Consider the following 57,671-nt stretch of genomic DNA (forward strand, 5'->3'; position numbering starts at 1 on the left):
AACTCACCACCAACAACCGCATGGAAATGCTGGCGGCGATTAAAGCGCTGCAAACCCTGACCGAGCCCTGCCTGGTCGACCTGACCACCGATAGTCAGTATGTGCGTCAGGGCATTACGCAGTGGGTGAATAACTGGCGTAAAAATGGTTGGCGCACCGCCGACAAAAAGCCGGTAAAAAATCAGGACTTATGGCAACAACTGGATGAACAGTGCCAGCGCCATCAGGTCAAATGGCATTGGGTGAAAGGCCACTCTGGTCACCCGGAAAACGAGCGCTGTGATGAACTGGCCCGCGATGCCGCCAGCGGCAGCGACTTACCCGAAGACTCCGGCTTTATGCCAGTGTAGACGCCGTTTGTGTTACCAGCGCACCACCAATTTGCCAACGGTTTGATTAGTTTGCAGTAAAGCATGGGCATCATTCACTGCCGAAATGTCCATGACCCGCATAATGTTTGGGTTTAATCCCCCATTACTGAGCGCCGTGCCGAACCGGGCAACAAAGCCGCTCACCAGTGCCGCTTTATAATCGTCGCTGCGATTGCGAAGCGTCGAGCCTTGCAGCTTGGCGCGTTTCATCAACATCAGCCCCATATCCAGTTGTGTCACATAGCGACCGCCGAGCATAGCCAGCTGAATTATGTGCCCGTCCAGCGCCAGCACCTGCAAATTACGTGGCGTATAGTCGCCGCCTACCACATCAATAATAATATTCGGGAAAAACTGCTGCTGTTTGAGTACCTCGACAAAATCCTGTTGCCGGTAATTGATCAGAATATCTGCGCCATTTTCGCCACAGGCGGCCAGCTTGTCGGCGCTACTGGCCGTGACCGCGACTGTTGCACCGCTGAGTTTCGCCAGCTGAATCGCCGCAAGGCCGACACCACTGGCACCGGCGTGGATTAACACGCGCTGTCCGGCCTGCAATGCGCTGAGATCAAACAGGCATTGATAGCTGGTTAAAAATACCTCTGCCAGCCCAGCTGCTGCATCCAGTTGTGCCTCTTCAGGCAAAAAAATCAGATGCCGCGCATCGACACTCACATACTCGGCATAGCCACCACCTGAGACAATGCAGCACACCCGTTTGCCAATTAACCCCTTATCGACATCCTCAGCGCATGTCACTACACAGCCCGCCACTTCCAATCCCGGAATGGTACTGTGACCAGGCGGCGCCGGATATTTACCCTGTCCCTGCAACACATCGGCACGATTGAGCCCAAATGCCTCCACCTGAACTAACACTTGGCCGGCTGCGACGTTAGGCAGCGCGCCGTTCTGCTCGTGAAGGCAATAGTGTTCGCCGACATTCTGATAGTCAAAATAGCGCATGGTATTCATAGATAACATCCTGATTTATTGAGTCTTTGTGCCCGGTTTAGAAGTGCTAGAGTATATTGTTGCCCTGCTCCGGATCCCTTGCCTGCGCCGCCTGCTGACGAATTTCATCGGTTTCGGTGTCCAGATCCTGCGCAGGCTGGTCGTCCGGATCGACCCGTTCAGCGCGCGGCGGTTTAGTTTGCGCTATAGGCGTTTCACTTTTCTCATTGTGACTGAGATTAACATCAATTCCCTGCGGGAAGATCAGTTCTCGGGCATCATCCGGCATAGAAATGTTTTGCTGCAAATAGGCTTTAACCACCAGATGCATCAATGCCGATTTCACTTTCGGCACACTAAAGCGGGTCGCATCCACCCAAAAATAGATGCGTAAATTGATGGTTGATGAGCCAAGCGTTTCAATCAACACGCTGGGCTCTGGATCATCCAGCACCGCCTGATGATTACGCATAATTGCCAGCGCACTGTCCTGAGCCAGTTTAAGGTTGGCATCGTAACCTATGCCTACATCAAAAAATCCGCGCATGTTGGCATTGGCGGTAAAATTACGAATGATGTTCTTGTAGATGGTCGCATTGGGGATCTGAATATGATTCCCGTCATAGTCGACAATGGTGGTGGCCCTTGAGGTGACCTGTTTAATCACCCCGGTCTGCCCTTCTACTTCTATTACATCTCCCAGACGAAACGGACGCTGCACGCTGAGAAGAATACTGGCGATAAAATTCTCGGCGATGTCTTTAAACGCAAAGCCCAGAATTAATCCAACCATGCCGGTACCGCTGATCACCGCCACAGCAAACTCGGTAAGCCCGGCCAAACGCAGAAATATATACACCCCAAGCAGTATCAGCAGTAAACGCAGGGCGCGTCGGCCAACCACCGCAATCAGCTGACTATGGGCGAAAAATTTCAGCGGCCGGATTAACCAGCGGGAAAGTGGCGCAGACAAATAATAGCTGCCAATCATCACTAATAATCCCAGTCCAAGCAGGGGTAAATATTGCTGAACCTGTTGTGCCAACGCGGTAAAGTTTTCCACTTGCATATGAGTAACGCCCGTTTTTAATAATTCCTCTCTATGAATTGCAATTTACCCGCCAACACAGTGGTAATGCTTGCTTTCGTCTCGGCAAAGTTTGCCGTAACCCGTCCAGATAAACGGTTTATTTGCGCCCCTGAAGACCCTATCACACTGATTTTTATAACGAATTTATTAAGGAACAGACCCTGCATTAACCTGCTTGATTTGCTTAGCACAAGCGTTAACCAAGAGGATTACCACATGGACTTACTCAGAATATTGTTTGCGATTTTATTGCCACCGCTTGGCGTATTTTTACAGGTCGGTATTGGCGGCGCGTTTTGGCTGAATATCTTACTAACCCTGCTGGGCTATATTCCGGGGATCGTGCACGCGGTCTGGATCATCGCCAAACGTTAATCGCTCGCGGCTGCCCCGCAAGCGTTGGCAGGCGAATAGCTATAGAGCAATTGGCGGGCTTAAGGTAGACTGCGCGCCCGCTTTAGAGATTGGAGCCAGCTATGTCTGCCAGCGTCATTTTACATCCCGGCCGCGATAAGTCCCTGCGCCGTAAACACCCATGGATTTTCAGCAAAGCCATTAAAGAGACCCAGGGGAAATTGCGTCTCGGTGATACCGTTGATGTATTGAGCGCAGAAGGTGAATGGCTGGCAAAAGGCGCGTGGTCGCCACAATCGCAGATTCAGGTGCGGGTGTGGAGCTTTGATAAGCAGGAAGTGATCGACAATGGCTTCTTCCTGCGCCGTTTAGAACGCGCCAAAGCCGGACGTGAAGGGTTAATTGCCGAACATGGCCTGAGCGGTTACCGCCTCGCCGCCGCCGAGTCAGATGGCTTACCGGGTATTACCATTGACGTGTATGAACAGGTTATCGTTTGCCAGTTATTGTCTGCTGGTGCGGAGAAACACCGCAGCAAAATCGTCTGGGCGCTAACCAAGCTTTACCCGGATTACGCCATTTTAGAGCGCTCCGATGTCGCCGTGCGCGAGAAAGAGGGGCTGGCTCAGCAAGTACAGGTCCTGCATGGCGAGGTGCCGGATGAGGTCATCATTAGTGAAAACGGCCATCAGCTGATTGTCGATTTAAAACACGGCCATAAAACCGGCTTCTATCTGGATCAACGGGATAACCGTGCCATGGCGGGTCGCTATGCTAAAGATGCTGATGTACTGAACTGCTTCAGTTATACCGGCACCTTTGGGGTGTACTGTATGCAAGGTGGCGCGAAGCAAATTACCCATCTGGATGTGTCAGACAATGCGCTGGCCACCGCCAAACGCAATGCCGAGCTGAATCATCTCGACCTCAGCCGTTGTCATTTCGAGAAACAAGACGTGTTTGAAGCCTTGCGCCAGTACCGTAACGATGGGCGCACCTTCGACATGATTATTCTCGATCCACCTAAATTCGTTGACAGCAAAGCCAGCCTGAACCGCGCCTGCCGCGGCTACAAAGATATCAATATGCTGGCCATGCAAATCCTCAAGCCAGATGGCATCTTGCTGACATTCAGCTGTTCAGGATTAATGGAAACGGATTTATTTCATAAGGTCGTCGCCGATGCGGCATTAGATGCCGGGCGAGAGATACAGTATCTGCACCGCCTGAGCCAGGCCGCCGATCACCCGGTACTGGCCAGCTATCCGGAAGGATACTACCTCAAAGGGATTGTTTGCCGGGTACTATAACCCGGCAATGCAGGAAGTGCGTTAGCGCATTTCCTGAATTTCTACCCCAACTATGTAGGCACCATCGGCATTTTGGTGACAACGCACCACTTTACTGACTGCCTGCAACGAAGGGATTTGACTGCTGTTAGACTCGATAGCCACTTTTAGCCGGGTGCCAGCTTCAATCGACTCCCCCACTTCAAATGCCATACCGACTGCGCTGATATCACGACAAATTGCCGCTATGCTTCGGGTCGATTCTTCATCTTCAATGGTTAAATCGCAATTGGCATTGACCAGCATACGCAGGAAATTCCGTTTGTCGTCGTAACCCATCATGTTACTTCTCTCCCACCGGTTAAAAATCATTCACCGCCTCTGATTGTCCGTTATATTGACGTTAATCGCCAATGTCAACGGCGACCTTTTCTAGCTGTGTAAATAATTCAATATGCGCTTTTCACTGACCGCATGGGCGGTACCGAGATTTTGCGCAAACAGACTGACCCGCAGCTCTTCCAGCATCCAGCGGGCATCATGAATTCTGGCCGGTATCGCCAGCCCCACCGGCACCTGTTTTCGCGCAGCTTCAATGGCGTCATGCACTTTTTGTACACTCAGCTGCGCCATACGATCGCGGTTTGGATCCAGCGGCAATTTTTCTAAGCGCCGCTCAATAGCTTTCAGATAGCGGAACCAGTCAGACACCCGACCTGCGCCCATATCACTGACAAATCCCGGATAAACCAACTTATCCAATTGTTGTTGAATATCCCCGTGGGCGTTGATCATATTAAGTGGCACATTGCCCTTCATTTTCTTCTTAATCTGATGTGCCAGGGTCAAACCAGGCTCAATCTGTGCGGCCAGTTTGAGCACCGCATCATTGATTTCACCACGCACCTTATCCAGCGCCAGATTAAACGCCGCTTTATCCCGAATCTGCTCAAGCTGCTCGCCGAGCAAGGCAACAATCGCGGCATCGATACAATCATCTACCAGCGCAGCCACCTGACCAAACGGATTAAAATACAAGCCTAACTTGGCTTTATTCGGCAGTTTTTCCTGCAGATATTTCAATGGTGAGGGCATTTGCAAACGCAGCAGCCGCAATAACCCGCGTTTGTGCGCATCACTGGCCAATTGTGGCTGATCGAATAACTTAATCGCTACACTGTCGCCTTCGTCCACCAATGCGGGGAACGCTTTAACTTCATATCCGGGCTTTTGCTCGGTAAAGGCTTGCGGTAACTGATCGAAACTCCAGCTTTGCAGGCCCTGTTGTTCAATACTGCGTTTGGCCACTTTGCGCAGGGTTTGTTGTACCCGCCCGGACAGTTGATGCTGCAGCGCCAACAAGTCACGGCCCTGTGCGATAACTTTGCCCTGCTCATCCAGCACTTTGAAGTTCATTTGCAAATGCAGCGGTGGCGCGCTCCATTCAGCCGGGTCAATTTTTACTCCGGACATTTTCGCCAGCTTGGCCGCCAGCGCGTCGATAAATGGCAACTCTGACGGCGTCAGATCCTGCATACAGGCCCGCGCATAGTCCGGTGCCGGTACAAAGTTACGGCGTAAGCGTTTGGGCAACTGTTTAATCAGACTGACGATCAGTTCTTCACGCATGCCCGGTACTAACCAGTCAAACCCGGCCGGCGTCAGCTGATTGAGCAGTGCCACCGGTACCCGCATCGACACCCCGTCGTCTTCACTCCCTGGGTCAAAGCGGTACTCTAGCGGCAAATGCACATTACCCTGCTGCCAACTATCCGGATAACTGTATCGGTTAATCTGATCGGTATCGCGCTGAAGCAATAACTCGCGCTCAAAGTACACCCGGGTATCACTTTGCTTGGCGGCCTTTTGCCACCATTTGCGCAGGCTCGCTTCACTTGCAATGTGTTCTGGCAGGTTTTGCAGATAGAAGTCCATCAGCACCTGCTCATCCACCAGCAAATCACGGCGGCGGGTTTTCTCTTCCAGCTCCTCAACCTGCAACACAAGTTCGCGGTTGTGTTGTAAAAATTCCAAATCCAGCTTGGTCTGGCCGTTGATCAGGGCTTCGCGAATGAATATTTCCCGCGCCAAAATGGCATCGACCCGCTCAAAATTGATCTGACGGCGGGTCACAATCGGCAAGCCATACAGGGTCACGGTCTCATAGCCCATGACCGCCCCCTGCTTTTTCGACCAGAAAGGTTCGGCGTAATTGCGCTTGATTAAATGCCCGGCCAACGGCTCCAACCACTCGGGTTGGATTTTCGCCGCCATGCGCGCAAACAATCGCGAGGTTTCCACCAGTTCGGCCGCCATCACCCACTTGGCCTGGCCTTTGGATAATGCCGAGCCCGGGAACACCAAAAACTTACTGCCGCGCGCGCCCAGATAATGTCGGTCGTTATCTTTACAGCCAATATGCGATAACAGGCCAGACAAAATCGCCTGATGAATGCGGGTAAAGTCGGCTTCTTCACGATTGATTCCAAAGCCCAATTCGGCAATGGATTTTTTCAACTGACTAACAATGTCCTGCCATTCACGCATACGCAGATAATTGAGCATGTGTTCCTGACACCACTTTTTAAGCTGGTTGTTAGTCAGTGCCTGTTGCTGCTCACGAAATGCGCGCCAGATTTTCAATAACCCGACAAAATCCGAATCGCGATCTTCAAATTGTTTATGAATTTCGTCAGCTTTTTGCTGTTTATCCTGAGGGCGTTCACGCGGATCCTGAATACTCAAACCCGCCACAATCACGATCACCTCAGCCAACGCGTCGGTTTTAGCGGCCTGCACCACCATTCGTGCATAACGCGGGTCAACCGGTAAACGGGCAATCTGCCGGCCAATATCGGTTAACTTGCCACTGCCGTCATTGGCAATCGCCTGAACTTCCTCCAGCAAACGCATGGCATCGGTGATTTGGCGGTTATCTGGCGGTTGAATAAACGGGAAATCGCTGATGTTGCCGAATTTCAGCGCCAACATCTGCAACACTACCGAGGCCAGATTGGTACGCAGAATTTCCGGATCGGTAAATTCCGGCCGCGATAAAAAATCCTGTTCAGAATACAGACGAATACACACCCCGGCACTGACACGTCCACAGCGACCAGCACGCTGATTGGCCGATGCCTGAGAGATTGCCTCGATAGGCAAACGCTGTACTTTAGAGCGGGTACTGTAGCGGGAGATACGCGCCGTACCCGGGTCAATCACATATTTAATCCCTGGCACCGTTAGCGAGGTTTCCGCTACGTTGGTGGCCAGCACAATGCGCCGGCCCGTATGACCACTAAAGATTTTTTGTTGTTCGGCCGCCGACAGGCGCGCATACAAGGGCACAATTTCCGTATTACGCAATTTTTCCCGCGCCAGTGCGTCAGCAGTATCACGAATTTCCCGCTCACCACTTAAGAAGACCAGAATATCGCCATGCCCCAAACGGCTCAGTTCATTGACCGCACGGATAATGCCCTGAGTTTGATCCAGCGGCTGATTATCCTCATCCAGCGAGTCCTCCAGAGGGCGATAACGGATATCGACCGGATACGTACGCCCACTGACGCTAATCATTGGCGCGTCATTGAAATGCCGCGAGAAGCGTTCCGGATCGATGGTAGCCGAGGTAATGATCAGCTTTAAATCGGGACGTTTGGGTAATAGCTGTTTGAGGTAGCCAAGGATAAAGTCGATGTTCAGGCTGCGTTCGTGGGCTTCGTCGATAATCAGCGTATCGTACTGATTTAAAAAGCGATCCTGTTGAATCTCTGTCAACAGGATACCGTCAGTCATCAGTTTAATATAACTGCTGTCGCTGACCTGATCAGAAAAACGCACCTTAAAACCGACCTTGTCACCCAGCTTGGTGCCCAACTCATCGGCAATACGGTTGGCGACCGAACGCGCCGCCAGTCGCCGTGGCTGGGTATGACCAATTAAGCCTTTGACGCCGCGCCCCAGTTCGAGACAAATTTTTGGTAATTGGGTGGTTTTTCCCGAGCCGGTTTCGCCGGCGATAATAACTACCTGATGCTTTTCGATGGCCTGTTTGATTGCGTCGCGCTGCAGCGACACCGGCAGATCCGGATAGTCAATCTGCGGTAACTGGCTTCGGCGTTGCTCGACCTGCAAAGCAGACATGGCCATTTCATCAGCCAGCTGCTGGGCGTGCTCTGCATCAAATTTGCGGCTTAGCGCATTGATTTTACGGCGAAAGTGCTGACGCTGGCTGCCTAATACCAGGTCTAGCTGGGAGAAAAGCGATTGAATACTCGGCAAGGGAAACGGCTCCTGTTTATCAGGCGCCGATCCTAGTGAATGCGTCGCGAGATTTCCAGCGTTTCACACTGCCTGTTTGTAACCGTCACGCAAATGCAAATCGATGGCACGCAATACATCGGCGCGGGAAATACAGCCGACCAGACGCCCCTCATCATCCACCACAGGGTACACTTTGGGCTTGGGTAACAGCATTTGTTCGGCCACATCCAGCACGGAACTGTAGGGTTTTACCGACAACACATCCGTGCGCATCACATCTTTGGCGCGGGCTGCCTGCTCGCGGTAATAACCGGACTCCAGCATCTGCTTCAGACAATCCTGTTCTGAGATAAAGCCCACCAGGCAATGGTGTTCATCTACCACTGGGGCACCAGGATTTCGTTGTGTGATGAGTCGTTCGACAACTTCCGCTACCGTCATATTGTGTGTCAGTACTACCGGATGGCAATTCATAAAATCGGCCACTTTAAGAGACTGCATGTCGTTTCCCCTGTTTTTCGTGATTATCGACCTAAAGATAGTCGCAAAACGTCAACGGGACGACCTGCAATAAAAAACAGCGTGAAATACTTCCATAAAAACGAACGATTAAAGATAAATTTTATATTTTCAATATATTGCGTTCTCGCCCATACTCGCGCGCTGTTTTAAATTGCCTGACCACTTATGCCTTTGAGTTATACGACCCGCACACTGACATTACCCGATGACCTGTCTGACGTAGTCGACTTATTACAACAAGGTGAGTGTGTCGCGTTGCCCACAGAAACTGTGTTCGGGCTGGCTGCCGATGCCAGTAACCCGGATGCGGTGGCAAAAATATTCAGTGCCAAACAACGGCCAACCAATCATCCGTTGATCGTGCATATCAGCGATATTCATCAGGCAGAACGCTGGGTTACACAGGTGCCAGATGTTGCTTACCAACTGGCTGACGCCTTCTGGCCAGGGCCACTGTCGTTACTGATGCATAAACATCCGCACATCAACGCCAGCGTAACCGGTGGGTTAGATGGCATCGTACTGCGCGCCCCCAACCACCCGGACTTTCAGGCAATATTGCAAGCGAGCAAACTGGGACTGGCCGCCCCGTCGGCCAATTTGTACAAATCTATCAGCCCCACCAGCGCCAACCATGTATTAAAAACCCTCGGCGGTCGAATCGCGGCGGTAGTAGAGACAAATACCCCACCGGTATGCGGTATTGAATCGACCATTTTAGATATACGCTGTTTCCCGCCAAAGTTACTGCGCCCGGGCCCCATTAGTGCTGCGCAAATCAGCGCGTTACTTGGCGTGGATGTGGAAGTACCGCTTGCGCATCAGCAGGTGGTGCCAGGCAATGTGACTAAACATTATCAACCACAAACACCGGCTCACCTGTGTGATGAGCAGGTAATCCATGCCAGAGTCACCAATCAGGTTACTGACCGCATTGCCTGGCTGGTGTATTCCAGTGAGGCGCAGACCCTGCTGGGTGATTACCCGGATGTGCGTGTCTTAAGTTCTGAGCCTGCAGACTACGCCAGAGATTTATATCATGCATTACATGAGTTGGATGGATTAGGCTGCGCACAAATCATGATTGAAACGCCACCACAAGATAGCGCCTGGTTGGCAGTTAATGACAGATTACGCCGGGCGTGCGCCTGATATCGGTCTTTTAAGAGCGGGCCGCGTCAATCAAGCGACGAATATGCTTAGGCAGCGCCTTACGCGCCAGCGTCACCGCATAAAAATGTTCAAATGCGCCGGGAATGCTCTGCAACACCTTGAGCTTACCCTGCGCGATTTCATCCCGTACTACCACTGCCGGTAACACCGAATAGGCGCCACTGTCGCGTGCCAACAGTCGTAACATCGCCATATCATCGGTTTGCGCCTTAATAACCGGTTCATACTGGTGTCTGGCGCAAAGCACGTTAAATGCGCTGCGGATCTCGCTGCCTTTTGCCGGTAGTACCCATGGCACATCTCCAAATCCATGCGGGAACGCGCCGCCACTGGTTGCAGTCGCAGGTGCGACTATTTCAATTGGCTGGCGGGATAACAATTCGCTACGCCACAAGGGTTCTTGCTGGCCGACTTCGACATTGTGATTGGTCAGGATCAGATCAAAATGATGCTGATTCAGGCCTTCCAATAAGCCCTGCATATCGCGGCTTTGCAGGCTGAAGGTCACTTTATCCTGCTGCATCAATGGCAAAATAAAACTCTCGATAAAGTTTCGCGACAGATTTGTCAGCACACCAATCGACACATGTTGCTGTGCCTGTGCAAAGCCACTTTTTACCGCCTGTTCCAGTTGTGCCCCACGGGAAAAAATATCTTCCGCGTATTCCAGTACCTTGCGCCCCTCGGCGGTCAGCACCAATTTGCGCCCTTCCCGCTCAAACAGCTCCATATCGAGATTATGCTGAAACTGTTTAAGTTGTGCAGACAGCGCGGACTGAGATAAGTGGATTTCTTTTGCGACCTGCGTCAGGTTGCCGGCAGACGCCACACGCCAGAAGTAATAGAGGTGATGGTAATTCATCCGCGGCATAACACATCCATAAAACAGAACGTTTAATCAATAAATATATATTATTTTAATATTTTATTTTGCTCAATAATTAACTGGTCAACCACAATAACAGGACAAGATATGAGTTGGTTCGGTCTGTTTCCCTTAAGTTTATTAGTCTGCGGGCTAGTGCTGCGCGCCCCGGCCAGTCATTCCCGCCACGCGAACCTGCTGCAAACCCTACTAGGTGCATTAGCATTGGCCGCACTGGTTCTGGCGGGTGCCCGACTATCAGCTTCCATTGAATTGGCCGCAAGCCCGCTGCAACACACACTGCTGATACTGGTGCTGACTCTGGGTTTTATCCTGGCGCGCTTTTCACGTAATTATTTACAAGGCGAGACCAACGCCCCTCAATTCTCCCAGTGGTTTGCGTTGACCCTTGCGGCCGTAACCACCGTCATTCTGAGTGATAATATTTTTGTTTTGTGGATTGGCTGGGTCGCAATTAGCCTGAGTTTCCATCAATTACTGTTGTTTTACCCGAATCGTCCCAGAGCGCAACTAGCCGCGCATAAGAAGTTTTTGTTCGCCAGACTGTCTGAGGTACTGCTGCTGGCTGCCTTGCTGATGCTGTGGTCGCAGCACGATGCCACCTCTATTCGCCAGATCATGGCGCACTACACGCAACTACCTGCCGATCAGGCACTGACACTCAGCGAACACCTGATTGCGCTACTACTGGTACTCACTGCCCTAATCAAATGCGCGCAAATGCCATTGCATGGTTGGCTAATCCAGGTCGTCGAAGCGCCGACTCCGGTATCCGCACTATTGCATGCCGGGATCGTCAATTTGGGTGGTTTTCTGGTAATGACCTTCGGTAGCTTAATTCTAGCCAGTTATCCCGCCAGATGGTTGTTGTTGCTGGTTGCGGGCATAACCTTGATGTTAGCCAGCCTCGTTATGCTGACCCGGGTATCAATCAAAGTAAAACTGGCGTGGTCAACGGCAGCACAGATGGGGCTTATGCTGGTTGAGTGTGCATTGGGATTGTTCCAATTAGCCCTGCTACACCTGATATTGCACTCTCTGTATAAAGCCTACGCCTTTTTAAACTCGGGTAATCAGGTACAAGGTGCTTACCTCAAAGCCTTGTTACCCGCAGCGATACTGCCGACTCAGCGAATTTTCACCTTGTGTATGGCGCTCGTGCTGGTGTTGTTTTTCTTAAGTGGCTGGTTACATAGCCAGTCTGCGCAGGCGCCCCTGATGCTGATTGCGCTTGGCTTAATTGGGCTGCCGTTGGGCAGTGCGGCCAACCCTGCGCACGTTGTGTGGATCCGCCAATTGTCGGTAGTGATTATTGCCTGGGCCGCGTATCTGGGATTTAGCAAACTGTTTGCGCAACTGATTGCGATGCCGCCGTATTTGGTTGCCAACGCATTCGGCGCGATGGATAGCGTGTTTTTCGTGCTCTTGATTGCTACCTACACCTTGCAGAGTTACCTGCATCGGGTGCGCTACAGCGCCAACGCTCGCTCATTGCACCAACTGTTATTCGCCGGTCTGTATCTGGATGAGTGGTCAACCCGCCTGACACTCAAGCTATGGCCCATTCGGTTGGCCAACAACAGCCGGGCAAACAAATCATCGACAGCATATAACTGGGAGAAACAATTATGACCCTACTTAGTCCCGGTCAACGCATCGCGGTAAAACAAGCCTGCGACAGTATTGCTCCCTGCTGGCCATTAGACCGATCCATTGCTGTCAGCCCGTATTGGAAAATGCGCCACCTGCCAGCCAAAGAGACGATGACACGTTTACAGGTTTTGGCTGGCATTCAGCAACTGTCCTCGCCTGCAGATTATCAACAAGCTATAAAACAGGGACAGATCACGGATACCGCCCTGGCTCAGGCCTGTGACGAAAGTGGCTTACCTGTCAGCCCGGAATCGGTGTTGCGCGTCATAACTGATGAACAAGCCCCTCGCATCCTCAGCCTGGCCAGTGTTTTCGACCAGGTTACCGATGTGCATAAGATGGCTTGGCATGATGAGATCGTTTATCAAATCAGTCAGTGCTGCGCCGATTTTGTCCAGACCGCACAAGACACAGATCAACCCGAAGCATTTTATCGCTACTGGCGCGAGCAAATCCTGCATGACCGCGGTATCGACATCATTATGGATGAACCCTCGCTTCGTCGGGTATTTGCCGAATTACCCGAGTGTCCGGAGGCGCTCATGGTTGCAGCCTTAAACCAACTGGGTGTACCTGACCAGCACCTGGAGGATTACGCGCTCAGCAGCTTGTTAGATATAAATGGCTGGGCCAGTTACTTCAGCTACCTTAACTGGCAATCAGAATTAGACGCGGCGCCGCGCAATCAACTCTTTTCGTTGCTGGCGGTGCGCATCGCCTGGGATTGGATCCTGAAGACACATTACCGTCAAACCAATCCGGCAATGATGAAAACCGTACTGCAGCGTTGGCAACAGCAATGGCAGCAATTGGACGCCTCGCTGTTGAATGCGCAATCCACCAGACAATCACGTTGGATATTGCAACGTGCGGCGGAGCTAACCTATCAACAAACATTACAGCAGAAACTGCTGGGCGCTAACGCCCCAAGCACATCTGATATCGCAGACGTTGTGGCGGTGTTTTGTATCGATGTACGCTCAGAACTCATGCGCCGCCACTTTGAAGCGCAAAGCGACAGCATTAAAACACAGGGGTTCGCCGGATTTTTTGGCCTGCCGTTGGCCTACCAACCTGCTGGCATGACCCTGAAACGCCCCCATTTACCCGGACTGCTGGCTCCCATTGCCAAGGTCAGCGAAGCATGCCCGGCGAACACTGCCGCACAGCGAATAAGCCCGTTATATGCCAAGGCAAGATTCCGCCAGTGGGGCCAAACCGGTGCCAATAGCTTTGGCATGGTCGAGTCCATGGGATGGCTATATGGGTTACGACTGCTGGTGAAGAGTTTTATGCAACCTCGCGCCCAGCGGCTGGAAAGCCAACTTCAGGCATCACAATGGTCGTTATCCAATGACGCAGGACAACTCAGTAGCGAGCAGCGTACAGATCTGGCATTTGCGATGCTAAACGGCATGCAATTGACCACACTGCCACGGGTTCTGCTGCTGGTTGGCCACGCCAGCGAAACGATGAATAACCCCCATGCAGCATCACTGGATTGCGGTGCCTGCGGTGGACAAAGTGGCGAACTTAGTGCCCGGGTCGCCAGCTATTTACTCAATGATAGCGACGTACAAGCCGCACTGCGACAACGAGGAATTGCTATCCCTGCCAATTTTGAAGCGCTACCGGCACTGCATAATACCACCACGCAACAACTGACGGTGCTGGCGGAGGATGTTGAGCCTGCATTACTGGTAGCGGCTGAACAAGCCAGTCTGGCTGCAGCAGCGGAAACCACCGGACAACCCGCTGACTCAACCGCGATAGAAGACGATGCCGCGAGCAAGTTGCTTATTCAGCGCGCCCGCGACTGGAGCCAGGTTCGTCCCGAATGGGGGCTGGCCAATAACGCCGCTTTTATCGTGGCGCCACGACAGTTAACCCGTCACCTGCAACTGGATGGACGTGCGTTTTTACATGATTACCAGCATCAACAGGATAATGACTACGCACTGCTCACCCAAATACTCAGTGCCCCGATGTTGGTAACCCACTGGATCAATATGCAATACAACGCATCAGTGTGGGATAACCACAAACTTGGCGCAGGAAACAAAGTGCTGCATAACGTGGTGGCAGATAATGTTGGCGTGTTTGAAGGCAATGGCGGCGATTTGCGCATTGGCCTGTCAAAACAATCCCTGCACGATGGCCAGAAGTGGATGCACCAACCGTTACGGCTGAGTGTTTACGTATGCTGTCCTGCTGAGGTGTTATTGACGCTGGTCGAACAGATCCCTGACGTACGCCAACTGGTCGATAACGAGTGGCTATATTTGTTTGCCTGGGACGGTAAAGCAGACTTTCAGCGGATATTGCATGGCCGCTGTCATGACTTGCCGGCACAAAGCCTCTGTGCATGAGTCACTACAAGCCTGTGGCCCTGTGCACCCTGCATCATAAGGGGCCGCTCATTGCGCCGGCGCTGGCTGGTTTAGGCTACGAAGTCGTCGAATTTAACGGCTTTGATACTGATACCCTGGGTACATTCAGTGGCGAGGTTCCGCGTCTGCGTTCACAGCAGGATTGCGCGTTGCAAAAGGCCCATATCGCAAGCCAGGCTACCGGTTATCGGTTCGGACTTGGCAGTGAGGGCAGTCATCATCTGGACGACAGCGGGCTTTTTATACTGCACAGCGAAATCCTGTGCTGGTATGACAACGAAACTCAGCAGAAGATTTTTGCCTTTGCGCAAACCCCTTCTCCACTGGCCAGATTTTGCACCGGCTCGGCAATCCCACTGGCAGAAATCTGCGAATTTGACCCTGCACAAAAATGGCTGTTACCTGACTTGCAGCCGATTAAAAAAGGGGTAAGCGCAGCAGAGATTATGGCGTATGCCAGAAGTCATCAATTGACTGACATACGAGTGATGCCGGATTTAAGGGCCATGCATTGCCCATCACGCCAGCAGGCGATTAAAAAGTGCGCGGAGGATCTGGTTACCCGGCTTAGCCAGCCATGTCCGCAGTGTCAGTTGCCTGACTTTGTGACAAAGGAATACCTCAGTGGCCTGCCATGTATGCAATGCACGGTACCAACGTCACGCATACGTGCGAAGCTAAAACGTTGTGACATGTGTCACCATGAACAAGAACAGTCGGTTGACGCTGCCCATGCCGACCCATTTTACTGCAGTTGGTGCAACCCGTAGCCGCTAGAGTTCAGCCGTCTCCATGATATAGCGATCTTTGCCCTGACGTTTCGCGCGATACATTAGTCGGTCGGCCACACGGTAAATTTTACGCTCGGTGATTTGACCTAATTGGCTGACCACGCAGACACCAATACTCACCGTGACCCGTAAATTTCCATCGGCGGTTTGAATATCAATCCCGTGAATGTTACTCAACAATCGTTCACAACAGGTGGAAATGTCTTCCAATTCCTTGGCAGCGAACGCAAAAGCAAACTCTTCTCCGCCGTAGCGGCATAAAATGCCATCGGCACGAAACGACTGACGAAGCGCCTGTGCGATATGTTTCAGGGTAATATCCCCCACGTCATGACCAAAACGATCATTCAGCGCCTTAAAATCATCTGCATCGATAATGCCAAACGCCAATAATTCATTGCGCCGCTCTGCCGCATGTAAAAGTTTGTCCAGTTGCAACGAGAACAGGCGGCGATTAGGCAGAGCCGTCAGTGGATCTGTGTAGGCCATCTTCTCCAGCGCGGCGTTGGCGTCTTTTAATGCCCGGGTTTTCTCCTCAATGATTTCGGCCAATGTAGTGTTTTGGTCGCTGACATTTTTAAACTCTTGTTCAAGGCTGGCTTTTTCCTGCTTGGCCAGTGAAATATCGCGTTCGATGCAGGCAAAATGCGTCACTTTGCCGCCTTTACCGGTCAGCGGAAATATACTGACTTCGACCCAAAAAGCGTGTTCTCCTAATTGATATTCGAGGGTTTCTTCGGTCAGCGCGATGTTTTGCTGCAGTGCGCTGCGGATGCGTTGCCATAAGTCATCGTTATCACGCAGAAACCCCGGTACTTTACCTAATGCGTCCTGCCGGTTGTAATTAAGACACATTTCATAGGCCTGATTTACATAGACAAGACGCGGCAGTTTGTTGGGGTTTTTATCATTAAATTCACACACGCTGATAATATCGGTGGCATTCTCAATGATCTCTTCCATGGAAAAGGGTTTAAATTTGTAGGACGTCTCATAAAACGTCACCACGATAAAGCGCTGACTGTCATCCCCCTCCCCTTCGATATGGGCATTCACCACCAGCCAGGTTATGTGATTGACGGAGCCATCCACCACGCCCAGCACAAAATCTTCCAACCGTTGTCCGGATTGAATGACTTGCATTACAGGATATTTTTCCAGCGGCAGTGGCTTATTATGTTCATCGACGAAGTGCCATTGGGGGTCCATCGCATCTTTGCCGATTATCTGTTGATGGGAGAGCCTGAGTAGGGAAAGCGCGGCAGAATTGGCGTAGACGATAGCGCTGTCAAATTTATGCACTACCATGCCAATATTCGCGCTTCCCATCATCTTGCCGATGTGCTTTTCTGGCTCAGATCCCATTGAAATTCAAACAGAATACGAATTGATGTAATTAAGGTAGCACGCGCAGCAAAAAAATCCTTGTGACTCATCTGTACAAAGTTTGCGCTAAATCAGCCAACCTGTGGAAATATGGCCTGCCTTTACCCTGTGGAAACAGTAGTTTAGTATGCGCTACAGAAATTTTGCTGGTTTCCAGCCCATAGGTAATAACGGCAATCGTTAAATTACGCAGTAACCGACAAGGTCTAATCACCTGATGAATACCACCAATCAACCCACCCTGTTGTTCCATGATTATGAGACCTGGGGGGTCAGTCCGCAGAAAGATCATCCATCACAGTTTGCGGCCATTCGCACGGACCTGGACCTGAATGAAATCGGCAGTCCGGAAAACTTTTACTGCCAGGTAGCCAATGATTATTTACCCCACCCGGTGGCCAGTTTGCTAACCGGCATCAGTCCGTTGCAAGCCAATCGGGATGGGTATTGCGAAGCGGAATTTGCCGGTAAAATTCAACGCATTATGAGCGAACCACAAACCTGCGTGGTGGGATACAACAGTATTCGTTTCGATGACGAAGTCACCCGTTATACCTTTTATCGTAACTTTATCGATCCCTATGCCAGAGAGTGGCAAAAAGGTAACAGTCGCTGGGACATTATCGATTTGGTGCGGACCTGCTATGCGTTACGACCAGACGGCATAACTTGGCCAGAAAAAGACGACGGTTCACCGAGTTTCAAACTGGAACAACTCACTGCGGCCAATGGCATCAGTCACGCCGATGCCCACGATGCGTTGTCCGACGTCAGAGCCACCATTGCACTGGCGCGCCTGGTCAAACAGGCACAACCCAAACTTTATGAGTACCTGTTTTCATTGCGTGATAAACGTAAAGTGCTCAACCAGCTGGATTTGATAAACCATACCCCGCTGGTGCATATCTCATCAAAATTACCGGCGAGACAAGGTTGCTGCACCCTAATCATGCCGTTGTGCATGCATCCAACTAATAAAAACGCGATTATTGTCTTGAATCTGCAACTGGATCCTACGCCATTATTTGAATTGGATGCGCCCGCACTATTGGAAAAGCTGTATACCGCCAGCGAGAATCTTGCCCCTGGAGAGGACCGTTTACCGATTAAATTAATCCACATCAATAAATGTCCTGCTATCGCACCACTGGCAACGTTAAGTGATGAACGTGCGGCACAATTGGGGATTGATAAACAACGTTGTCTGGCCCACTGGCAGAGCCTGAAGCAGAACCTGCATATCATGCAAAAATTGCAGGACATGTATGAAATTAGCCGCGATGACGCCCCTCTGGATCCTGATTACGCGCTGTATACGGGTGGCTTCTTCAGTGACTCAGATCGCTACAAAATGGAGCAAATACGCCAACTTCCTCCTGCCCAATTGGCAGGTAAAGACTGGCAGTTTGATGATCCGCGTCTGCCCGTTATGCTGTTTCGTTACCGGGCAAGAAATTATCCGGAGTCTCTTAGCTATGATGAATTACAACGCTGGCAACAACATCGGCAGTTAAGACTGGTGGACAGCCAGGGCCAATACGGATTAAATTTAACCAACTATATGAATGAGTTAGCCTTACTTGCCGAGCAATATCAGCATGATGCCGGCAAAATGCGCTTACTCAGAGATTTGCAATCATACGGTGCCAATTTGTAGATAAACCCACAGGGATTTTGGCCGATAAAGCGTTAACAACGTCAAACAGGTAAAGCAGATGCGCGGTGTATACCTCAATTACGATAGCTCAGCTAACCAGCTTAAGCTGGTGATCAGGCCACAAGAAGTCGACGTCAAAGAATTGAATGAAGCGGCTTTAGTCAGCCATGTGCGCAAAACTTACGGCCAGCTATACCTGTTTGAAGACCAGATTAAAGCCGCGTGCAAAGCGGCCATCAACGCACAAAAACTGCAACAATATAACCCCATCGAAGAAGTCGCCGGTGAACCTCGCGACTCCAGTGTACGTTTCAGTGTGGCCAGCGATAAGCTTTCCGCCACTCTGGAATATCAGGTTGGTTTTGGCGGCAAATCTTATGAGTTAAGCGACTTAATGGATTTGGCTACCCAGGCTGGGATTAAACGTGGTCTGAGCCGCAAACGTCTCGAAGATGTGTTGCAACGGGTGAAAACCTCAAAAGCTGGGACCGAAATCAAAGACGTAGTGGCGAAAGGCTTACCAGCCAAAAATGGTCGCTCATCAAAATTGATTCCACTGGTACCAAATGCACTGGATCGCATACTCCGCCCACAAAGCATTAGCCTGAGTCGTGTAGATATGCGCGACCTGGGCGAAATCGTCTGTGTTAAACCCGGCACTGAACTGGTCGAACGCCGCCCGCCGGGCAAGGGCCGACCTGGCTATACAGTCACCGGCGAAGTACTGGAGCCACGCGAAGGCGAATGGTTGCCACTCAAGCCCGGTGATGGCACTTATGTCTGTCCCCATAATGAAAACCTGTTACGCGCCGAAATTGCCGGTATGCCTAAGTTTCAGGACGAAAAGATGTGGGTCGACGATGTCTTTATGAGCCGTGGGGTAAACGTCGGCAGCGGCAACATCAATTACGATGGCGCCGTGGTGGTAAATGGTGACGTGTCTGAGAAAATGCGCATTATTGCCACCGGCGATATCACGATCAACGGCTTTGTCGAGTCCGCCCACTTAGAGTCAGGTGGTGACATCATCATTACCCAGGGCGCAATGGGTAAACATGACGAAGACAGCGACACCGAATATTCCGGTAAACTCATCGCGCAGGGTAATGTGCATATTCAGCACGGACAGGGTCTCGACATTCAATGCAATGGCAATGTCACCGTGGGTAAACAACTGGCCTATAGCCGCATTCGCTGTGGGGGTGATGTCATTGTTGGCCCATTGGAAAATCCCAACGGCAATTTATTCGCCTGTGAGATCCAATGTGAAGGTATTGTCCATTCTGGCTCGCTCGGTGCTGTGTCAGGCAGTCATTTATTTGTGGATTTCAGTGCCGGCCTGAATGCCATTCTCGAGCGAATAGACTCAGTGGATGAACTGAAAAAATTACTGCGAGACCACATACAGCGTCACAGCAAAAAAATGGAACAATTCAGAGACCGACAAATCCCGGCCGATTTGCAGCATCGGATGACGGAATTAGTAGGCAGATACCGGGATGAGCGGACTATGTTCCAGCAAGTGTTGGTCACGCTGGAACACTTGAACAAATCCAAAACCCGCTACCTGAATGACATTGGCTTAAAAGCCATGAAGCAACTTTACCCGGGAGTCGTTGTTAAATTAAATAACCGTACCTGGAAGGCTGATCGGGAATACTCAACGGGTCATGTGCACTATGTGGGCCATCAATGGCAGTACGATCCTATTCTCTGATATCAGAATGTACTGCGGCGTTGTTTAGCAGTTAAATGACGCTGTTTCGCGCGTCCCCGTGCGCGCTTGCGCATCCACTCTACCGAATACATGTAGGCCAGGCCGCCACACAAGCCAGCAACGCCCTGCAAAAGCATACCCCAAAAACCTCGAGCGCCCGCGATCAGGGTAAAGTCCAGAATCGGATACAACATATTTAATGTCAGTAAAATGGCCAGCGCCCCAACCACAGGGAAGATCCAACGACTGATCCGCTCTCCACGAAAACGGACACGGTGTCTGACATAGGTCGTGAGTAAAAAACTGCTGAACAGCAAAACGAACAGCATTACCCCGTAGGTAGGCAGCATATAAAGCCAGTCTTTTACCAGTGATTTGACAATTGTGGCACTGTCCAACTGTATGTTCAGGCTATTCAATTCCTGTAAAACCATTAGGGTGTGACAGCAGGTTGCAACGGAATATGTCACTGCAAATGCCAGCAATAATCCTATCGCCCGTCGGCTTAATTTCCCCATTCCTGCTTTCCTATCAATTGAACTTCACCACAGATCTATTACTATGCCAAACAGACCATTTATTATTCAAGTATTGCTGTTACATCAAGGAGTTTGAATTGTCTGCTTCAAAATGGATTGCTTGTGTTTCAGCACTCACTGCGCTGGTGTTCTCATCCTTATCGGGTGCCGCACAAAAACAGCCGCCAGAGTTTAGCGTTGAGGTACTGCATCACGACCTGTACTACCCGCGTACACTATTAATTCTGGATGCGGATACCCTACTGGTTGGAGATCATCAGGGCCGTTTGCATCTGTACCATCAAGGAAAGTTGCTACGTTGGATCAATGGGCCGGATGATGTATTGGATGAAGGTCACGGTGGGATCCTGGATATCAAACATGCTCGTGATTATGCAACGTCCGGACGCCTGTTCATCACCTATTCGGCCAAACGTGAGGACGGCAACGTCACCCGCTTGATCAGCGCCAGCCTGGGTGAAGATAAACTGGAGAATATTCAGCATATCCTCGATGCGGAGCCGGCAATCAGTACTCCGGTGCATTTTGGCGCCAAAGTCGTCCAGTTGGCTGACAACAGTTTAATTCTGACAGTGGGCGAAGGGTTTGACTATCGCGAGTCCGCTCAGCTTACCAATACACGACTGGGCAAACTGTTAAGGGTTATGCCAGATGGCAGTGTGCCAACGGATAACCCCTTTACCGGACAAGACGGCTACGATCCGTACCTGTTTACCCTCGGACATCGCAATCCGCAGGGTTTAGTGCTGCACAGCAAATCCGGCACATTGTTCGCCCATGAACATGGCCCAGCCGGAGGCGATGAACTCAATATCATCAACGCCGGCCAAAACTACGGCTGGCCGGTGATCACCTATGGCCGCGATTACAGTGGTGCACAAATTACCCCGTATCGTGTTTATCCGGGCATGCAGCAGCCGCTGGTTGATTGGACGCCGTCCATTGCCCCGTCATCGATGATTGAATATCAGGGCGAGATGTTTCCGGAATTTGCCGGCGATTTACTGGTCACCACCCTCAAATCCCGCGAGCTTCGATGGGTGCAATTAGAGGGTAATAAGGTTGTCGCACAGAAATCCATGCTGAATTACCTGACAGAGCGACTGCGGGACATTGAAGTCGATACCCACGGCGCGCTGATTTTACTCACAGATGGTGAAAACGGCCGTATTCTGCGTGTTACTCGCAAAGAATAGTAGTTAACCTCATTAAAAAGCAGGCTAAGGCCTGCTTTTTACTATCAGACTTTTTTCGCGCGGCTCATAGACGCCAGAATGGAGCCACACACCACCATAGCTGCCCCCACATAGGCTAATAAATTGATATCGCTGGCAACAAAATGTTCTGGCAACCAGCTGACCGCAAAATGCATAGCAATAATGGTAAACAACGGCGCGGTGCTTATAACCGCACTCACTTTAGAAGCATGCCAGCAGTGCATCGCCTCAGTGAAAGCCCCATAGGCTATGATGGTGTTCGCGCAGCAGAACAGCAACGCAGCCAATTGTAATGGTCCTAACTCCAGCACTAATGCGGGTGCTGAGAATGGTAACAGTGCCAGCGAGCCCGCTACATACATCATCAGCGTTACCTGCTTGGCACTCATTCCGCGTAACAACACTTTTTGCAGCAAGCCATAAATTGCCCAGGTGATGGCGGCCAACACCAACATAATCACGCCTATACTGTATTGATTGAGTGACCCCAGCAACAGTGGCAAGCGGTCGTTAAAAAACAGCAAAAGTCCGCTGAATAGCACTAACGCGCCCAGCCATTCCAAAGGACGAAACTTTTCTTTGTACAAGAAAATACCGCCCAGCATTAACAGAAATGGTGCCAATTGAATCAGTACCTGCGCGGTTTCCGGATTCAGATAATCCAGCCCCACCAGATACAGCACATAGTTGGCAATCAGACCGGCGGCGGCCAAGGCTAGTAACTGCCACTGACGTCCCTGTAGCGCACCTAAGCGCGGTAATTTGTTACTTTTGACCAGTACTAAGAAAACAAATAACGCGGCGACAGCAAATCGATAAAGGGTGATCGTGACCGCATCCATGCCCTCCAGCGACAATTTTAAAAAGACCGGCAGCACACCCCACATGACGGCGGTAAGCAGAGATAAAAAGAAACCGTACCAGTGGCGAACCGGCACGTCAGACAGCGTTTGCATAGTGAAAAATCAGGGGGCTAAATTTGCCAGCATTTCTATCAGATCATCCAGTTCACTGGCAACGCGTTTTTGCTGTTTTGCGCTCAAACTCTGCTGCACTTTGGCGAGTAACTGTGCGTAAGCCTGACGATTGTCTGTGCGATGCTGCTGGTACTGCAAAGTTTGTAAAGATTCGGGTGAAACCAACAACTGTTTAAAGCGCGTTGCAAAGTCTTCTGACGTGTTGCGTTGATTTAGCAATGCGAGGGCAGATTGCTGCCACAGCCGGCGATATTCCAGCCACGCCAGAAAATTTGCGTGCATGGTATCAGCATATTCCGCGACATAACCTTTTTGCTCTGCACTGAGTCGACCAAAGTAGCCACTTAGATTTTCTTCAACATCATCGAGCACATCCTGACGTTGCTCGGCAGTGGTCATCGCCAGATACGCCTTTTCCCGCTTGGCGTTCTTTTCTTCCAATGCCTGAAAAAATTCAGCAATTTGCTCATCACTGGCCTGTTTTGCGAGCCAGATGATGTCGTCGGCCACATGCTCGCGCAGACGCACAAAATGCAGCCAGCCACGGTCCATATGAGCAATGAATTGCTCGGCCTGCATAGGTCCACTGGCAATCTCAGTGCGCAATTCGGTTAACTGGGTTTGATAGCGTGGCAATTCCTCGGCCCGGTGCCATTGGTGCCATTTGGAAAAGACTTCATCGAACTGCTGTTTTTGCACCTTATTTAGTTCGATGTAATCGTCCAGATACCAGTGCACCAGCCAATCCAGATTGTTATACACAAAACGATTACTGCAGGCACTGAGGCCCAGCACCAACAACAGCACCGTCAGGATTTGCTTTGCTTTCACGATGGATTCCCTGCTAACGTGGAATAGTTACCCTAATGCTTTTATTCAGGATTACCAAACACTTACTCATGCTTTGTGACTTATACGACAGGAAAGGCAAAATATGATCAAGCGAATTGCAGTGTTGACCTCAGGAGGCGATGCGCCGGGCATGAATGCCTGTATCCGTGCTGTTGTGTTGACCGCCCATACCCTCAATCTGCAAGTGATCGGCTACCGCCACGGCTACAACGGCTTACTGAGTCGAGAATGCCAGCCGTTGCACCCCGGTGATGTGTTCAACATTATTCAACGTGGCGGCACTATCTTACGCAGCGCCCGCTGTCCGGAATTTGTGACCGAAGAGTCTGCCCATCGCGCCGCCAAAAATCTGGATGATATGCAAATTGATGCGCTGCTGGTAATCGGTGGGAATGGCTCATTCAAGGGTATGCAACATCTGGCGAAATTCTGGAATGGTAAACTCATCGGCATGCCAGGCACGATTGATAACGATATTGCCGGAACCGATGCCACCATCGGCTATTACACCGCGATTGATACCGCGCTGGAAGCCATTGATAAGGTGCGCGATACCGCCGATGCATTTGAACGTATCTTTCTGATTGAAGTGATGGGCCGCCATGCAGGCTTTATTGGCCTGGCATCTGCGGTCGGCTCAGGGGCTGAGCAAATGTTATTACCTGAGCTATTAGAGAATGGCCAGATAGATGTGGACGCTGTGGTTGCCCATGTGGAGAAAACCCGCGCGGCGCGGGGTAAATGTAGCTACATCATTGTTACTACAGAAAACTTGTATCCCGGCGGGGCGACAGCGCTGGCCGCAGAACTCAACAGACGGATGAAGGTAGATTGTCGTGCTGCCATCTTAGGATATATCCAACGCGGGGGGTCACCTGTCAGTCTGGATCGTATATTAGCGACCAAATTGGGTGCCTACGCGGTAGAAATGGCCGTTGCGGGGCAACATTTGATGATGGCCGGTGAACATCATGGTGAGGTGGTAGCTGTGCCGCTGGAGGAGACGTTTGCCAGCAAGCCTCTGGATCCTTATTTAGTCAGGATCCAGCGGGACTTCTTTGACTTGTTAAAATTACAGGGTTGACCGGCGCCTCAGGCGCCAATCATTTTCTTGACCTGATCGCGGTGACTGCGGCTGACTTTCAGCTCAGTCCCACACTCCAGAACCAGATGGTATTCGCCGCTGACATGGCTCACCAGCTTGGTTACATAGTTAATGTTCACGATGGCACTACGGTGTACCCGCACAAACGTACGTGGATCCAGTTGTTGCTCCAACTCTTTCATGGTTCGGCGCAGGATATGAGTTTCGCTACCCGCATGCACGCACATGTAATCGCCTGCGGCATCCACCCAGCGGATCTGTGCCACTTCCACTCGCGCAGTTTCGGAGCCGTCCTTAATTGCCAGAATGGCAGGATACGGGCTGGTTTGAATCGGTTGACCACTGGCCAACGATTGTAAGATATCTTCACATTCGACCCCGGTTGCCGACGCAAGTAAATCGGCCAGTTTTTGCTTGTGCGCTTCATCCTGTTTACGGGTTAGGGTGTGCTCTACTTTAGCAATCGCCTCGGCCAAACGCTGTTCATCCACCGGTTTAAGAATGTAATCCAGTGCATGTACTTCAAACGCGCGAATGGCATAGTTATCAAACGCAGTGATAAACACCACCAACGGCAATGGAATTCCCTTTTGTCCAAGTTGCTGAATCAGCTGAAATCCATTCATACCCGGCATTTGAATATCCAAAAACACCAAATCCGGCTTGTGCTGAATAATGGCTTCCAGTGCTTCCTGGCCATTGGCGCATTCACCCAGCACCTGAATTTGACTGAAATCCTGTAAACGTACCGTCAGACCTTTTCTTGCCAACGGTTCATCATCAACGATGAGGGTTTTAATTATCTTTGTCATGAGCTTTGCTTTCTCTAAACGGAATGCGAATACTGATTTTTAATCCACTGGGCTGATTGGGGCTCAGCTCCATACTGTAATTATCTTTGTAGCTGGCTTGTAAACGTGCCTCGATATTCGGTAGACCAACACCATGGGTGCGGCTCAGGCGGCCTGCACTCAAATCGGCGCCCGGGCCGTTATCCGCCACATCTATGTAAAGGTCACTACCCATCACCCGGGCACTGATACTGATAATACCGACCTGACTCATTTTAGATATGGCGTGTTTAATCGCATTTTCAATCAGCGGCTGCAGTAACATCGAAGGCACTTTCGCCAAACGCGCGCGCTCTTCGATTTGCCATAGCACTTCAAGCCGCTCTTCAAAACGTACTTTTTCGATATCCAGATACAGCTTTAATGCCTCAATTTCCTGATACAAAGGCACATGTTTAATCGGATCTTTGTCCAATGAGTAGCGCAGAAACTCACTTAGTCGAGACACCATCTTATTGGCCGTATCATTATCTTTGATCAGGATAAGGGTTGAGATGGCATTAAGCGTATTAAACAAAAAATGTGGGTTTAACTGATAGCGCAGCATTTTTAAATGGGCCTGATGCGCCATGGTTGCCGAACGCAACGCATTCTGGCGTTCCTTCTGCAGCATCTGATAATACTTGATGCCCACATACAAACCACTCCAGCAGGCAATCACGAAGAATGAGCGAATACTGTTACTGAAATACAGCAGCCATTCAGGCGGCCGATAGCCGTGACGATAAATTTCCCAATAATGGAAATTGTTAATCACGGTCCAGACTAACGCCACGACATAGGATGCGAAACTGATAATTAGCAGCAGTCTGAGCGGCGAAAAATGCCAGATGCGCTGGTACAGGTAGCGCAGTGGTAACGTCAATAGCCAGCCAGCGATGGCGTTTAGCATCAGGACGAATACAAATGACGGGCGCATCTCATGCAGCAGAGAGCCCAAATAAAAAATCAGTGCCCAGGCCGTCCAGCCAACACTGTGTAACACCCAAAAAAACCGCTCGCGGTCACTGAGCCAGCGCTCTACCCTTTCCATTGACTACTCTGTTTTTCTTTGTCGCGCGATTCTAACGCAAAAAAGGGCGCCTTCGCGCCCCTTTTACCCTGTAACTTAGTGTGCTGGTCGAAACGCTCAATAACTGATATTCAGCTTGCGCAGCCAGCCGCCTAATATCCATGCAGGCCCCACCAGCAGGAATTGTAAGTCTTTGAAAAAACTAGGACGTTTGCCTTCGATTTGGTGACCAATAAACTGCAGCACCCACATCACAACAAACAACACCAGGCTGAACTGCCACACCACGATATGCTGCGCTTCCAGCACACTGATAAACCAAAACACCAGCATAGTCATGATAGTCATGCCCGCACCAATCGGGCCGGACAATAAAAAGTAATAAAACAGCACCGGGATCACCGCAATGTGCGCAAAGGTGATGGCATACTTCTGCATAATTTCCGGGGTAGGAATGCTGTACACCAGTCCGAAGGTCACAAAATAAATCAGCGGTACAGCCAGATTATGAATAAGTTTATTCCAGCCATTTTGATGGCTTTGGGCGTATTCCTGAAATAACAATTCTACTCGGCGCATAGGGATCCTTGCAGTGGTTGGATTTTTATTATTGGTGTCAGGCTGGTTACCGCAATTTATTCAGCCTTTTTCAGCATATTGCTGTGCAATTGGTTAAATTTCAATCCTTCCGCGTTGGCAAATGTGCAACTTATTGCGGCCGGTCAATAAAATATCTGTCTTCACGTCATGCCAACCGCTGGAGTAATTTACAACAGGCGCGATACACTAGTGCAATACTATTGAGCGGTGGAGCCACCTCTTTTGATTACTTATCAGATTGATTGTCAGGATATTTTTCATCACGAATACGAAGTTAAACTGACTATCCCCTCACCCGCAGCGCAAGGGCAGCGCCTGCAGTTACCAGCGTGGATCCCGGGCAGTTATATGGTGCGGGACTTTGCCAAAAACATCACCGCACTGCGCGCAACTGATGCCCAGGGTAACGAACTGACGCTAACCAAGCTAGATAAACAAAGCTGGCAACTGGCTCCGGCTAAAGGCCCACTTACTGTGGTTTATCGGGTATATGCTCTGGATTACTCCGTTCGTAGCGCCTATCTGGCCAGCGATGCGGGCTTTTTCAATGGCACCAGTCTTTACCTGCAGGTGGTGGGACAAGACCACGAGCGCTGCCAAATTGAGCTAATCAAACCGGCGATATCACAGTGTGAACACTGGCAAGTCGCAACCGGATTACCAATTCACACTACCGATGACGGCGGCTTTGGCGTTTATCGCGCCAACTCCTGGTGGGACGCCATCGACTGTCCGGTCCTGCTGGCAAATTACACCCGGGTAGATTTTAGCGTGGCAGGACAGCCTTTCAGCATAGCCCTAGTAGATGACCTGCCTTTTGACGCCCAACGCCTCAAAGACGATTTGAGCAAAATCTGCGCGCACCATATTCAATTGTTTGGCGCGCCGGCGCCTTTTAAGCACTACTGGTTTTTAACCCTGTTGGCAGATAACGCTTTTGGTGGCCTGGAACACAGTAACTCTACACTACTGATGTTCGAGCGCAGCGGTTTACCCAATGGCACCATCCGCGAGCCAAATGACAGCTATCGCAATTTTCTTAGCTTGTGCAGCCATGAGCTGTTCCATGCCTGGCTGGTTAAACGTATTCGCCCGGCCTGTTTTACTCAGCCGGATCTCAGTGCAGAAGTGTATACCCGCCAATTATGGATTTATGAAGGCTTCACCTCTTATTACGATGATTTATCTCTGGTGCGCGCAAAAGTCATTAGTCCTGCCAGCTATCTGCAAATTCTCGGTGAGAATCTGACCCGTCTGGCGAGAAACCCCGGGAGGTTACGCCAAACCGTCAGTGACTCAAGTTTCGATGCCTGGACCCGTTTCTATCAACAGGACGAAAATGCCCGCAATGCCATCGTCAGTTATTACTTAAAAGGCGGTTTTATCGCGCTATGCCTGGACTTAACCCTGCGCCAGCAGAATAAAGCGAGCCTGGATGAGGTGTTAAAACTGTTATGGCAGCGCCATGGCGAGAATGGCACAGACGATAACGTGATCGAGACTTTTTGTCTGGAGCTGGGAGTCGATTGCCGGGAGTTACTGCAACGAGCAGTCAATAGCACGGATGAACTCCCCATCGAAGCGTTGCTAGCCCGCCATGGCGTGCGGCTGGTAAATCAACCCAATGGTGGTAGTACCGATAAGGGCGGAAAGTTAATTACGCAGCCGGTGAAACACGCTTTCGGCGCAGTATTTGCCGCCGAAAACACCGGGTTACGCATACAGCAGGTCCAGATGCATAGCCCTGCTGCCAGAGCCGGTCTGATGAAAAACGATCTACTGTTGGCGCTGAATCACATCCAAACCAGTGATAAAACCCTGCAAACCCTGTTGGATCGTCAGCCTACCGGCAGCGAAGCGACGCTACACGTACTGCGCCGCGGGCGTTTGTGGCAAATGAACCTGCCGATTGAAAAAGTGCTGGAAGACTCTGTTATGCTGGAAATTTTTGACGAGCAGGCCGTCAACCGCTGGTTGGAGCTGGATTAACGCGCCGGTACCAATAACTGCGGATCAACCCGCACATTCATCCAATTCATGCGCCAGTCCAGGTGCGGCCCGGTGGCTCTGCCGGTCGCACCAATTTCTGCAATTAACTGGCCCTGTTCGACCCGTTGCCCGGCCTGCACGTGACTGGCGCTTAAGTGCAGAAAGGTCGACGACACACCAAATCCGTGATCGATAATCAGTGTGCCACCAGAATAATACATATCCGGTTGCCACAGGGTCACAATGCCCGAAGCCGGAGCAACAACCGCCGTGCCAGTTGGTGCGGCTACATCCACGCCATAGTGCGGGGTTTTGGGTTCGCCATTTAAAATGCGCTGGCTACCATAGACGCCACTAATCCGCCCTTTTGCCGGCCAGATAAAATCTTGCATGAAATCCAGACGCTCATCATTGCGTTCACGCGCTTTACGGGCATTGGCGGCATCGGCGCGAATACGCGCTGCGAGTGATGGATCGGGATTTACCATTTTTGGCGGTAAACCATCGACTTTCTCGATGGCAAATTGACGGGCGATAATCTCAAACGATTGCTGATGCGTTTGACCGTCTGCGCTGACCCATTCAATCGTGCGGCTACCCAGTTCATCGCGGCCTATGCCAAAAACGAATTCACCTTGTTGTGACACGCGGATCTTTTGCTGTTGATAAGAGACCTGACTTCCTGCAGGCACGGTGGCGCGTACTAACGCCCCCTGAACCGGTTCAGTCAGCAAACTCAGCGAGGCCAATGACCATTGACTGAACAACGCGAGAGACAACGCCACTAGCCGGCGCAGGCCAAGCCATTTATGCACCGGCGATGGCTCCTTTACCCACCCCTTCAAAGGCGAATACTTTGAAGCTGTTGCCTGGGGCTAAGCGTTTTTGCTCGTCTGCCATAAATTGCGCCAAACACTCCACGGTTGAGTCCGTATCCACCAGATCCGACTCACATTTCGGAATAGCCAGTTCAAAAATTCCCTGCGATGACTCATAGGCAAACAGATAATGTTCGTCGCCACTAATGTCTGGTTGCATAATTAACTTATCAGCGGTGACCAAATCTTCCCGGCTACCAATGTAGATATCGCACCAGCGTTTGGCCCAATAGTCTTCCCAGCGCACACTTTGCTGACCGTCTGCGAATACCACCACCTTCGAGCGATGGCCATGGGCAATGCGCTGACAGTTGCCATCGTGCTTCTTCAGACCATGGGTGTAGTGATAATAAGGGCCGTCAATTTTCTCTTCACGTAAACTCAGGGTTAAGCCCTGCACGTTTTCCGGCAAGTGAGTCTTAATGATTTGCTTAAGGTATTCCTGCACTGACGCCATGCTGACTTCGTTGGCATAAATAAAGGCATAGGCCTCAGGCGGGCAATTTAGGTGGATGCTGCGCTCATCAGGACGCAAAAAGTCCACCTGAACCCGCTCATTTTGCTCGTCGCGCTCAATACGGGTATAAGCATGTTCCGCGGGGATCAACAACTTGTGATCCACATATTCATCAATCAGCGCCTTAAGGCGTTTTTTTACTTTGGAGAAGTCCAGCACCATGCTTTCTTCATTGAGGCTGCCATCGAGGATCACGTCAACAATCCAGCTCTCTCCCACCATGCCACGCTGTGGGCACAGATAAGAAAAGTCCATGACAGTCAAATCGTTTACAAATAATTGCATTGAGGTGTGTTACTCCAGAATAAAACGTTGCAAGTATAACCAGTTACGAATTGGAATTCGCCTTATTGAGCTGATCTTTCAGATTAGGCGGCACGCCTTTAATCAACAGCGTATCACTGTGAGGATCATACTGAACCCGCTCGCCCAGTAACTTGCGGTCAAACGCAATGGTGACACCACCGCCGGCACCGCTGAATTTACTCAGGCTGCGCACCACCGTTGGGTCGGGCTGGAATTGCTGCTCAAGCTTACGCTCACTCACTTCGGTGAACTGAATAAAATCCCGCTCACCTTTGGGTAACTGCTCAGCCAGCTCTTTAATCTGAATATCTTCGCCAGACTCAATTTTTTCTTTGTAATAGTTAGCCAGTTGCGCGCGGGTTTGTTGCTTTTCGGTCACATCCAGCTGTTCTACCGCCAGATAATCATCCACGGCAGCGATCAGTTCTTTGTTTTGCTTTTTAATGTCGACCAGTTCTTCACAGGATAAAAACGCCAGGAAGAAATCAGACACTTTGCGCCCTGCCCGGCCTTTGATAAAGCTGACATAGCGGTTCTGATCGGCATTGATGCGACGCTCGGTTAAATCAATCCGCGCAGCCAGTTGCATTTTGGCAAGATCCAGATGGTCACGCACATTCAGTTGCATGCTGGCATCAATTTCCACGTGTTGTTTGGTGTTAAGCAGTCCAATCAACAAAAACTCGGTGGCCAGATACTGATATTGGGTGAACACAATAAAACCGGTTTCAATGGTGGCAAATTCCACCAGCGTTTTGGTCAACAACGCTGAGGTTTGCTGCGAGAACTGCAAAAAGCTGTCTTCATCGTCACCAAGCGCATCCAGTAACGCAGGAAAACTATCAGCTTCGTCACTCACCAAACCGCCCACACCTTTGCCAGGTTTACCTGCGTACACCTGATGCATTTGCAGGGTCAATTGTTCGATTTGTGGGCTGATGTCCAGACAGGTATTACGCGGTTGCAATACCAGTTTACCTTCAGCGTCCAGTTGCAATTGATGCACAATGCAATGATGAACCACTACGCTCATGCGCGGTTTACTCCTGTTTAAAGTGTTAGTCGATTAGGTGCGATGGAGTGACGTGTGAAACCCTGCTAATATAGCGGCAACTTGCCTTTGAGATGTTTTACATGCCACAACAATCTAAATATTCCGATCAACAATTCGACGCCCTGACCAATGATTTAATTTCTGTGTTAGAAAAACATCAGGCCAGTCGGGAATTGAGCTTGATGGCGCTGGGCAATATTATTACCAATATTTTGCGCAACCAGACCAATGCTGAGCATCGCCAGCAAATGGCCGCAAAGTTTACCGAAATTTTAATGAAAAGTGTCACCAATAATTAGAAAAAAGCACGCCTATGATTTTAGCCGAAACACCAAGACGCCAGCGGGTTACTAAATTATCCCGCTGGGGACACTGGTTTACTTTCTTTAATATCCTGATTGCACTGACGATCTCGTCATTGTATGTGTTCAGTTCACCGGCACCGTCCACTGCCATCGGAGTCGCGTACCTGTTCAGTAACTGGATTGGTCATATCGCGTTCCTGACCTTTATTGGCTTCGTGATTTTAATCCTGCCGCTGTGTTATCTGGTCAGTAATGTCAAAGTGGTTAAGGCCGCGGCCGCGTTAGTCGCTGCGGTCGGACTCGCGTTGCTGGCGTTTGATGCCCTGCTATACGTAAAACACGGTGTGCATGTGAGTTTTAGCAGCGCCGAGTTGGTAAAAAGCGAAACCCGCATCATGATGGACACGCTGGGCTGGCAGCAATGGGGCATGCTGGTGCTGCTGTTTGTGGTGTGGTTGTCGTTTCAATTATTGTTGGCGAATGCCCTGTGGAAACGCATTGAGCGCTTTATGCTGCATCGCTATGCGCAACCCATTGGTTTGTTCTTCATTGCCTGCTTCTTTATTGGCCACGCAACGCATATTTGGGCAGATGCCAATCTATATCAGCCAATCGTTAAACAGGACGATATGTTCCCGTTGTCCTATCCTGCCACGGCGAAAACCCTGATGGCCAAATATGGTATGTTGGATTTGGCCAACTATGAACAACGCAAAGCCTTGCAACTGGACCGCAAAGTTCATCAGGTTAACTATCCGCTGAAACCGGTATATTGCAGCGTCACACCGGGCATCAAAGCCATGTTTTTATGGGTCGAATCTGACAATGCCGATGAGCTCGCGGTGGAGTTTAATTTGCAAAGCCAGGGGATTTTCGTAAATAACCCCAATCCACAATCGGCCTGGTTCAGTGCCCAATATGGTTTACCCGCGCTATACGAGGGGGTGGTTACCGTACCCCCACTGATTGCCGACATTGCGCGTAACTTTAATGTGCCATTTATGACCATAGAGTCTGCTGAATTTTTGGGTGACAGCTTCTGGCAGGAGAACCTGGCCGGGATCGTCATTGCCAAAGTACCGCTAAAACGCGCACGGGAATTACTTAGCCATGCCGGTGATACGGCGATCATGATGGCCAGTGCCCATAACCCCGCTGGTAACTGGTACAGCAATGTGATCAGCAACGGCGTCAGCACGCTGGCGACGGCTGAGGATATCGCACCAACCTTACTCGGCCTGATGGGGTGCTCAGCCAATATTGCCGACTACTCCACCGGACAGAATTTATTTGCACCAAGCCGCAATTGGACCGTGACCACAGCCGGTGACAAAGTGATTCTTCTGACCGAACATGAACGGGTGGAAGTCGACGTATTAGGTAACTACAAAATCTTCGATTTAACCGACGGTACGGAAAACAGCAGCGAACTGAATACCAGTTTGCTTAGCCGTGCGGTGAAACACGTCAGTCGCTTTATTCAAAACTAACTCCAACAGCAGGCATTCATCGCGGATGCCTGCTGTCCTTCATCGCTAATAATCCCCAAAACATCAATCAGTTAGCCGTCGCTACTTGGCGAGCATTGAGATTTTCTGCACTATGGCAAAAACGGAGAATAGCGATGCACAAAAAGTTAACCACATTGATCGTGTTGGGATTGTCACTAGCCGGGTGTAGTGTAACACCGTCTGGCCAACAGACTGAGTTACCCAAATTACACACCCTGTATGATTATGCGCTGCTGGATAACAGTGGCAAGTTGGTGAGTCTCGCTGAAGTCGCGGATGCCCTGGCCAGTAAGCAGGTGATTTTTTTAGGCGAAGCCCATAGCCATCCGGGCGCACATTTATTTCAAATGCAGATGTTGCAGGCACTGCATGCCCGGCATCCGCAAATTGCGTTATCCATGGAACAATTCGAAACCGACACACAGGCATGGCTGGATCGCTATACCGCGGGTGAGATAGGCGAATGGACGTTAACCCACTATGCCCGCGCCTGGCCAAACTATAAAGGCAGTTATCGACCTCTGGTGGACTATGCCCGAGACAATAATTTACCTGTGATCGCAGCCAATGCGCCCAAAGACATTGTGGTCTGCGTAGGTCGGCAGGGCCCGGCGCTATTAGATAAATTGCCACCCAATCGTCGTATTAACGTTGCAAAGGAAATGGACTTTAGTCAGGAAGGCGCTTATTTCGAAAAATTCATCGGTTCCATGGGCGGCCATGGCAATCAAGAGCGCCCCAGTCAACGCATGTTGAACAGCTATGCCGGTCAGGTCGTGCGGGATGAGACCATGGCACAGAGCATCGTTAATTATCTGACTGCCCATCCACAGAGTATGGTGGTGCACACCAACGGTAGTTTCCACAGCGAAGACCATCTGGGCACTGTCGAGCGCGTTACCCGCCGTTTGAACACCTCAGTCGCGGTTATCCAACCGGTTTTACTCGACGATCCGCAGCACAGTGATATTAGCGAAGACATGCTCAAAAAAGGCGATTATTTGTTACTTATTGCCCCAATCAGCGACAACGTTAAGTTACCGGAATATCAGCAGGCGTGGATGAAATCCGCCTTCACGCCATCTAATGTGGACTGTAACTTCAGCGACGCTGCCGGCAGCGAATAATGAAACAATAAAAAAGCCTCCGACCGGAGGCTTTTTTATTATCTGCAGCGCATCTTAGCGCTTGGCAATCATTACACCATAGGCAGGTAAATTAACCTGCTCACCTGTGCGGTTCGCCCACTGTGCCTGCATGCCAGCGACGGGTTCTATAATCTGCCAGTTCTGCTCTAGCATAATCTGCTGCGATGTATCACCGAGGTTAAAGCACAACATAAAATGTTCGCTATCCTGCTGACGTTCAAACTGCAGTAATGGCTCCGGGGTATCGATAAAGCGGATGTCGCCATCGCGCATCGCCCCGTGCTGGCGACGCCAGGCTAAAAACGCCCGGTAGGCATGTAAAATCGACTCAGGATTAGACTCCTGGGTAGAAACAGCCAGCGCCTTATGCTCAGGTGGAATAGGTAACCAGGTTTTGTGCTGACTAAAACCCGCATTTTCTGCTTCGTTGTCCCAAGGCAGTGGCGTTCGACAACCATCCCGGCCTTTGAATCGTGGCCAGAAGGTAATGCCGTATGGATCCTGTAACTCATGTTCCTGGATATCGACCTCGGTCAAACCCAGTTCTTCGCCCTGATAACTACAGACACTGCCGCGCAGGCTGAACAACATGGCATTAAGCATTTTCGCCATTTGTGCGTTGCCTTTGCCTTTACCCCAACGGGTGACGACACGTTGCACGTCATGGTTACCGATTGCCCAGCATGACCAACCCTGTTGCATTTGCTGTTCCAGCGTAGCCACTGTGCTGCGAATGTAATCAGCGGAGTAATCATCTGTCAGTAATTCGAAGCTGTAACACATATGCAGGCGATTGTTGCCTTCGGTGTATTCGGCCATGGTTGCCAGCGAGTCTTCAGAGGTCACTTCGCCTAATGTCACAGTACCCGGATACTTGTCCATCAAACTGCGTAAACGTTCAATAAAGCCAATATTCTCCGGCAGCGCGTTATTGTAATAGTGATACTGGAACGCGTATGGATTGTCTGGGCTAAAACCACGCCCTACCCGGTCTTCCTCTGCTTTGGGTGGATTATCACGCAACAGTTTATCGTGGAAACAATAGGTAATGGCATCAAGACGCAATCCGTCCACGCCCTTTTTCAGCCAGAATTCCACATTATCCAACACCGCTTGCTGTACGTCAGGATTGTGATAATTCAAGTCAGGCTGACTGGTTAAGAAATTATGCATGTAATATTGCTTGCGACGAGGCTCCCACTGCCAGGCCGGGCCACCGAAAATGGATAACCAGTTATTAGGCTGCATGCCATCGGGCTTAGAATCCGCCCACACATACCAATCGGCCTTAGGATTGGTTTTGTCTTCGCGACTTTCGATAAACCACTCGTGCTGATCAGAGGTATGGCTTAACACCTGATCGATAATCACTTTGATATTACGCTGGTGTGCTTCGGCAATCAGTTCATCAATATCGGTTTCATTACCGAACATGGGATCTACCTGACGATAATCACTGATATCGTAACCAAAGTCTTTCATCGGCGATTTAAAAAACGGCGAGATCCAAATCGCATCCACATTCAGTGATGCAATGTAATCGAGCTTATTGATAATTCCACGCAGATCACCCACCCCATCGTTATTTGCGTCCATCAGACTGCGGGGGTACACCTGATAAATGACGGCGCCGCGCCACCAGGCTTTTTCTGTCATGTATTCATCCTCGTAACAGGCTCAGCGTTGAGCCTCAACTTTTGTTATTAGTTGGCTATTATGCCTTTAAGCAAAACAGAAAAATGCCCCTTGCACCCATGCATACGTATGCATGGGCTATGCATTTTTTAACGGCTTTATTGTTTAATTACAGTCACTTATAGAATCACTGAAACTTTCATTAACAATTAATTAACTTTATGAAATTTCAGAGGTTTTTCGATTTTTTGGCGATTTCCAGACAAGCGCAATGGCCTTGCCGGTGGGACATTTATGCATGCCACCCGGCGACATGCATAAACCTGAATACGTATGCAGCCAAAGCGTCAGGCGCCGCAGGATTTTCGGATTACTAAATTCGCAGGCAAACGTGTGGTTTCCGGAACCTCACCACGAATAAGGTTCAGCAGTGTCTCTACTAACACCTCTCCGGCCAGTCGGGTATTTTGTTTGACCGTGGTCAACGGTGGATTAACGAAGCTCGCCATCGGAATATCATCAAAGCCCACCACCGCCACATCTTCTGGTACGCGCAAGCCGCGCTCATTCAACGCTCTAATCGCACCAATGGCGATTAAGTCGCTGGCGCAATTAATTGCATCGAGTTTCATTTGACGATCCAGTAACTGGTTGGCCGCCTCATAGCCGGCCTCTTCGGTGCTGATTGCATCGATTTGGGGAATATTAGATGCATCCAGCCCTGCTTGTGCCAACGCTGATGTCATCCCCTGGAAACGTTCCTGAAACTCTGGACTGGCAGCTGAGGCGCCACCTAAAAAGGCAAAATGGCGACGTCCTAATCCGATCAAATGACGGGTCATATCGAAGCCACCACGGTAATTATCACAACCAATGGACACACCAGGTTGTTGCTCTAACACCGCACCAAAACGCACAAAATGTGTGTCTTGGTCAATCAGTTTTAGCAGTTTACCCTCGTATTCCAGATAATCCCCATAGCCCAATAAAATCAAGCCATCAGCCTTATGGCTATCTTCGTACTCAGCATGCCAGTCATCACTCAATTGCTGGAATGACACCAGCAAGTCGTAGCCATGTTTCGCGGCTGCGCGGGTGATACTGCCAAGCATCGACAGAAAAAACGGGTTAATCATGGAGTCATCGTTGGTAGGATCTTCAAACAACAATAACGCCAGCGTGCCACTGGTTTGAGAACGCAGATTGCTGGCGTTCTTATCCACCTTGTAGTTAAGCTTTTTGGCAATGTCTTTGATTTTTTTGCGTGTCTCAGGGTTAACCAACGGGCTGTCACGCAGCGCGCGGGAAACCGTGGATTGAGAGACACCAGCCTCATAGGCGATATCAAACGAGGTGGGTCTGTGCTTCATGTCAGGTGATGCCTAATTCCTTGATTCACAGGATATTACCGCGAAGTTTACGGATTGCCAACGCCAGACAAATCAGTGTTATCAGCCAGGGTTTTGATTTGCTCTAATCCATATTGTTGACGTATTTGCGCGTACCGACCGTTTTTCATCAGCTCAAATAGCGCTTCATCGAACAGTGGAATGAAGCCTTCGTACCCATCTTTTTTACTAAACACCAGATACGCGGGGGTGTAACTAAACGCAGGTGAAATAACGTCTATACCGTGCCAGTTGTTCTTTTTCAGCAGATACAACCCCACGTCTTTGTTGGTGATTAGTGCGTTTAACCGATGCTTAACCAACATAGCTAACGCTTGCTCTTCTGACTGTAACGCCACAAGTTTAATGGCATTTTCGTCAGCCAGCTGAGTCAATTCCTGCGGTAATAAAAAGCCACGATGATAACCAATCTGCCACCCTTTTATTTGCTCAGTCCCCCACCCTTTTTTAAGGGTGCCTGTGTGGGTAAACAAATTGTAACTGGTGAACTGAATCGGTACGCGAGTGTAGTTCATGGATTGCGCCCGCTCGGGGGTAAGGAAGAACGCTACGGCACAATCTACCTGATTTTCTTTTAATGCTTGCTCAAGCCTCGCCCACGGGACGCGATTAAACTCAATTTCTATACCCAGCAGAGAGGCAGCATTCTCAACCAATTCAACATTTACGCCCTGCAGAGATGCATATTGGGAGGTTTCGATTACGTAGGGTTCAAAGGTGTCACTGGCGCATTTTAGGCGCGAAGGTAACGTGCTAGCCCAGCCAATATTCCACAGCGTCATACAAAGCAACAGAAGGATACAGCTAGCTAATCGCACAGAAGGCTCGATGGGCTTAAACGGTATAGATAGTGTACAAAAAAGCGTCGATAAGCAAAAGTAAAAACTGCAATGACAAAAAAGGCAGCCTGTTAGCTGCCTTTTATTAGAGAACTCGAACCTTAGAATGAATAACGCGCGGTTAATTTAGTCACGCTGAAATCGATCCCGTCCAGATCCATTTGTTTATAGCTGGCACCAATAGCAAATTGCTTATTCACGTAAAACTGGCCACCAATGGTAAACATGGTTTCAGACTCACCATCAATGCTGACATAACCCACTTCACCATTTAGCTCGAAGTTGTCAGTCAGCATAGATTTCACGCCAGCTTGAACGCCATAACCTGAATCGCTCATATCATCTTCGCCATCATCGGCTCCAACACGCTCGTAGCTAACACCAACGTACATGTCAGTTGTGTTATTCACCGAGAAAATGTAGCCACCACCCAGTGAGGTCCAGTCCAAGTCAACACCAGACTTAGAAACCTGAGTGAAATCACCACGTAAGAATACATTCTCATTCACTTCAGCAGAGCCACCAAGATTGAATCCATTCATGTTGACGCCCAGAAACTCCGCCTGTGCCCAGCCACCTTCTACGAATTTCCAATTTGGTGCGGTTTCCGCTTGTGCAAAAGTAGATGCACACAAACCCAACGCTAATACTGCTGCAAATTTTTTCATTGTTCGTTTTCCTTGTTCCATTGAAATTGTGTTCCATGTGTCCGCAAAAATATGCCGTAAAATGGAGATTGAAAATTAACAAATTACCATTAAAAAACAACGAGTTAATTGTGTGAATTTGTAAAATCTGCACTCAGCTTTTAACACTTTTTCACAATTAAAAAAGGCCGCAAAAGCGGCCTTGATAAAACACGTTAATTTACACCCGGGTGCCGCCGTCTAATTCCAGCGTACGACCGGTGAAATAATCGTTTTCGAATATAAATTTGGCGGCGTGACCTAATTCAGAGGTTTCTGCCAGACGACCCAATGGCACAGTCGACAGGAAGCGTTCCATCATTTCCGGACGCATTTGGTTAGCCATCGCAGTATTCACCAAGCCCGGCGCAATGCAGCCTACACGAATACCAAAGCGCGCCAGTTCGCGACCCCAGGTCACTGTCATCGCAGCCACCGCCGCTTTAGACGACGAGTAGTTACTCTGCCCCATATTGCCGGCGCGGGATACCGAAGAAATATTAATGATCACACCTTCACAGCCTGCTTCCACCATTTGTGCAGCGGCTTCACGACCACACAGAAAGGTGCCGGTCAGATTTACGTCGATAACACTGCGGAACTGGTCTGCTGACATTTTGCCGACCACTTTGCCTTCTTTGACTTTCAGCAACATGCCATCGCGCATAATGCCAGCACTGTTGATCAAGCCATTTAACTGACCGAAATCGGCCATGATTTGCGCGAAAGTTACTTCCACCGCCGCTTCGTCGGTCACATTCAATGCATAAGCGCGCGCCGTGACTCCGTACTTTTCGATTTCAGCCACCGCGCCTTGCAACGCCTCGGCCTGCATATCAATCAGGGCAATATGTGCACCCTGCATCGCCAATTCATTGGCCATGGCAAAACCCAGCCCCTGTGCAGCGCCTGTTACGGCGACCACTTTACCTTTCAGTTGCATGATTAACCCTTGTGTTGAAACAGATTAAAGATACTGGAGAAATCTAGCTTGCCGTTACCCCCTGCGGCATGCAGGTTATACAGGCTAAGCGCCAGCGCGCCCATGGGCGTGGAAGAATTACTGCTACGCGCACAATCCTGTGACAGCCCCAGGTCTTTGCGCATCAAATCGACCATAAAACCGCCCTGATAGCCTTTGCTCGAAGGTACGTTTTCCATCACATCAGGACACGGGTTATATAATTCCAGCGTCCAGTTACGGCCGGAGCTTTTCAGCATGATTTCCGACAGCACTTTTGGATCCAAGCCATTGTCGATCCCCATTTGCAATGCTTCTGCGGTACCGCTCATTAACACCGCCAGCAGCATGTTGTTGCAGATCTTGGCAACCTGTCCCGCACCAACGTCGCCAGCATGGAAAATATTTTTACCCATGTTTTCCAGTACGGGTTTGGCTTTGGCAAAGTTTGCTTCGCTGCCGCCGACAATAAACGTCAGCGTGCCAGCGGTGGCACCACCTACGCCGCCGGAAACCGGCGCATCGATAAATTCGATGCCTTTTTCTGCGAGGGTCTTTCCAACAACCTTGGCGGTATCCGCATCGATAGTGCTGCAATCGATGACCAGCGTACCAAACGCCAGATGCTGCATCAGTCCGTCTTTACCGGTGTAAAGCGCCGCCACATGTTTACCGGCCGGTAACATGCTGATCACTACGTCCACACCCTGCACCGCTTCGATGGCGGTGTTACAGGCTTTAGCACCCTGCTCTTCCAAGCTATCCATACTGGCTTTAACCAGATCAAATACCCGCACCTGATGGCCTGCTTTGACCAGATTGGCCGCCATTGGGCCACCCATATTACCTAATCCAATAAATCCGATTGTTGCCATGTCAGTCTCTCCTGATTAAAGGCGGGCAAGAGGATGCGCCGCACCCTGCCATAACGGGGTAAACATATGCGCCACCACTTGCGGGGTGATCTCTGCTGCGTTCTGGTAGCGCCATTTAGGGCTGCGATCTTTATCAATCAACAGTGCGCGCACACCTTCCTGAAACTCACCCATTTGCGCGCAGCGGCACGACAGGGTCAACTCCATACGAAACACATCAGCCAGGCTCATGTCCTGAGCCCGGCTGAGCTGCTCGGGTACGATCGCCATGGTCAGTGGGCAACCCTGTTGCAAGGTTTTTTGCGCCCGCTGCAGCCATTCGTTGCCGGTATTGTCCATACCCAGAATTGCCGCAACGATTTGCTCACTGGTGCGCATGGCGGCAAAGGAAACACATTCCTGCATCACCTCACGAACCTGCCCCGCAGGCAGGGTCGCTTGCTCAGTTTGCTGCGCTAACCAGGTACCTATCATAGTGTTATCCGCCGCAGACTCGCCCTGCCAATCCAGGCAGCGTAGTGCATCAATCAGATGCGTCACATCATTCATGGCGGCGTCTGCCAGATTGATATCCAGTGCATCGCGGGCGTTAATACTGGCACCGGTCAACCCCAGAAACAGGCCAACCCCGGTGGGCATTTGATTCAGAAAATAACTGCCGCCTACATCCGGATACAGGCCAATGGTGATCTCCGGCATCGCAATACGGCTGGTCGGCGTGACGATGCGGTGTGAAGCGCCGGCAAACAAGCCTAAACCGCCGCCCATCACGATCCCATTACCGACCACAACAAAGGGTTTACCGAAGGTGTGGATCAAATAATCCAGCTGGTATTCTTCAGTGAAAAACTGCTCGACTTTTGCTGGTGTGCTATCGGGACTCGCCACCATCGCATGGTACATGTCGACCACGTCACCACCGGCACAAAATGCCTTGTCGCCTTCGCCATCCAGCACCACTGCCACCACATCCCCATCGGCTTGCCAGGTTGTCAGTTGTGGCATAAGCAACTGAATCATGTCCAGATCCAGTGCATTGAGCGCCTGAGGTTTATTCAGGCGTGCATGGCCAAGGCGTTTACCATTGGCCAACGATATTTCATTAAAAATAACCTTATCCATGGTCATCCTTACAGAATCTGCACCTGATCATCTGCCAGCAAGCGACGGCCGACAATTAAGCGCATAATTTCGTTGGTGCCTTCCAGAATCTGGTGCACGCGCACGTCACGCATATGGCGTTCCAGCGGATATTCTTTGATATAGCCATAGCCACCATGGATTTGCAGCGCTTCGTTACACACATTAAAGCCCACATCGGTAGCAAAACGCTTGGCCATAGCACAATAAGCCGTCGCTTCCGGATCGCCATTGTCCAGCTTAAACGCGGCCAGACGCACCATCTGGCGCGCAGCGACTAATTCAGTGGCCATATCAGCCAGTTTGAATTGCAGCGCCTGAAACGCCGCTAACGGCTTACCAAATTGCTGACGCTCCAGCATATAGTTACGCGCTGTATTAAGCGCCTGTTGTGCAGTACCCAGTGAACAGGCGGCAATATTGATGCGTCCGCCATCAAGGCCCTTCATGGCAAACGTAAAGCCCTGGCCTTCCTCACCCAACAGGTGATCGGCAGGTACTCGCACGTTATCAAAACTTACCAAACGGGTTGGCTGTGCATTCCAGCCCATTTTTTCTTCGGCTTTGCCGTATTCAATCCCCGCCGCGTCGGCTGGCACCACAAAGGCTGAAATACCCTTCGCCCCTGCTTCACCGGTACGCGCCATGACGACCAGCACTTCTGTGGCACCGGCGCCAGAGATAAACATCTTCGAACCGTTAATCACATACTCATCACCGTCTTTTTTCGCGGTTGTGCGCAACGAGGCGGCGTCTGAACCCGCACCTGGCTCGGTCAGGCAGTAAGACGCCAACTTTTGGCCGGTGACCAGTTCATCGCACCAACTGGCTTTAATCGCCTCGGTGCCCCAGGTAGCAATCATCCAGCTGGCCATATTGTGAATGGTCATCATCGCGGTAGTGGCAGTACAGCCCATGGACAGTTGCTCAAAAATAATCGCACTGTCCAGACGGCTGAGGCCCAATCCACCGACTTCTTCCGGCGCATACAGGCCGCAAAAACCCAGCTCACCGGACTTTTGAATCACTTCTTTCGGGAAATAGTGCTCCTGATCCCATTTAGCTGCGTTCGGTGCCAGTTCCTGTTCGGCAAACTGGCGGGCAACATCGGCAAACGCCTGTTGATCTTCAGTCAGATTAAAATCCATGGGAACTCCTTAGCGCAGATTGATCGTCAGGTTAGGACCGGTCGGAATATCGTCTTCAAACCAGCGTGACGTTACGGTTTTGGTTTCTGTGTAGAAACGCACCGCTTGCTTACCGTAGGCATGCAGATCGCCATAGAAGGAATTCTTCCAACCAGTGAACGAGAAGAACGGCAGTGGCACAGGAATAGGCACATTGATACCGACCTGACCGACTTCTACTTCATGCTGATATTTACGCGCCGCCGCACCGCTGGCAGTAAAGATAGACGTACCGTTACCGTATGGGTTGTTATTTACCAGCGTAATCGCCTCTTCCAGCGTATCCACGCTCATGCAGCACAATACCGGGCCAAAAATCTCTTCTTTGTAAATGGCCATATCGGTCGTAACATCACTGAATACCGTTGGGCCAACCCAGTTACCCGCTTCATAGCCAGGCAGGGTGAAATCCGAGCCGTCCAGCAAACAGGTCGCACCTTCATCTTTGCCTTTTTGAATCAGGCCAAGCACGCGGGCTTTAGATTGCGGGTTAATTAGCGGACCGAAACCGGCCTGCTCATCGTTCCATAAGCCGGGACGGATCTTGCTGATTTCCTGCGCCAGATCTTCGATCCACTCTTTGGATTTACCGACAAATACCGCCACAGAAATGGCCATACAACGCTGACCCGCAGCACCCACGCTGGCACCCACCAACTGGTTAATGACCTGGGCTTTATTGGCGTCCGGCATAATTACCGAGTGGTTCTTGGCGCCGGCAAAACATTGCGCACGTTTCATATGGTCTGTGGCAGTTTTATATATGTACTGGCCAACCGGTACTGAACCAACAAAAGATACCGCTTTAATATCCGGGTGGGTCAACAGGGTATCGACCTGCTCTTTACCACCATGCACCACCTGTAATACACCTTTTGGCGCGCCAGCTTGCATGAATAGTTCGGCCAGACGCATCGGCGTCAACGGATCCTGCTCTGATGGCTTAAGGATAAAGGTGTTACCTGCAGCAATTGCCATCGGGAACATCCACAACGGGATCATCGCCGGGAAGTTGAACGGGGTAATGCCAGTACAGACACCCAGCGGTTGAATATAGCTGTAGCAATCAATGCTGCGCGCCACGTTCTCGACGGTTTCGCCCATCATTAACGCAGGAATATTCATCGCCTGCTCTACCACTTCGATACCGCGCCACACGTCACCCATGGCGTCGGCAAAGGTCTTACCGGTTTCCTGACTAAGTAGCTCGGCGATATCTTTTTGGTGTTCTTTTAATAACGCCTGGTAGCGCATCATCACCCGTGCACGCTCTGGCACGGCCACTTCTCGCCAGGATTTAAACGCTTCTTTAGCGCTGGCAATCGCACGATCCATTTCTTCCGCGGTCGCACAAGGGGCTTTGGCGATGACCGAATTATCTACCGGATTGGTCACGTCAATGAATTGGGTTGTTTGCGAAGCGACAAATTCGCCATCGATTAACATTGGAACAATTTGCATAGGGTACCTTGCTACCTGTTAACGGTTTGCTTTGATTGTGACTAACACTAACAAATTTTTTACCTTTACGTTAACGTCAATATGCAAGTTCACCAAGTTGACTGTCAGTTCAAATGTACAAATTTATGCTTATACTTGCTGTGGGTTACAATTCATAACCTGTTTCTTATCTGAATACTTTTATTATTCAAGCAATTAGGGTTATGTTTGCGGGCTTATTAGATTTGCTCTCACATCGTATTAGCTGAGAAAACGCCAACGCATGGACTTTAAACACATTCGATTAGCCATTGTTGAAGACAATGGTGTCGCACGCATTAATTTGCGCAATAACCTCATGCATATGGGGTTTGAGCAAATTGGCTGCTATAGCCAGGGGCGCGAGCTTCGCCAGGCCATGCGTGAACGTCATTTTGACTTGGTGTTGATGGATTACCATTTGGGCATGCATAAAAATGGCGTCGAAGTCATTCAGGAATTGCAACAGGCCGATCTGCTCAAGCCTTCCGTCGCAGTGATTTTTATCACCTCAGACCGCATGCCGCTGATTTTTGGTCAGATTGTTGATGTACACCCAGATTCGGTGGTGTTGAAACCCTACACTATTCGCAATGTTCAGGGTGTTATTAGTAATTGCCTGCTGGCTCGTAAGATGCTTGCCGACGTGTACCGCGCCATGGACATCGAAGATTATGCCACGGCGCTCACTCATCTGGATGGCGTCGATGCGGAAAACGAAATTCTGCGCCGCGGTGCCATCATTACCAAGCTGCGTGCTCGCCTGCTGCTTAAGCTGCATCGTTACGCTGATGCCGCGAGTATTTACCGCGAGATCCTGCAAAAAGCCGACAAAGTCATCTGGGCCCGCTGGGGGCTGGTAGTGGCACTTTTTCTCAATGGCGATAAAGACGAAAGCATGGCTGAACTGGATTCCATGCTGGATACATCACTAACCAAAGACAAAGCGTGTGAATGGCTGGCGCGGATCCATATCAGCAACACCGAATATGACAAAGCTCAGGAATATCTGGACAGAATTAACGAGTCAGAACTGACGCTTTCCACCGCGCGGTTAAAAGTGCATTTGTATCAAATGCAGGAAAAAATCGATGAAGCTATCGCCCTGTTGGAGCGTAAGCGCGAGTCGAATCGACACGTTAGGGAACGGTTTTCCGAACTATCCGCCGATTTAGCCAGGGTTTATCTGGCGCGTGCCGAGTCCGATCCCCTAACGCGCGAAGAATCGCTTAAGCAAGCCAGAACCATCATTGGCGGTACCCGCCGCGCGATGGAAGATGATGTGGATTTATGTAAAAACTACATCACTGCCCTGTCCTACATCATGGAAGGGGATGAAGTCAGAGCCAACAGCATTTTGAATAACCACGCCATGCTGGAATTTGACAGCGCCAGCACGGATACCATGTCAGATGCGGTTAAGGCCTGGTTTGCGGTGGGCGAAACCAGCAAAGCGTCGGAGATTCAACAGCAGGTCGAAAACCGCAAAGATAAACTGTTGGATGAAAACGAAAAAGCCATGACGCAAATGCGCATCGCGCAAAATGAAATTTCTCTGGGCGATAAAAAATCACGCTCCCTCGAATTCAATAAACGCGGTCTCGAAGCCTTTAGCAATGACAAGCTGAGTGAGGCAATTGACTTGTTTTATCAGGCGCACATTCTGTTCCCGGCTGAGCCTGCGTTTTTAATCAATCTGTTCGATGCCATGGTCACCCATCAGTGCCCGCAGCATAAACGCGTCAAGACGCTGAAAATCGCCGATGAACTCAAAGGCCAGTCACTATCGGAAACCAACAAAAACCGCTTTAACGAAATTCGTCAGCGCATGATCCGCGATATGCATATCCATAGCCAGAATACATAGCCCAAACTAGTCAATTCTTGCCCATAAATCAGCCACTTCAGCAAATTTGCCTGCTGCATATTGCTCATTATACTCAACAAAGGAATAAAAATTAGCGCATTAAACTTAAACGATTAAATCCAAATTTTGACCTGACGCGTAAATTCGGTCAAAGGCGCATAATTTTCAACTGATTAGCAGGTATGGGAGCAGGGTAATGTTTCTGAAATGGGGAAAAGCAGAACAGGTCACATCGGCGCAACAAGATAATCTGCGTCACATGGCCTTGCTGGAAAATGAACTGGACGCGATCAAAGCAAATACCGCATTTATCAGCTTTAAGCCGGATGGCACAGTGAAAGATGCTAACGCCCTATTTTTAGACGCCATGAGCTACAGTCTGAAGGAGATTGTTGGCCAGCATCACCGAATATTTTGCGACAAACAACTGGCCGCGTCCCAGCAATATCAGGAATTCTGGCGTGATTTGGGCAATGGCCACAGTTTCAGTGGCATATTTACCCGCCGAACCAAACAGGGCAATACGATTTTCCTGCAAGCCAGCTACTTTCCGGTAAAAAACGACTCGGGTGTGGTGACTGAAGTGATAAAAATTGCCTCCGATGTCACCGCCACGCAACGGACCCTGAAAGATAAAGAAGCCGTGCTATACGCGTTGGATAAGTCCTTGGCGACTATCGAATTTTTAACCGATGGCACCATCCTCACCGCCAATCAGAATTTCTTGAGCGTCGTAGGATATCAGCTTAGCGACATTGTAGGAAAACATCACCGCATGTTCTGTGATGAGGAGTTTTACCGCAAGCATCCCAATTTTTGGTCAGATTTGGCGGCAGGTAAACATTCAGCGGGTCGCTATAAACGCTTCGATGCGCGCGGCAATGTGTTGTGGTTAGAAGCCACCTATAACCCGATATTTGATGATAATGGCAAAGTGTATAAGGTGATTAAATTTGCCTCGGATATCTCCCAGCGCGTCAATACAGCTATGCAGGCGGTGGAATTAGCGGCCGCGACCTCAGAACAAACCTCACAGATTACAGGTAACGCCGTGGGCGTGCTCAACGATGCAATTAAAACCTCTCACCAAATCGCTGAACAGGTACAAGCCGCATCGGATATTGGCGCGAATCTGATGCAACAGTCCAAAAGTATCGATGAAATCGTTACCACCATTCGCGGCATTGCCGATCAAACCAATTTATTGGCACTCAACGCCGCGATAGAAGCCGCCCGCGCTGGCGAGTCCGGGCGTGGGTTTGCCGTGGTAGCAGATGAAGTACGTAAACTGGCCGGACGCACAGCCGAAGCGACCCAGGAAATCGCCGCCGTTGTGCAGCAGAATACTGGGCTCATTCATCAAATAGACGCGGAGCTAAGCGGTGTAACTGGTATCGCTTTGCACGGCGAAGACAGCATTCAACATGTCGCCGATGGCCTGAGCGAAGTGCAACGAGGCGTCAGTCAGTTCGTGGATATGGTGGTTAAGTTAAAACCTTGATTTTAACCTGAACTGATACTGAATGAGCTAACTAATTGAATTGACTATTGTTGAAACATTGAAAAACGTGTGCAAGTTTTGTCTAGGACGGGTTCTTATCCACAGCAAAGAAGATTCGAAGGAGTGATATCAATGACAAAACTACGGCCTGCCAAATTGGCGTTTTCAACCTTAGTTTGCACCATGATGCTAGCATCGGGTACGGGATGCAGTTCAATGACCATAAAAGCGGAAGTTAAACCTGGACACTTTAGGTTTGAGAACTTTATGCGCGATAAAGGCCCCAAAAACGAGCGAATGTATGCTTACCTGATGTGTTACAACCAACGTCCGACGATGTGGGCACAACCTCGACAATACGAGGAAGGTGAACATCATTTGTGGGTTAAAGTCATCGCCGCGGATGGAGCCGTGATAAACAGTAAGTCAGAGGCAATCACTGACTTCACTGTACATTTGCCGGAAGGTAAATCTTACATGCTAAATAGGAAAACCTACGAAAATAGCAACAAAATAGATGTATGGATTCAGGAAGTGGATACAGGTTTGTTAGTTAGTGATGTAAAAACAATCGAGTTGGATAGGCCAAAGGTTGTTAAATATCAAGCTGAACGAGATATGTGTGAATCTAGTACTATTTAATTTTTAATAAAAACGCCTCATTTGAGGCGTTTTTTTATTCAGTTGCAACGAATCAACTTAGAGCATCTCTACCGCAATCGCCGTTGCTTCGCCGCCACCGATACATAAAGAGGCTACGCCCTTTTTCAAACCACGGTTTTTCAGCGCATGCAGCAATGTCACGATAATACGCGCACCAGAGGCACCAATCGGGTGACCTAACGCACAGGCGCCGCCATTGACGTTGACTTTGGCTTCATCCAACTGCAACTGACGAATGGCCAACATGGTCACCATCGCAAAGGCTTCGTTGATTTCCCACAAATCCACCTCGTCTTTGCTCCAACCAGCTTTATCCAGCAGTTTTTGCATGGCGCCAACCGGGGCCACCGTAAAGTTTTCCGGCTCAATCGCATGACTGGCATGGGTCACGATTTTTGCCAGCGGGTTCAGGCCCAGTGACTGAGCTTTAGCTGCTGTCATCACCACTAAAGCGGCGCCGCCATCAGAAATAGAACTTGAGTTAGCCGCTGTCACAGTACCGTCACGCTTGAACGCCGGGCGCAGCGTTGGAATTTTATCCGGGCGCGCATTTAATGGGTTTTCATCTTTGTCTACTGTGACCTCACCTTTACGGCTAGCCACAACCACAGGCGAAATTTCACTGTCAAATGCGCCGGTTTGCTGCGCATTTTGCGCTTTAGATAACGAACTTAAGGCAAATTCATCCATCTGTTCACGACTAATGCCTTCCGCGTCGGCAGTATCCTGCGCGAAGCAGCCCATCGCTTTACCATCGTAGGCGTTTTCCAGACCGTCCAGCATCATATGATCCAGCACCTGACCATGTCCCATACGGTAACCACCGCGGGCTTTAGGTAACAGGTACGGTGCGTTGGACATACTTTCCATACCGCCAGCTACCACGACCTCCGCGCTTCCCGCCTTGATAAAATCATGCGCCATCATGACCGCTTTCATACCCGAGCCACACACCTTGTTGATGGTGGTGACACCGGCGCCCAATGGCAATCCGGCATGTAAGGCGGCCTGACGTGCAGGAGACTGGCCTAAGCCGGCTGGTAATACACATCCCATGATCACTTCATTAACATGCTGCGCATCCAAATCCACCGATTCCAGGCTGGCTTTGATCGCATGGCTACCCAAATCTGTAGTTTTTACATCGGCCAGCGTTCCCATGAAACCGCCCATTGGCGTGCGTTTGGCGGCCACAATTACAATATCATTCGCGCTCATCTTCATCCTCGAAATGTATACAGCGGTTTCCACCCGAAACAGGGGGGAATATTGACGACCCGCTGAGGTTACTTTACCTTTACGTTAACTTACTCTTTACGTAAACGTAAACTAACTATGTCCGAACAGCAAACCTATACCATTGGTGAACTGGCAAAAGAATTTGACATCACCACGCGTACCATCCGCTTTTACGAGGAGCAGGGCCTGCTCTCTCCGGGGCGCAATGGCCAAACGCGGGTATATGACAAAAAGGATCGCGTGCGCCTGAAACTGGTGATGCGGGGTAAACGCCTGGGTTTTTCACTGGCAGAAACCAAAACCTTGTTTGATCTGTACGACAGCAACCAGAACTCCGCAGCACAGCTACATGCGATGCTGGACATGACAAAAACCAAGCGAGCCATATTGCAACAGCAACTGGAAGACATTCGTCTGCTGATGACTGAGATGGACGAAGTTGAACAACGTTGCCGCGATGAGCTGGCTGAACTCGAGGAATCCAAATGAACGCCCCTTACCCTACTCTGAATTTTGGTCTTGGCGAAGAAATCGATATGCTGCGCGATCACGTGTATGCGTTCGCACAGGCGGAAATCGCGCCACTGGCAGAAAAATCTGATCACGACAACAGCTTCCCCAACGAACTGTGGCCAAAGCTGGGCGAAATGGGCCTGCTGGGAGTCACTGTTTCTGAGCAATTCGGTGGTGCCGATATGGGCTATCTGGCTCACGTGATTGCCATGGAAGAGATCAGCCGCGCATCTGCTGGCATCGGTCTGTCTTACGGCGCCCACTCTAACCTGTGTGTAAACCAGATTTACCGCAACGGTACAGAAGCACAGCGCGAAAAATACCTGCCTAAGCTGGTCAGCGGCGAGCATATTGGTGCACTGGCCATGAGTGAGCCCAACGCCGGCTCTGACGTGGTGTCGATGAAACTGACGGCCCGTAAAGACGGCGATCATTATGTGCTTAACGGCAACAAAATGTGGATCACTAACGGTCCGGATGCCCATGTGTTCGTGATTTACGCAAAAACCAATCCACAAGGTGGCAGCAAAGGTATCTCCGCGTTTATCGTTGAACGTGGTACACCCGGTTTCAGTCAGGCGCAGAAGCTGGATAAGCTGGGCATGCGTTCATCCAATACCTGTGAACTGGTATTTGAAGACTGCCGCGTACCGGCAGAAAACCTGATGGGTAACGAGGGTGATGGCGTCAAAATTCTGATGAGCGGTCTGGATTATGAGCGTCTGGTTTTGTCAGGTGGCCCATTAGGTATCATGCAGGCCTGTATGGATATCGTGGTGCCGTATATCCATGATCGTAAGCAATTTGGTCAGTCTATCGGTGAATTCCAGCTGGTTCAGGGCAAAGTCGCCGACATGTATACCCAGATGAATGCTGCACGTGCGTATGTTTATGCGGTTGCGCGTAGCTGCGATCGCGGCGAAACCACCCGTAAAGATGCCGCCGGCGCCATTTTGTATTCTGCCGAGTTGGCTACCAAACTGGCATTGGATGCCATTCAGTTACTGGGCGGCAATGGTTACATCAACGAATTCCCAACCGGACGCCTGCTGCGCGATGCCAAACTGTATGAAATCGGTGCCGGCACCTCAGAAATTCGCCGCATGCTGATTGGCCGCGAGTTATTTAAAGAGTCGGCATAAGTCTGCCATTTGCTATTTGAAGCCGGCTCCCGGGCCGGCTTTGTCAGACCAGGAGCACAGCGTGCCAGTCATTCAATCCAGTTTAAATACCAAAAGCCAGGGCTTTGCCGACAATGCAGCGGCGATGCAGGCGTTGGTCGATGATTTACAACAAAAAGTTGCGCAAATTAAGCTTGGTGGCGGCGAAAATGCCCGCGCCAAACACGTCGCTCGCGGTAAATTGCTGCCCCGTGAACGTATCGATGCTCTGCTCGATCCTGGCAGCGCGTTTTTAGAATTGTCCCAGTTAGCCGCGTGGGAAGTGTACGACGATTACGTTCCCGCCGCCGGCATTATCACCGGCATTGGCCGTGTGGCTGGCGTGGAATGCATTATTGTGGCCAACGATGCCACCGTAAAAGGCGGTACCTATTACCCGCTAACCGTGAAAAAACACCTGCGTGCGCAAACCATCGCCAGTCAGAACAATCTGCCGTGTATTTATCTGGTGGACTCAGGCGGCGCTAACCTGCCCCGCCAGGACGATGTTTTCCCGGATCGTGAACACTTCGGTCGCATTTTCTTTAATCAGGCCACCATGTCAGCCGAAGGCATCGGCCAGATTGCCGTGGTAATGGGCTCCTGTACCGCCGGTGGTGCGTATGTGCCAGCCATGGCCGACGAGTCGATTATCGTGCGTGAACAAGGCACCATCTTCTTAGGTGGCCCACCGTTGGTGAAAGCCGCAACCGGCGAAGTGGTCACCGCAGAAGAGCTCGGTGGTGGCGATGTGCACACTCGTACCAGTGGTGTGGCCGATTATCTGGCCAACAACGATCATCATGCGCTCAAGCTCGCCCGCGACGCTATTGGCCGCTTAAACCGTGTGAAAACCCTGAATATTGATGTGCGTGAGCCGGTAGCGCCCAAATACGACGCACAGGAACTGTATGGCCTGATCCCGAAAGACAGCAAACAGAGCTTTGATGTGCGTGAAGTGATTGCCCGTATCGTCGATGGCTCTGAATTCGATGAATTTAAAGCCCTGTATGGCACCACCTTAGTGTGCGGTTTTGCGCGTATTTACGGCTACCCGGTGGGTATCGTCGCTAACAACGGGATTTTATTTGGTGAATCCGCGCTCAAAGGTGCGCACTTTGTCGAACTGTGTGCCCAGCGCAAAATTCCACTGGTGTTTTTACAAAACATCACCGGATTTATGGTCGGCAAACAGTATGAGCAAGGTGGTATCGCCAAACACGGCGCCAAAATGGTCACAGCGGTAGCGTGTGCCAATGTGCCTAAATTCACCATTTTAATCGGCGGCAGTTTCGGTGCAGGCAACTACGGCATGTGCGGGCGCGCTTACGATCCACGCTTCCTGTTTATGTGGCCAAACGCGCGCATCTCAGTAATGGGTGGCGAGCAAGCGGCTGGCGTATTGGCGCAGGTCAAGCGCGACCAAAAAGCCGCCAGCGGTGAAGACTGGCCTGCCGAAGAAGAAAAAGCCTTTAAACAGCCGATTATCGACACTTACGAAAAGCAAGGGCACCCCTATTACGCGTCCGCCCGTCTGTGGGACGATGGCGTGATTGATCCGGCCGACACCCGCGAGGTGCTGGGCTTATGTATCTCCGCCTCTTTGAATAAACCCATTGAAGACACACGCTTTGGCGTGTTCAGAATGTAAGGACGCAGCATGACAGACGCCCTTCTATACACGGTAGATGCACGTGGGGTTGCCACCCTGACGCTCAACCGTCCGGATAAACACAACGCGTTCGACGATGCGCTGATTGCCGAGCTAACCGCACAATTTCGCCGTATCGCCAGCGATAGCAGCGTGCGCGTGTTGGTCTTAACCGCCAATGGCAAAAACTTCTGCGCAGGTGCAGACCTGAGCTGGATGCAGCGCATGGCCGGCTACAGCGAAGCGGAAAACCTGCGTGATGCCAATGCATTGGCCGAGATGCTGTTCGCACTTAACACCCTGCCCCAGCCAACCATTGCTAAAGTGCGTGGTGCGGCATTTGGCGGTGCGGTTGGCCTCGTCGCCTGTTGCGATATGGCCGTGGCCACCAAGCTCAGCCAGTTTTGCCTGTCTGAGGTCAAGCTTGGCCTCATCCCGGCGACTATCAGCCCCTACGTGATTGCTGCAATCGGTGAGCGTCAGGCACGCCGTTATTTTCTGACCGCCGAACGCTTTACTGCCCGTCGCGCACGACGTCTCGGCCTGATTAATGAAACCGTCACCGAAGAAGATTTGGACAAGACAGTAGAAGGCTTAGTTAATGCCCTGCTACAAAACAGTCCTGCCGCCATGCACGGTGCTAAACAATTGATTGCCAACGTGGCAAATCGCCCGGTTAACGACGAGCTGCTGGCCTACACCAGTGAACAAATCGCTGCGATTCGCGTATCTGCCGAGGGGCAGGAAGGCTTAAATGCGTTTTTGCAAAAACGCCTGCCGGCTTGGCGCGTGGAGTCCGAACAATGAAAAAGTTACTGATTGCCAACCGCGGCGAAATTGCCTGCCGCGTAATAAAGACCGCTAAGAAACTCGGGATTAAAACCGTCGCGGTCTATTCCGATGCCGACGTCAATGCTCTGCACGTGGCCATGGCAGATGAAGCCGTGCACATTGGTGCGGCGCCAAGTAAAGAAAGTTACCTGCAAAGTCAGCGTATTCTGGATGCCGCACTGGCACTTGGCGTAGATGCTATCCACCCTGGCTACGGCTTCTTGTCTGAGAACGCCGCTTTTGCCAATGCCTGTGCCGCGAACGGAATTGAATTTGTTGGCCCGCCCACCGGCGCAATTGAAGCCATGGGCAGCAAATCTGCCGCTAAAGCCATCATGGAAAAGGCCGGTGTGCCGCTGGTCCCCGGCTATCACGGCGATAATCAGGATCCGGCATTTCTGAAACAGCAAGCCATCAGCATGGGCTTCCCTGTGCTGTTAAAAGCCGCTGCCGGTGGCGGTGGTAAAGGCATGCGTCAGGTTCATAGCGAAGCGGAATTCGATAACGCACTGGCAGCGGCCAAACGCGAGGCCATGTCCAGTTTTGGCGATGATCTGATGTTGGTAGAAAAATACCTGACGCAACCCCGCCACGTGGAAATTCAGGTGTTTTGCGATAAGCATGGCAATGGCGTGTACCTGTTTGAGCGGGATTGCTCTTTGCAGCGCCGTCACCAGAAAGTGATTGAAGAAGCCCCTGCCCCCGGCATGCAGGCAGACCTACGCGAGCAAATGGGTGATGCGGCCCTCAAAGCAGCCCATGCTATCGGTTATGTGGGTGCCGGTACCGTTGAGTTCCTGCTGGATGTGGACGGTAGCTTCTACTTTATGGAAATGAACACCCGATTACAGGTTGAACACCCCGTAACAGAGATGATCACCGGCGAAGATCTGGTGGAATGGCAAATTCGCGTAGCAGACGGTGAGCACCTGCCCAAAACTCAGGCGCAATTACAAATCAAAGGCCATGCCTTTGAAGCCCGGGTTTATGCCGAAGATCCCAACAATGATTTTCTGCCTGCCACAGGTACACTAGCCATGCTGGAAACCCCACAGGAATCCCGCTTTGTGCGTGTCGATACCGGTGTGCGTGAAGGCGATGACGTCTCGGTTTATTACGACCCGATGATCGCCAAACTGATCGTGTGGGATGAAAACCGCGATAAGGCCTTAGCCCGCTTACAATCAGCCCTGCGTGATTACCGTATTTGCGGCATGACTACCAACCTGACGTTCCTGCATGCACTGGCCAGCCACCCAGCGTTTGCCGCTGCCGAACTGGACACCAATTTTATCCATAAGCACGAACAGAGGCTGTTTGCTGCAGCCAAGCCTGAATTGAGCACCTATCTGGTCGCCGGTGCCGTGTATCTGGCGCTTAAGCAGGCACAGGACACCACGCACATTATCCCGCGAAATGCCGATATTCATTCGCCGTGGAATAAGCAAAGTCAGTGGCGCGCCAACGACAATTACCACCAAACCGTTGTGTTGAGCCATGATGAGCAACAGCAGGAACTGGTGGTTAGCCGTCATCATGCAGGCCATTTTGCCATTACCGCTGGCACCTCTGCATGGGAAGCCACCGCCAGCCTGGATGGACGTCAGCTCAGCATCGCCATTAATGGCGTGCATCAACAACTTTCTGTATTTGAGGCAAACGAGGTGCTGCACTTATTCGGTGCCGATGGTGAAGTGGTGATTCGTCATGTGTTACCGGATCTGCAATTAGACAGTGACCACGGCGGCCCGGCCGATTTTGCCGCGCCAATGAACGGCACCATCGTCACTCATCTGGTAAAAACTGGTGAACATGTTGAAAAAGGCACCCCGCTGCTGGTCATGGAAGCCATGAAGATGGAACACAGCATCGTGGCGCCCACCAGCGGTCAGGTCAGCGAGTTTTATTATCAACCGGGCGAGCTGGTTAACGGCGGCGCCGATCTGCTGGCTTTTGAGGCGGACGCATGACTTATCCTGCCATAGTAAAACTGGTTGAAGTGGGTCCGCGCGACGGTCTGCAAAACGAACAGGCCAGCATCGCGCTGGCCGACAAAGTCGCGTTAGTTGAAGCCCTGGCAGATGCCGGCATGCCAATTGTGGAAACCGGTAGCTTTGTGTCGCCCAAATGGGTACCACAAATGGCCGACAGCGCAGCGATCTTTGCCGCGATTAAGCGCAAAGACGGCGTTACCTATTCTGCCCTGACCCCTAATTTGCAGGGGTTTGAGGCGGCGATTGCCGCCGGGGCTGATGAAGTGGCGATCTTTGGTGCAGCATCAGAAAGCTTTACCCAGAAAAACATCAACTGCTCCATCGAAGAATCGCTGGCACGTTTCACCCCGGTGGTGGCAGCGGCCAAAGCTCAGGGCATTCGTGTGCGCGGCTATGTCAGTTGTGTGTTGGGCTGCCCCTATGAGGGCGACATTGCCCCGCAAAAAGTCGCTGAAGTGAGTGAAGCCCTGTTACAAATGGGCTGCTATGAAATCTCCCTCGGCGATACCATCGGCGTCGGCACACCACTTAAAACCGAAGCCATGCTGCGTGCCGTTATGCAGGTGGTACCGGCAGAAAAACTGGCCGTGCATTTTCACGATACCTATGGTCAGGCACTGGCGAATATTCTCAAAGCATTGGAATTAGGTATTGCCGTAGTCGATTGTGCAGTTGCAGGCT

At 50.7% G+C, this 57,671-nt stretch carries 50 protein-coding genes (2 of these 50 cut by a window edge); 24 read left to right on the forward strand and 26 right to left on the reverse strand.

All coding sequences use genetic code 11. The features are described from left to right. On the forward strand, positions 1-350 hold the 3' portion of the coding sequence (rnhA, locus tag TK45_RS07835) for a ribonuclease HI (protein WP_131258091.1). The gene continues 115 nt to the left of window position 1, outside the view; only the last 350 of its 465 coding nucleotides appear in the window; its start codon lies beyond the left edge, outside the window; it ends in the stop codon at positions 348-350. A gap of 12 nt (positions 351-362) precedes the next feature. Here the strand turns inward: rnhA and TK45_RS07840 are convergent, their stop codons facing one another. Together TK45_RS07840 and TK45_RS07845 are read right to left on the reverse strand one after the other, a co-directional pair. Further along, a complete protein-coding gene (locus TK45_RS07840) occupies positions 363-1,346 on the reverse strand; it encodes an NAD(P)H-quinone oxidoreductase (protein ID WP_165490740.1) in 984 nt (327 codons plus the stop codon). Positions 1,347-1,392: 46 nt separating this feature from the next. Then, positions 1,393-2,394, reverse strand: a complete 1,002-nt coding sequence (locus TK45_RS07845; RefSeq protein ID WP_131258093.1) for a mechanosensitive ion channel family protein — start codon at positions 2,392-2,394, stop codon at positions 1,393-1,395. A gap of 237 nt (positions 2,395-2,631) precedes the next feature. Between TK45_RS07845 and TK45_RS07850 the strand changes: the two genes are divergently transcribed. Then, positions 2,632-2,790, forward strand: coding sequence for a YqaE/Pmp3 family membrane protein (locus TK45_RS07850; protein WP_131258094.1), 159 nt, complete (start codon positions 2,632-2,634; stop codon positions 2,788-2,790). A 101-nt stretch (positions 2,791-2,891) separates the two neighbouring features. Then, positions 2,892-4,079: a class I SAM-dependent rRNA methyltransferase gene (locus tag TK45_RS07855; RefSeq protein ID WP_131258095.1), complete on the forward strand. Its 1,188-nt coding sequence runs from the start codon at positions 2,892-2,894 to the stop codon at positions 4,077-4,079. A 21-nt stretch (positions 4,080-4,100) separates the two neighbouring features. Here TK45_RS07855 and TK45_RS07860 read toward each other — a convergent pair whose 3' ends face one another. The 3 genes from TK45_RS07860 to TK45_RS07870 form a co-directional block, all read right to left on the reverse strand. Beyond that, on the reverse strand, positions 4,101-4,400 hold the full coding sequence (locus tag TK45_RS07860; protein ID WP_131258096.1) for a PilZ domain-containing protein: 300 nt from the start codon (positions 4,398-4,400) through the stop codon (positions 4,101-4,103). A gap of 90 nt (positions 4,401-4,490) precedes the next feature. Further along, complete coding sequence (gene hrpA / locus TK45_RS07865) at positions 4,491-8,342, reverse strand: ATP-dependent RNA helicase HrpA (RefSeq protein ID WP_131258097.1); 3,852 nt, start codon at positions 8,340-8,342, stop codon at positions 4,491-4,493. A 63-nt stretch (positions 8,343-8,405) separates the two neighbouring features. After that, complete coding sequence (locus TK45_RS07870; protein WP_131258098.1) at positions 8,406-8,825, reverse strand: CBS domain-containing protein; 420 nt, start codon at positions 8,823-8,825, stop codon at positions 8,406-8,408. A gap of 186 nt (positions 8,826-9,011) precedes the next feature. Between TK45_RS07870 and TK45_RS07875 the strand changes: the two genes are divergently transcribed. Continuing rightward, positions 9,012-9,998 (forward strand): L-threonylcarbamoyladenylate synthase, encoded by a 987-nt coding sequence (locus TK45_RS07875; protein WP_131258099.1) that lies wholly within the window; start codon positions 9,012-9,014, stop codon positions 9,996-9,998. A gap of 10 nt (positions 9,999-10,008) precedes the next feature. On the opposite strand, the gene TK45_RS07880 is transcribed toward TK45_RS07875, so the two are convergent. Then, positions 10,009-10,890, reverse strand: coding sequence for a LysR family transcriptional regulator (locus TK45_RS07880; protein ID WP_131258100.1), 882 nt, complete (start codon positions 10,888-10,890; stop codon positions 10,009-10,011). A 102-nt stretch (positions 10,891-10,992) separates the two neighbouring features. Here TK45_RS07880 and TK45_RS07885 point away from each other — a divergent pair, with 102 nt between their 5' ends. The 3 genes from TK45_RS07885 to TK45_RS07895 are packed head-to-tail and all read left to right on the forward strand — an operon-like array spanning position 10,993 to position 15,718. Next, the gene (locus tag TK45_RS07885; RefSeq protein ID WP_131258101.1) at positions 10,993-12,537 is read left to right on the forward strand and encodes an NADH-quinone oxidoreductase subunit L; all 1,545 of its coding nucleotides are present in this window, start codon (positions 10,993-10,995) and stop codon (positions 12,535-12,537) included. Next, positions 12,534-14,927 carry a DUF2309 domain-containing protein gene (locus TK45_RS07890; protein WP_131258102.1) on the forward strand — a complete coding sequence of 798 codons (2,394 nt, stop codon included), beginning with the start codon at positions 12,534-12,536 and terminating at the stop codon, positions 14,925-14,927. Before TK45_RS07885 ends, TK45_RS07890 begins: the two co-directional genes overlap by 4 nt. Further along, positions 14,924-15,718 carry a DUF6671 family protein gene (locus tag TK45_RS07895; protein ID WP_131258103.1) on the forward strand — a complete coding sequence of 265 codons (795 nt, stop codon included), beginning with the start codon at positions 14,924-14,926 and terminating at the stop codon, positions 15,716-15,718. Before TK45_RS07890 ends, TK45_RS07895 begins: the two co-directional genes overlap by 4 nt. A 3-nt stretch (positions 15,719-15,721) precedes the next feature. Here TK45_RS07895 and TK45_RS07900 read toward each other — a convergent pair whose 3' ends face one another. Next, entirely contained in the window at positions 15,722-17,104 is a 1,383-nt protein-coding gene (locus TK45_RS07900; protein ID WP_131258104.1) for a diguanylate cyclase, read from the reverse strand. Positions 17,105-17,342: 238 nt separating this feature from the next. Between TK45_RS07900 and sbcB the strand changes: the two genes are divergently transcribed. Together sbcB and TK45_RS07910 are read left to right on the forward strand one after the other, a co-directional pair. Beyond that, the gene (gene sbcB, locus TK45_RS07905) at positions 17,343-18,782 is read left to right on the forward strand and encodes an exodeoxyribonuclease I (protein ID WP_131258105.1); all 1,440 of its coding nucleotides are present in this window, start codon (positions 17,343-17,345) and stop codon (positions 18,780-18,782) included. A gap of 58 nt (positions 18,783-18,840) precedes the next feature. Next, positions 18,841-20,499, forward strand: a complete 1,659-nt coding sequence (locus tag TK45_RS07910) for a DUF342 domain-containing protein (protein ID WP_131258106.1) — start codon at positions 18,841-18,843, stop codon at positions 20,497-20,499. 2 nt (positions 20,500-20,501) lie between these two features. On the opposite strand, the gene TK45_RS07915 is transcribed toward TK45_RS07910, so the two are convergent. Then, on the reverse strand, positions 20,502-21,017 hold the full coding sequence (locus tag TK45_RS07915) for a hypothetical protein (protein WP_165490741.1): 516 nt from the start codon (positions 21,015-21,017) through the stop codon (positions 20,502-20,504). Positions 21,018-21,115: 98 nt separating this feature from the next. On the opposite strand from TK45_RS07915, the gene TK45_RS07920 reads away from it, so the two are divergent. Continuing rightward, positions 21,116-22,234, forward strand: a complete 1,119-nt coding sequence (locus tag TK45_RS07920; protein ID WP_165490742.1) for a PQQ-dependent sugar dehydrogenase — start codon at positions 21,116-21,118, stop codon at positions 22,232-22,234. Positions 22,235-22,278: 44 nt separating this feature from the next. On the opposite strand, the gene TK45_RS07925 is transcribed toward TK45_RS07920, so the two are convergent. Then, on the reverse strand, positions 22,279-23,211 hold the full coding sequence (locus TK45_RS07925; RefSeq protein ID WP_131258109.1) for a DMT family transporter: 933 nt from the start codon (positions 23,209-23,211) through the stop codon (positions 22,279-22,281). Between the two features lie 9 nt (positions 23,212-23,220). Then, positions 23,221-24,063, reverse strand: a complete 843-nt coding sequence (locus tag TK45_RS07930; RefSeq protein WP_131258110.1) for a DUF6279 family lipoprotein — start codon at positions 24,061-24,063, stop codon at positions 23,221-23,223. A 103-nt stretch (positions 24,064-24,166) separates the two neighbouring features. On the opposite strand from TK45_RS07930, the gene TK45_RS07935 reads away from it, so the two are divergent. After that, complete coding sequence (locus TK45_RS07935; RefSeq protein ID WP_131258111.1) at positions 24,167-25,168, forward strand: ATP-dependent 6-phosphofructokinase; 1,002 nt, start codon at positions 24,167-24,169, stop codon at positions 25,166-25,168. Between the two features lie 8 nt (positions 25,169-25,176). Here TK45_RS07935 and TK45_RS07940 read toward each other — a convergent pair whose 3' ends face one another. The 3 genes from TK45_RS07940 to TK45_RS07950 all read right to left on the reverse strand — a co-directional run bounded on the left by TK45_RS07940 (position 25,177) and on the right by TK45_RS07950 (position 27,631). Beyond that, positions 25,177-26,001, reverse strand: a complete 825-nt coding sequence (locus tag TK45_RS07940; protein WP_131258112.1) for a LytTR family DNA-binding domain-containing protein — start codon at positions 25,999-26,001, stop codon at positions 25,177-25,179. Further along, positions 25,985-27,073: a sensor histidine kinase gene (locus tag TK45_RS07945; protein WP_131258113.1), complete on the reverse strand. Its 1,089-nt coding sequence runs from the start codon at positions 27,071-27,073 to the stop codon at positions 25,985-25,987. Before TK45_RS07945 ends, TK45_RS07940 begins: the two co-directional genes overlap by 17 nt. Before the next feature lie 96 nt (positions 27,074-27,169). Beyond that, the gene (locus TK45_RS07950; protein WP_131258114.1) at positions 27,170-27,631 is read right to left on the reverse strand and encodes a DUF962 domain-containing protein; all 462 of its coding nucleotides are present in this window, start codon (positions 27,629-27,631) and stop codon (positions 27,170-27,172) included. A gap of 243 nt (positions 27,632-27,874) precedes the next feature. Here TK45_RS07950 and TK45_RS07955 point away from each other — a divergent pair, with 243 nt between their 5' ends. Further along, positions 27,875-29,641, forward strand: a complete 1,767-nt coding sequence (locus TK45_RS07955) for a M61 family metallopeptidase (RefSeq protein ID WP_131258115.1) — start codon at positions 27,875-27,877, stop codon at positions 29,639-29,641. Here TK45_RS07955 and TK45_RS07960 read toward each other — a convergent pair. Genes TK45_RS07960 through yejK form a run of 3 tightly spaced genes read right to left on the reverse strand, consistent with a single transcriptional unit; the run spans position 29,638 to position 32,375 of the window. Next, positions 29,638-30,456 carry a M23 family metallopeptidase gene (locus TK45_RS07960; protein WP_254426566.1) on the reverse strand — a complete coding sequence of 273 codons (819 nt, stop codon included), beginning with the start codon at positions 30,454-30,456 and terminating at the stop codon, positions 29,638-29,640. The genes TK45_RS07955 and TK45_RS07960 overlap by 4 nt on opposite strands. Next, positions 30,449-31,321: a 6-carboxytetrahydropterin synthase gene (locus tag TK45_RS07965; protein WP_131258116.1), complete on the reverse strand. Its 873-nt coding sequence runs from the start codon at positions 31,319-31,321 to the stop codon at positions 30,449-30,451. Before TK45_RS07965 ends, TK45_RS07960 begins: the two co-directional genes overlap by 8 nt. A gap of 43 nt (positions 31,322-31,364) precedes the next feature. Then, a complete protein-coding gene (yejK, locus tag TK45_RS07970) occupies positions 31,365-32,375 on the reverse strand; it encodes a nucleoid-associated protein YejK (protein WP_131258117.1) in 1,011 nt (336 codons plus the stop codon). A 101-nt stretch (positions 32,376-32,476) separates the two neighbouring features. Here yejK and TK45_RS07975 point away from each other — a divergent pair, with 101 nt between their 5' ends. The 3 genes from TK45_RS07975 (at position 32,477) to TK45_RS07985 (ending at position 35,339) form a co-directional block, all read left to right on the forward strand. After that, positions 32,477-32,695, forward strand: coding sequence for a DUF1414 domain-containing protein (locus TK45_RS07975; RefSeq protein ID WP_131258118.1), 219 nt, complete (start codon positions 32,477-32,479; stop codon positions 32,693-32,695). Between the two features lie 14 nt (positions 32,696-32,709). Next, positions 32,710-34,191, forward strand: a complete 1,482-nt coding sequence (locus TK45_RS07980; protein WP_131258119.1) for a DUF3413 domain-containing protein — start codon at positions 32,710-32,712, stop codon at positions 34,189-34,191. A 134-nt stretch (positions 34,192-34,325) separates the two neighbouring features. Next, complete coding sequence (locus tag TK45_RS07985) at positions 34,326-35,339, forward strand: ChaN family lipoprotein (protein WP_131258120.1); 1,014 nt, start codon at positions 34,326-34,328, stop codon at positions 35,337-35,339. A 54-nt stretch (positions 35,340-35,393) separates the two neighbouring features. Here the strand turns inward: TK45_RS07985 and TK45_RS07990 are convergent, their stop codons facing one another. The 9 genes from TK45_RS07990 to TK45_RS08030 form a co-directional block, all read right to left on the reverse strand. After that, complete coding sequence (locus TK45_RS07990) at positions 35,394-37,016, reverse strand: alpha-amylase family glycosyl hydrolase (protein ID WP_131258121.1); 1,623 nt, start codon at positions 37,014-37,016, stop codon at positions 35,394-35,396. Positions 37,017-37,342: 326 nt separating this feature from the next. Next, positions 37,343-38,365 (reverse strand): LacI family DNA-binding transcriptional regulator, encoded by a 1,023-nt coding sequence (locus TK45_RS07995; RefSeq protein ID WP_131258122.1) that lies wholly within the window; start codon positions 38,363-38,365, stop codon positions 37,343-37,345. Between the two features lie 47 nt (positions 38,366-38,412). After that, a complete protein-coding gene (locus tag TK45_RS08000; RefSeq protein ID WP_131258123.1) occupies positions 38,413-39,186 on the reverse strand; it encodes an ABC transporter substrate-binding protein in 774 nt (257 codons plus the stop codon). Positions 39,187-39,344: 158 nt separating this feature from the next. After that, positions 39,345-39,911: an outer membrane beta-barrel protein gene (locus TK45_RS08005; protein ID WP_165490743.1), complete on the reverse strand. Its 567-nt coding sequence runs from the start codon at positions 39,909-39,911 to the stop codon at positions 39,345-39,347. 199 nt (positions 39,912-40,110) lie between these two features. After that, a complete protein-coding gene (locus tag TK45_RS08010) occupies positions 40,111-40,872 on the reverse strand; it encodes an SDR family oxidoreductase (RefSeq protein WP_131258125.1) in 762 nt (253 codons plus the stop codon). Between the two features lie 2 nt (positions 40,873-40,874). Continuing rightward, positions 40,875-41,765 (reverse strand): 3-hydroxyisobutyrate dehydrogenase, encoded by an 891-nt coding sequence (gene mmsB / locus TK45_RS08015; protein WP_131258126.1) that lies wholly within the window; start codon positions 41,763-41,765, stop codon positions 40,875-40,877. A gap of 15 nt (positions 41,766-41,780) precedes the next feature. Next, positions 41,781-42,887, reverse strand: coding sequence for an enoyl-CoA hydratase/isomerase family protein (locus TK45_RS08020; RefSeq protein ID WP_254426567.1), 1,107 nt, complete (start codon positions 42,885-42,887; stop codon positions 41,781-41,783). 8 nt (positions 42,888-42,895) lie between these two features. Next, positions 42,896-44,053, reverse strand: coding sequence for an acyl-CoA dehydrogenase family protein (locus tag TK45_RS08025; protein WP_131258128.1), 1,158 nt, complete (start codon positions 44,051-44,053; stop codon positions 42,896-42,898). Between the two features lie 9 nt (positions 44,054-44,062). Continuing rightward, positions 44,063-45,553, reverse strand: coding sequence for a CoA-acylating methylmalonate-semialdehyde dehydrogenase (locus tag TK45_RS08030; protein WP_131258129.1), 1,491 nt, complete (start codon positions 45,551-45,553; stop codon positions 44,063-44,065). 262 nt (positions 45,554-45,815) lie between these two features. On the opposite strand from TK45_RS08030, the gene TK45_RS08035 reads away from it, so the two are divergent. From TK45_RS08035 to TK45_RS08045, 3 genes are all read left to right on the forward strand, one after another. Next, positions 45,816-47,438 (forward strand): tetratricopeptide repeat protein, encoded by a 1,623-nt coding sequence (locus TK45_RS08035; RefSeq protein WP_131258130.1) that lies wholly within the window; start codon positions 45,816-45,818, stop codon positions 47,436-47,438. A gap of 196 nt (positions 47,439-47,634) precedes the next feature. Beyond that, on the forward strand, positions 47,635-48,939 hold the full coding sequence (locus TK45_RS16420) for a PAS domain-containing methyl-accepting chemotaxis protein (protein ID WP_131258131.1): 1,305 nt from the start codon (positions 47,635-47,637) through the stop codon (positions 48,937-48,939). 132 nt (positions 48,940-49,071) lie between these two features. Next, positions 49,072-49,581, forward strand: coding sequence for a hypothetical protein (locus TK45_RS08045; RefSeq protein ID WP_254426568.1), 510 nt, complete (start codon positions 49,072-49,074; stop codon positions 49,579-49,581). Between the two features lie 57 nt (positions 49,582-49,638). Here TK45_RS08045 and TK45_RS08050 read toward each other — a convergent pair whose 3' ends face one another. Further along, positions 49,639-50,820, reverse strand: a complete 1,182-nt coding sequence (locus TK45_RS08050) for an acetyl-CoA C-acyltransferase (RefSeq protein WP_131258132.1) — start codon at positions 50,818-50,820, stop codon at positions 49,639-49,641. Between the two features lie 117 nt (positions 50,821-50,937). On the opposite strand from TK45_RS08050, the gene TK45_RS08055 reads away from it, so the two are divergent. The 6 genes from TK45_RS08055 to TK45_RS08080 all read left to right on the forward strand — a co-directional run. Beyond that, the gene (locus TK45_RS08055; protein ID WP_131258133.1) at positions 50,938-51,330 is read left to right on the forward strand and encodes a MerR family DNA-binding transcriptional regulator; all 393 of its coding nucleotides are present in this window, start codon (positions 50,938-50,940) and stop codon (positions 51,328-51,330) included. Then, positions 51,327-52,496: an isovaleryl-CoA dehydrogenase gene (locus tag TK45_RS08060; RefSeq protein WP_131258134.1), complete on the forward strand. Its 1,170-nt coding sequence runs from the start codon at positions 51,327-51,329 to the stop codon at positions 52,494-52,496. The genes TK45_RS08055 and TK45_RS08060 overlap by 4 nt, the downstream gene beginning before the upstream one ends. A 61-nt stretch (positions 52,497-52,557) precedes the next feature. Then, positions 52,558-54,165, forward strand: a complete 1,608-nt coding sequence (locus tag TK45_RS08065; RefSeq protein WP_131258135.1) for a carboxyl transferase domain-containing protein — start codon at positions 52,558-52,560, stop codon at positions 54,163-54,165. 9 nt (positions 54,166-54,174) lie between these two features. Then, the gene (locus TK45_RS08070) at positions 54,175-54,972 is read left to right on the forward strand and encodes an enoyl-CoA hydratase/isomerase family protein (protein WP_131258136.1); all 798 of its coding nucleotides are present in this window, start codon (positions 54,175-54,177) and stop codon (positions 54,970-54,972) included. After that, complete coding sequence (locus tag TK45_RS08075; RefSeq protein ID WP_131258137.1) at positions 54,969-56,966, forward strand: acetyl/propionyl/methylcrotonyl-CoA carboxylase subunit alpha; 1,998 nt, start codon at positions 54,969-54,971, stop codon at positions 56,964-56,966. Before TK45_RS08070 ends, TK45_RS08075 begins: the two co-directional genes overlap by 4 nt. Continuing rightward, positions 56,963-57,671, forward strand: the 5' portion of a protein-coding gene (locus TK45_RS08080) for a hydroxymethylglutaryl-CoA lyase (RefSeq protein ID WP_131258138.1). 194 nt of this gene lie beyond the right edge of the window; only the first 709 of its 903 coding nucleotides appear in the window; its start codon is at positions 56,963-56,965; the stop codon falls past the right edge of the window. Before TK45_RS08075 ends, TK45_RS08080 begins: the two co-directional genes overlap by 4 nt.

Source organism: Bowmanella sp. JS7-9 (assembly GCF_004329715.1).
In the GTDB taxonomy this organism is placed as follows: Bacteria; Pseudomonadota; Gammaproteobacteria; order Enterobacterales; family Alteromonadaceae; genus Pseudobowmanella; species Pseudobowmanella zhangzhouensis.

Bases quoted from the DNA above. Each gene is read 5' to 3' on its own strand.
- TK45_RS07840 (WP_165490740.1), bottom strand. From the start codon at position 1,346: ATGAATACCATGCGCTATTTTGACTATCAGAATGTCGGCGAACACTAT.
- TK45_RS07845 (WP_131258093.1), bottom strand. From the start codon at position 2,394: ATGCAAGTGGAAAACTTTACCGCGTTGGCACAACAGGTTCAGCAATAT.
- TK45_RS07850 (WP_131258094.1), top strand. From the start codon at position 2,632: ATGGACTTACTCAGAATATTGTTTGCGATTTTATTGCCACCGCTTGGC.
- TK45_RS07855 (WP_131258095.1), top strand. From the start codon at position 2,892: ATGTCTGCCAGCGTCATTTTACATCCCGGCCGCGATAAGTCCCTGCGC.
- TK45_RS07860 (WP_131258096.1), bottom strand. From the start codon at position 4,400: ATGATGGGTTACGACGACAAACGGAATTTCCTGCGTATGCTGGTCAAT.
- TK45_RS07870 (WP_131258098.1), bottom strand. From the start codon at position 8,825: ATGCAGTCTCTTAAAGTGGCCGATTTTATGAATTGCCATCCGGTAGTA.
- TK45_RS07875 (WP_131258099.1), top strand. From the start codon at position 9,012: ATGCCTTTGAGTTATACGACCCGCACACTGACATTACCCGATGACCTG.
- TK45_RS07880 (WP_131258100.1), bottom strand. From the start codon at position 10,890: ATGCCGCGGATGAATTACCATCACCTCTATTACTTCTGGCGTGTGGCG.
- TK45_RS07885 (WP_131258101.1), top strand. From the start codon at position 10,993: ATGAGTTGGTTCGGTCTGTTTCCCTTAAGTTTATTAGTCTGCGGGCTA.
- TK45_RS07890 (WP_131258102.1), top strand. From the start codon at position 12,534: ATGACCCTACTTAGTCCCGGTCAACGCATCGCGGTAAAACAAGCCTGC.
- TK45_RS07895 (WP_131258103.1), top strand. From the start codon at position 14,924: ATGAGTCACTACAAGCCTGTGGCCCTGTGCACCCTGCATCATAAGGGG.
- TK45_RS07900 (WP_131258104.1), bottom strand. From the start codon at position 17,104: ATGGGATCTGAGCCAGAAAAGCACATCGGCAAGATGATGGGAAGCGCG.
- sbcB (WP_131258105.1), top strand. From the start codon at position 17,343: ATGAATACCACCAATCAACCCACCCTGTTGTTCCATGATTATGAGACC.
- TK45_RS07910 (WP_131258106.1), top strand. From the start codon at position 18,841: ATGCGCGGTGTATACCTCAATTACGATAGCTCAGCTAACCAGCTTAAG.
- TK45_RS07915 (WP_165490741.1), bottom strand. From the start codon at position 21,017: ATGGGGAAATTAAGCCGACGGGCGATAGGATTATTGCTGGCATTTGCA.
- TK45_RS07925 (WP_131258109.1), bottom strand. From the start codon at position 23,211: ATGCAAACGCTGTCTGACGTGCCGGTTCGCCACTGGTACGGTTTCTTT.
- TK45_RS07935 (WP_131258111.1), top strand. From the start codon at position 24,167: ATGATCAAGCGAATTGCAGTGTTGACCTCAGGAGGCGATGCGCCGGGC.
- TK45_RS07940 (WP_131258112.1), bottom strand. From the start codon at position 26,001: ATGACAAAGATAATTAAAACCCTCATCGTTGATGATGAACCGTTGGCA.
- TK45_RS07945 (WP_131258113.1), bottom strand. From the start codon at position 27,073: ATGGAAAGGGTAGAGCGCTGGCTCAGTGACCGCGAGCGGTTTTTTTGG.
- TK45_RS07950 (WP_131258114.1), bottom strand. From the start codon at position 27,631: ATGCGCCGAGTAGAATTGTTATTTCAGGAATACGCCCAAAGCCATCAA.
- TK45_RS07965 (WP_131258116.1), bottom strand. From the start codon at position 31,321: ATGCAATTATTTGTAAACGATTTGACTGTCATGGACTTTTCTTATCTG.
- yejK (WP_131258117.1), bottom strand. From the start codon at position 32,375: ATGAGCGTAGTGGTTCATCATTGCATTGTGCATCAATTGCAACTGGAC.
- TK45_RS07975 (WP_131258118.1), top strand. From the start codon at position 32,477: ATGCCACAACAATCTAAATATTCCGATCAACAATTCGACGCCCTGACC.
- TK45_RS07980 (WP_131258119.1), top strand. From the start codon at position 32,710: ATGATTTTAGCCGAAACACCAAGACGCCAGCGGGTTACTAAATTATCC.
- TK45_RS07985 (WP_131258120.1), top strand. From the start codon at position 34,326: ATGCACAAAAAGTTAACCACATTGATCGTGTTGGGATTGTCACTAGCC.
- TK45_RS07990 (WP_131258121.1), bottom strand. From the start codon at position 37,016: ATGACAGAAAAAGCCTGGTGGCGCGGCGCCGTCATTTATCAGGTGTAC.
- TK45_RS07995 (WP_131258122.1), bottom strand. From the start codon at position 38,365: ATGAAGCACAGACCCACCTCGTTTGATATCGCCTATGAGGCTGGTGTC.
- TK45_RS08000 (WP_131258123.1), bottom strand. From the start codon at position 39,186: ATGACGCTGTGGAATATTGGCTGGGCTAGCACGTTACCTTCGCGCCTA.
- TK45_RS08005 (WP_165490743.1), bottom strand. From the start codon at position 39,911: ATGAAAAAATTTGCAGCAGTATTAGCGTTGGGTTTGTGTGCATCTACT.
- TK45_RS08010 (WP_131258125.1), bottom strand. From the start codon at position 40,872: ATGCAACTGAAAGGTAAAGTGGTCGCCGTAACAGGCGCTGCACAGGGG.
- mmsB (WP_131258126.1), bottom strand. From the start codon at position 41,765: ATGGCAACAATCGGATTTATTGGATTAGGTAATATGGGTGGCCCAATG.
- TK45_RS08020 (WP_254426567.1), bottom strand. From the start codon at position 42,887: ATGGATAAGGTTATTTTTAATGAAATATCGTTGGCCAATGGTAAACGC.
- TK45_RS08025 (WP_131258128.1), bottom strand. From the start codon at position 44,053: ATGGATTTTAATCTGACTGAAGATCAACAGGCGTTTGCCGATGTTGCC.
- TK45_RS08030 (WP_131258129.1), bottom strand. From the start codon at position 45,553: ATGCAAATTGTTCCAATGTTAATCGATGGCGAATTTGTCGCTTCGCAA.
- TK45_RS08035 (WP_131258130.1), top strand. From the start codon at position 45,816: ATGGACTTTAAACACATTCGATTAGCCATTGTTGAAGACAATGGTGTC.
- TK45_RS16420 (WP_131258131.1), top strand. From the start codon at position 47,635: ATGTTTCTGAAATGGGGAAAAGCAGAACAGGTCACATCGGCGCAACAA.
- TK45_RS08045 (WP_254426568.1), top strand. From the start codon at position 49,072: ATGACAAAACTACGGCCTGCCAAATTGGCGTTTTCAACCTTAGTTTGC.
- TK45_RS08050 (WP_131258132.1), bottom strand. From the start codon at position 50,820: ATGAGCGCGAATGATATTGTAATTGTGGCCGCCAAACGCACGCCAATG.
- TK45_RS08055 (WP_131258133.1), top strand. From the start codon at position 50,938: ATGTCCGAACAGCAAACCTATACCATTGGTGAACTGGCAAAAGAATTT.
- TK45_RS08060 (WP_131258134.1), top strand. From the start codon at position 51,327: ATGAACGCCCCTTACCCTACTCTGAATTTTGGTCTTGGCGAAGAAATC.
- TK45_RS08070 (WP_131258136.1), top strand. From the start codon at position 54,175: ATGACAGACGCCCTTCTATACACGGTAGATGCACGTGGGGTTGCCACC.
- TK45_RS08075 (WP_131258137.1), top strand. From the start codon at position 54,969: ATGAAAAAGTTACTGATTGCCAACCGCGGCGAAATTGCCTGCCGCGTA.